Source organism: Pseudomonas sp. SDI, assembly GCF_003105155.1.
Lineage (GTDB): Bacteria > Pseudomonadota > Gammaproteobacteria > Pseudomonadales > Pseudomonadaceae > Aquipseudomonas.
On the sequence record NZ_QETK01000038.1, the window covers coordinates 1 to 42734 of the forward strand.

Below are 42734 nucleotides of genomic sequence, written 5' to 3' on the forward strand. Positions count from 1 at the left end.
GGAGCTGGCGCGGCGGCAGGCGCAGCACCCGCCACTTTCAGTTTGATGATCAGGTCGCCGGTGCCGACTTCATCGTCCAGCTTGGCGATCACGGCTTCGACCACGCCCGCGGCTGGAGACGGGATCTCCATCGAGGCCTTGTCCGACTCCAGGGTGATCAGCGACTGGTCGGCTTCGACCGTGTCGCCAACCTTGACCAGCACTTCGATGATCTTGGCCTTGCCCGACGAGCCGATGTCCGGCACGTGGATGTCCTGCACCGTGGCCGCAGCAGGCGCTGCAGCCGGGGCCGGAGCCGCTGCTGCAGCCGGAGCGGCAGCAGGTTTCTCTTCGGCAGCCGGGGCTGCTGCGGCTGGAGCCGCAGGCGCCGCAGCGGCGCCCTCGACTTCCAGTTCCAGCAGTTCGTCGCCTTCTTTCAGGCGGTCGCCCAGCTTGACCTTCAGCGACTTGATCACACCGGCCTTCGGCGCCGGGATCTCCATGGAGGCCTTGTCGGACTCCAGGGTCAGCAGGCTCTGATCGGCCTCGATGCGGTCGCCAACTTTGACGAACAGCTCAATGATTTCACCTTCACCGCTGCCGATGTCAGGTACGCGAATGAGTTCGCTCACTTAAAAATACTCCTCAGCAGTCCAGTGGGTTGCGTTTGTCCGGGTTGATACCGAACTTGGTGATGGCGTCGGCCACAACCTTAGGTTCGATTTCACCACGGTCAGCCAAGGCTTCCAGGGCAGCCAGCACGACGAAGTGACGGTCGACTTCGAAGAAGTGACGCAGTTTCTTGCGGCTGTCGCTGCGACCGTAGCCATCGGTACCCAGGACTTTGAACTCTTTGCTCGGCACCCACTGACGAATCTGTTCGGCGAACAGCTTCATGTAGTCGGTAGAGGCGATGACCGGACCCTTACGGCCGCTCAGGCACTCTTCGACGTAGGTCAGCTGAGGCTTCTGGCCAGGCTTCAGGCGGTTGCTGCGCTCAACGGCCAGGCCGTCGCGACGCAGTTCGTTGAAGCTGGTAACGCTCCACACGTCGGCGCCGATGTTGAACTCTTCACGCAGGATCTTCGCGGCTTCGCGAACTTCACGCAGGATGGTGCCCGAGCCCATCAGCTGCACGTGGTGTGCGGCGTCGCGGGTGTCTTCTTCGAGCAGGTACATACCCTTGATGATGCCTTCCTCGACGCCGGCCGGCATGGCTGGCTGGGTGTAGGCTTCGTTCATCACGGTGATGTAGTAGAAGACGTCCTGTTGCTCTTCGGTCATCTTCTTCATGCCGTCCTGGATGATCACCGCCAGCTCGTAGCCGTAGGTCGGATCATAGGTGCGGCAGTTCGGGATGGTCCCGGCCAGCATGTGGCTGTGACCGTCTTCGTGCTGCAGGCCTTCACCGTTGAGGGTGGTCCGGCCGGCGGTGCCGCCGATCAGGAAGCCACGGGTGCGGCTGTCGCCAGCGGCCCAGGCCAGGTCACCGATACGCTGGAAGCCGAACATCGAGTAGAAGATGTAGAACGGCAGCATCGGCTGGTTGTGGTTCGAGTACGAGGTACCGGCGGCGATGAACGACGACATGGCGCCGGCTTCGTTGATGCCTTCCTCGAGGATCTGACCTTTCTTGTCTTCGCGGTAGAACATCACCTGGTCTTTATCGACTGGCTCGTAGAGCTGGCCGACGGACGAGTAGATGCCCAGCTGGCGGAACATGCCTTCCATACCGAAGGTACGGGCTTCGTCCGGGATGATCGGAACGATGCGCTGGCCGATTTCCTTGTCCTTGACCAGCTGCGCGAGGATCCGCACGAAGGCCATGGTGGTGGAGATTTCACGGTCGCCCGAGCCGTCCAGGATCGCCTTGAGGGTCTCCAGTGGCGGGGTCGGGATGCTGAAGCTCTTGGCCCGGCGCTGTGGCACGAAACCACCCAGGGCAGTACGGCGCTCGCTCAGGTAACGGGCTTCGGCGCTGCCTTCTTCCGGTTTGAAGAACGGCAGGTTTTCCAGGTCTTCGTCTTTGACCGGGATGTCGAAGCGGTCACGGAAGTGACGCAGGCTGTCGACGTCGACCTTCTTGGTGTTGTGCGCGGTGTTCTTGGCTTCGCCAGCACCGGTGCCGTAACCCTTGATGGTCTTGGCCAGGATGACGGTAGGCTGGTCCTTGTGGTTGACCGCCTGGTGGTACGCCGCATAGACCTTGTACGGGTCGTGGCCGCCACGGTTGAGCTTCCAGATCTCGTCGTCGGACAGGTCGGCGACCATGGCCTTGAGCTCTGGGGTGTTGAAGAAGTGCTCACGGACGAACGCGCCGTCCTTGGCCTTGTAGTTCTGGTACTCGCCGTCGATGACTTCGTCCATGCGACGTTGCAGGATACCGTCGACGTCCTTGGCCAGCAGTGGGTCCCAGAAACGGCCCCAGACCACTTTGTTGACGTTCCAGCCACCGCCACGGAACACGCCTTCGAGTTCCTGGATGATCTTGCCGTTGCCGCGAACCGGGCCGTCGAGGCGCTGCAGGTTGCAGTTGATGACGAAGATCAGGTTGTCCAGCTTCTCGCGGCCAGCCAGCGAAATGGCACCCAGGGATTCCGGCTCGTCGCACTCGCCGTCGCCCATGAAGCACCAGATTTTCTGCTTGCCTGCAGGGATGTAGCCGCGGCTTTCCAGGTACTTCATGAAGCGCGCCTGGTAGATCGCCTGGATCGGGCCCAGACCCATCGAAACGGTCGGGAACTGCCAGAAATCAGGCATCAGCCATGGGTGCGGGTAGGACGACAGACCATTGCCATCGACTTCCTGACGGAAGTTGTTCATCTGGTCTTCGGTGATGCGGCCTTCCATGAACGCACGGGCGTAGACGCCTGGCGATGCGTGACCCTGGAAGTAGATCAGGTCGCCGCCGTGTTCTTCGGTCGGGGCCTGGAAGAAATAGTTGAAGCCGATGTCATACAGGGTGGCGCTGGAGGCGAAGCTGGAGATGTGGCCGCCCAGGTCCGAGTCTTTCAGGTTGGTACGCATGACCATGGCCAACGCGTTCCAGCGAACCAACGAGCGAATACGGCGTTCCATGAACAGGTCGCCAGGCATGCGTGCTTCGTGGGTGACGGGAATCGTGTTGCGGTATGGCGTGGTGATCGCATACGGCAGCTGGGAGCCACTACGGGTGGCCAGCTCGCCCATGCGGGTCATCAGGTAGTGAGCGCGGTCTTCGCCTTCTTTGTCGAGAACCGACTCCAGGGCGTCCAGCCATTCCTGGGTTTCGACGGGATCGAGGTCTTGCATGGCTTGCTCCAGGGCGGAAAGGCTTCCAGAATCGGTTGCCTGAGTTTGCGACTGGCCTTTTGGGCAGACGACATGAAATTCTTGGATTACCGGAGGTTGTCCCGGCGGCGTGTAGTTTTACTACAAATCAATCGGTAATACATGCGTTGACAGTAAAAAAGCAGTAGTAAAACTACACAAAAAAGGCTCGTGGCCTCGATTCGGGTTGTGGGAAAAAACGATACTGGTGGTTAAAAACCAGTTTAGAAAAGGGTTTCCGTAATGGTTTCTACCAGAGATTCCTTGATTTCAGCTATTTCTAACTTTTGTACGACAGTCCAACCGGTGCTCCGGTTCCCGCGCAATGTCGTCGCCTCCCCATTCCCGCCGATCAAGGATAGACCATGAGCCTGCCTCTGCTGGCCGAACTGCCAGATACCCTGCAACCCTTGGTCGGACGCAACGCCCAAGCGCTGCGCAATGCCGTCGCCAGCGCCGAAGGGCTGAGCCTGGACGACTGGAGCGCGGCGCGCTGGGCCGCGTTCGACCGGGTGGCGGCGGCCAGTGAGTTCGTCCTCGAGCAGAGCGTGCGCGACCCGGCCATGCTGCTCGACTTGGCGGCCAGTGGCGAGCTGGACCGGCCGTTCGGCGCTGGCGAGCTGTGCGCGCAGGTGGCCGCTGCCGCGCAGGCGGCCACTACTGAAGACGAACTGGCGCGCAACCTGCGCCGCCAGCGTACCCGGCAACAGGTGCGGATCATCTGGCGCGACCTGACCCGCCAGGCCGACCTGATCCAGACCTGCCGCGATCTCTCCGACCTCGCCGACGCGGCTATCGACCAGGCCTATCAATGGCTGTACCCGCGCTTGTGCGCCCAGTTCGGCACGCCCACCGGGCATCGCAGCGGCGAGCCGCAGCACATGGTGGTGCTGGGCATGGGCAAGCTGGGCGCGGTGGAACTGAACCTGTCGTCGGACATCGACCTGATCTTCGCCTACCCCGAAGGCGGCGAAACCCAGGGCGTGAAGCGTTCGCTGGAAAACCAGGAATTCTTCACCCGGCTCGGCCAGCGGTTGATCAAGGCGCTTGACCCGATCACCGTCGACGGCTTCGTGTTCCGCGTCGACATGCGCCTGCGCCCCTACGGTTCGGCCGGCGCGCTGGTGCTCAGCTTCAATGCACTGGAGCAGTATTACCAGGACCAGGGCCGCGACTGGGAACGCTACGCGATGATCAAGGCGCGGGTGGTGGCCGGCGATCAGGCCAGCGGCGCGCAGTTACAGGACATGCTGCGCCCGTTCGTCTACCGGCGTTACCTGGATTTCTCGGCGATCGAGGCGCTGCGCACCATGAAGCAGCTGATCCAGCAGGAAGTCCGGCGCAAGGGCATGGCCGACAACATCAAGCTCGGTGCCGGCGGTATCCGCGAGGTCGAGTTCATTGCCCAGGCGTTCCAACTGATCCACGGCGGGCGCGACCTGAGCCTGCAGCAGCGGCCGCTGCTCAAGGTGCTGGCAACCCTCGAAGGCCAGGGCTACCTGCCGCCAGCGGTGATCGCCGAGCTGCGCGAGGGCTATGAGTTCCTGCGCTATACCGAGCACGCCATCCAAGCCATCGCCGACCGCCAGACGCAGATGCTCCCGGATGACGAACTGGACCGCGCGCGCATCGCCTTCATGCTTGGTTTTGCCGACTGGAGCAGCTTCCATGCACAACTGATGCACTGGCGCGGGCGCATCGACTGGCATTTCCGCCAGGTGATCGCCGACCCCGACGAAGACGAGGCCGAAGACGGCGAAGTGGTGGTTGGCGGCGAATGGCTGCCTTTATGGGAGGAAGCCCAGCACGAGGAGGCGGCCTGCCGCCAGCTGGCCGCTGCCGGCTTTGCCGATGCAGCCAAGGCCCTCAAGCAACTTGCCGGCCTGCGCGCCAGCCCACAACTGCGGGCCATGCAGCGCCTCGGCCGCGAGCGCCTCGATGCCTTTATTCCACGGTTGCTGGCGCAGGCCGTCGAACATGCCGACCCGGACCTGGTGCTGGAGCGCGTGTTGCCCCTGGTGGAAGCCGTGGCGCGACGTTCGGCGTACCTGGTGCTGCTCACGGAAAACCCCGGAGCGCTGCGCCGGCTGCTGACCCTGTGCGCGGCGAGCCCATGGATCGCCGAACAGATCACCCGCTTCCCGCTGCTGCTCGACGAGCTGCTTAACGAAGGCCGGCTGTTCAGCCCGCCGCTGGCGCCGGAACTGGCCGCCGAGCTGCGCGAGCGGCTGACGCGGATCCCCGAGGACGACCTCGAACAGCAGATGGAAGCCCTGCGTCACTTCAAGCTGGCCCACAGCCTGCGCGTGGCCGCCTCGGAAATCGCCGGCAGCCTGCCGCTGATGAAAGTCAGCGACTACCTGACCTGGCTGGCCGAAGCCATCCTCGACCAGGTGCTGGCCCTGGCCTGGCGGCAAACCGTGGCCCGCCACGGCCAGCCCAAGCGCAGTGACGGCAGCCTGTGCGATCCGGGCTTCGTCATCATCGGTTACGGCAAGGTCGGCGGCATCGAGCTGGGGCATGGCTCGGACCTCGACCTGGTGTTTATCCACGACGGCGACCCGCAGGCCGAAACCGACGGCGCCAAGCCGATCGACAGCGCACAGTTCTTTACCCGCCTGGGTCAGCGGATCATTCACCTGCTGACCACCCAGACCAACTCCGGCCAGCTCTACGACGTCGATATGCGCCTGCGCCCGTCCGGCGCCTCGGGGCTGCTGGTCAGTTCGCTCGGCGCCTTCGAGCGCTACCAGCAGAACGAGGCCTGGACCTGGGAGCATCAAGCCCTGGTGCGCGCCCGTGTGCTGGTCGGCTGCAAGCAGGTGGGCGCTGCCTTCGAAGGCGTGCGCGCGCGGGTGCTTGGCCAGCCGCGCGACCTCGCCAAGCTGCAGCAGGAGGTCAGCGAGATGCGCGCCAAGATGCGCGACAACCTCGGCACCAAGGTCACGGCGGCAGGCACCGCGGCGAACGCCTTCGAGCCCGGCGTCGCCTTCGATATCAAGCAGGATGCCGGTGGTATCGTCGATATTGAATTTATGGTGCAATACGCCGCCCTGGCCTGGTCCCATGCGCACCCGGCGCTGTTGCGCTGGACCGACAACATTCGCATCCTCGAAGAGCTCGAGGGGGCTGGGCTGATGCCGGCCAGCGACGCGGTTTTGTTACGCGAGGTGTACAAGGCGTTCCGTTCGGCGGCGCACCGCCAGGCCTTGCAGAAACAGGCCGGGGTGATCGATGCCGGGCAGTTCGCCAGCGAACGCCGCGATGTCCGGCGGATCTGGACCGAACTGGGGTTGAGCTGAAACTGAGCTGAGCAACGCGCAGGCGATGCAGGCGGCAGGGAGCCGCCACGACTACAGCCATTGACGAAGTGGCGTACACTGGTCGCAATCAAGCCTGACTATAAAGAGGGGAGGCCAGGCTGTTGGTACAACAGGCTGCAGCCTCCCTGATCGTTTCTGGATAAAGCATGAGAATTTTGATCATTGGGCCCAGCTGGGTGGGCGACATGGTAATGGCCCAGACGCTGTTCCAGGTCCTTAAACAGCGTCATCCCGAGTGCGTGATCGATGTGCTGGCCCCCGAGTGGAGCCGGCCGATCCTCGAACGCATGCCCGAAGTGCGCCAGGCCTTGAGCTTTCCGCTCGGCCACGGCGCGCTGGAACTGGCGACGCGCCGACGCATCGGCAAGTCGCTGGCCGGCCAGTACGACCAGGCGATCCTGCTGCCCAACTCGCTGAAATCGGCGTTGGTGCCGTTTTTTGCCGGTATCAGGCAGCGCACCGGCTGGCGTGGCGAACTGCGCTACGGCCTGCTCAACGACGTGCGCACGCTGGACAAGGCGCGTTATCCGCTGATGATCGAGCGCTTCATGGCCCTGGCCTATGAGCCGGGCGCCGACCTGCCGAAACCGTACCCACGGCCGAGCCTGCAGATCGAAGCGGCCAGCCGCGACGCTGCGCTGGCCAAGTTCGGCTTGAGCCTGGACCGCCCGGTGTTGGCCCTGTGCCCCGGCGCCGAGTTCGGCGAAGCCAAGCGCTGGCCGTCGGAGCATTACGCCAAGGTCGCCGAGATCAAGATCCGCGAAGGCTGGCAGGTGTGGCTGTTCGGCTCGAAGAACGACCACGCGGTCGGCGAGGCGATCCGTGCCCGGCTGATCCCCGGCCTGCGCGAAGAGGCGACGAATCTCAGCGGTGAAACCTCGCTGGCCGAGGCCATCGACCTGCTGTCGTGCAGCGACGCGGTGGTGTCCAACGATTCCGGCCTGATGCACGTGGCCGCCGCGTTGAACCGGCCGCTGGTGGCGGTGTACGGCTCCACCTCGCCGGGCTTCACCCCGCCGCTGGCCGATCAGGTCGAAGTGGTGCGCCTGGGCCTGGAATGCAGCCCGTGCTTCGACCGCACCTGCCGGTTCGGCCACTACAACTGCCTGCGCCAGTTGGAACCCGAGGCGGTTGCCGCGGCGTTGCAGCGGCTCGATGGGCCGTCGCTGGTCGATGTCATGGCCGAGGTCGATTAAGTTGCGGGTACTGCTGATCAAGACCACTTCCCTGGGCGATGTGATCCACGCGCTGCCGGCGCTGACCGACGCCGCCCGGATGATCCCCGGCATTCGTTTCGACTGGGTGGTCGAAGAGGGCTTCGCCGAGATCCCCAGCTGGCATCCGGCGGTCGACCGGGTGATCCCGGTGGCCATCCGGCGCTGGCGCAAGAACCTCTGGCAAACCCTCAAGAGCGGCGAATGGCGCCAGTTCAAGCAGCGCGTGCGCGAGCAGCACTACGACCTGGTGATCGACGCCCAGGGCCTGGTGAAAAGCGCCTGGCTGACCCGTTACGTCAAGGCCCCGGTGGCGGGGCTCGACCGCTATTCGGCGCGCGAAGGGCTGGCCAGCCGTTTCTATGACCGGCGCCTGTCGGTAGCCCGTGGCCAGCATGCAGTGGAGCGGGTGCGCCAGCTGTTCGCCCTGGCCCTGGGCTACGACCTGCCGCCGGGCCTGGGCGACTACTGCCTGGACCGCAGCCGCCTGGAAAGCATCGCGGTCGCGCCTTACGTGGTGTTCCTGCATGGCACCACCTGGGACACCAAGCACTGGCCCGAGCTGTACTGGCGTCAGTTGGCCGAGCGCCTGGGGGCGGCCGGGCTGCATATCTGCCTGCCGTGGGGCAACCCGCAGGAGAAGGCCCGCGCCGAACGCATCGCCCAGGGCTTGCCGCACGCCAAGGTGCTGCCCAAGTTGAACCTGGCGGGGGTCGGCCGGGTGCTGGCCTCGGCCAAGGCCTGCGTGGCGGTGGACACCGGCCTCGGCCATCTGGCGGCGGCACTGGACGTGCCGACCCTGTCACTGTTCGGCCCGACCAACCCGGGGCTGACCGGCGCCTACGGCAAATCGCAGGTGCACCTGGCCAGCGATTTCGCCTGCGCGCCGTGCCTGCAGAAGAAATGTACCTATAAACCGAGCGCCGAGGACCAGCGCCGGTTCGATCTCAAACGCGAGTGGCCGCTGTGCTTCACTCGCCTGAATCCCGAGCGTGTAGCGAGCCAGTTGAGCGCGTTGCTGCGGGCTGAGGATGTTCGTTGATGCAACTGGCCTTTGTGCTCTACAAGTATTTCCCCTTCGGCGGCCTGCAGCGCGACTTCATGCGCATCGCGCTGGAGTGCCAGGCCCGTGGGCACCAGATCCGCGTCTATACCCTGATCTGGGAAGGCGAGGTGCCGCCCGGCTTCGAAGTGCTGGTGGCGCCGGTCAAGGCGCTGTTCAACCACCGCCGTAACGAAAAGCTCAGCGCCTGGATGGAAGCGGACCTGGCCAAGCGCCCGGTCGACCGCCTGATCGGCTTCAACAAGATGCCCGGACTGGATGTGTACTATGCCGCCGACGGCTGCTTCGAAGACAAGGCGCAAACCCTGCGCCACTCGCTGTACCGTCGCTGGGGCCGCTACCGGCACTTCGCCGAGTACGAGCGGGCCGTGTTCGCCAAGGAGGCCAAGACCCAGATCCTGATGATCTCGGAAGTCCAGCAGCCGCTGTTCATCAAGCATTACGACACCCCGCTGGAGCGTTTCCACCTGCTGCCGCCGGGGATTTCCCAGGACCGCCGGGCCCCGGCCAACGCCGCCGAGATCCGCGCCGAGTTCCGCCGTGAGTTCAGCCTGGGCGACGACGAACTGCTGCTGGTGCAGATTGGTTCCGGGTTCAAGACCAAAGGCGTCGACCGCAGCCTCAAGGCCCTGGCCGCGCTGCCGTCGGCGTTGCGCAAGCGCACCCGGCTGATGGTCATCGGCCAGGACGACCCGAAGGTCTTCCAGCTGCAAAGCGCAGCACTGGGGCTGGGTGAGCAGGTGCAGTTCCTCAAGGGCCGCAGCGATATTCCGCGCTTCCTGCTCGGTGCCGACCTGCTGATCCACCCGGCCTACAACGAGAACACCGGCACGGTGCTGCTCGAAGCACTGGTCGCCGGCTTGCCGGTGCTGGTCTCGGCGGTCTGCGGTTATGCCCATTACATTGCCGAGGCCGACAGTGGCCTGGTGCTCGACGAGCCGTTCGAGCAGGAGCAGCTCAACCGCTACCTGCAACGGATGCTCGAAGACAACGCCGCGCGGGCCGACTGGGCCCGCAATGGCCTGGCGTTTGCCGACAGCGCCGATCTGTACAGCATGCCGCAGCACGCTGCGGATGTGATCCTGGCGCAGGAGAGTGCATGAAACTGATTCTGGCTGAACCGTTCAAACGACTGTGGGCCGGGCAGGATGCCTTTGCGGCCGTCGAAGCCCTGCAAGGCCAGGTGTACCGCGAGCTGGAAGGTCGCCGTACCCTGCGCACCGAAGTCGAGGGGCGTGGCTATTTCGTCAAGATCCACCGTGGCATCGGCTGGGGCGAGATCATCAAGAACCTCACCACCGCCAAGCTGCCGGTACTCGGTGCCGGCCAGGAGTGGCAGGCGCTGGAGCGCCTGCATGAGGCCGGCGTAGCGACCATGACGGCGGTCGCTTTCGGCGAGCGCGGCAGCAACCCGGCGCAGCAGCATTCGTTCATCGTCACCGAAGAGCTGGCGCCGACCGTCAGCCTCGAAGACTACAGCATCGACTGGCTCAAGCAGCCGCCTGCGCCACGCCTCAAGCGTGCGTTGGTCGCCGAAGTGGCGCGCATGGTCGGCACCATGCACCGTGCCGGGGTCAACCACCGCGACTGCTACATCTGCCACTTCCTGCTGCACACCGACAAGCCGGTGACGGCGGACGACTTCAAGCTTTCGCTGATCGACCTGCACCGCGCGCAGACCCGCCCGACGATTTCCCGGCGCTGGCGTGACAAGGACCTGGCCGCACTGTATTTCTCGGCGCTGGACATCGGCCTGACCCGGCGCGACAAGCTGCGCTTCCTGCGTGGCTACTTCCAGCAGCCGCTGCGCCAGGTGCTGGCCGAGGAGGCCAGCCTGTTGCGCTGGCTGGAGGGCAAGGCACAGAAGCTCTACGCGCGTAAACAACGGTATGGGGATGCGCTCTGATGGCGGGTTGGACACTGGAGCCGAAGTACGCGGCCCTGGCGCATGATTTTGGCAGCCTGGAAGCAGTGTTTGCCCTCAAGGGCGAGCGCCTGACCCACGACCCGCTGAGCGAAGTGATTCGCGTCGAGCGTGACGGGGTCAACTATTACGTCAAACGCTACACCGGCGCCGGCAAGGGCCTGCGTCGCTACATCGGTCGGCCACGAATCAAGGCCGAATGGCAGAACCTCAAGCAGTTCGCCAAGTGGGACATCCCCACCGCCGAAGTGGTGGCCTGTGGCCTGGAGCGCAACGGCGTCGCCTTCGGCCGTGGGGCGATGATCACGCGCGAACTGCCGCGCACCGAGGACCTCTCGGCGCTGGCCGAGCGCAACGATGCGCGGCTGTCCGACCCCCGCTGGGTCGCCCATGTCAGCCAGCAGATCGCCCGTCACACACGGGTGATGCACGATCACCATTTCACCCACAACGACTTGAAATGGCGCAACCTGCTGGTCGATGACCAGGGCACGATCTTCTTCATCGACTGCCCGACCGGGGATTTCTGGGTCAGCTTCATGCTGCGCTACCGCATTACCAAGGACTTGGCCTGCCTGGACAAGGTGGCCAAGTATCACCTGTCGGCCACCCAGCGCCTGCGCTTCTATTTGCAGTATCGTCGGCGCGAGCGGTTGAATGCGTCGGACAAGCGGCGTATCCGGCATGTCGTGACGTTTTTCGAGGGACGTGAATGACTGATTTTCTCGCCAGCGCCGAGCGTGCGCTGCTCGAACGCCATGGTCTGGAGGGGTTCGAGCAGCTCTGGGCGCTGCAGCTGGACGCGGTAGACGAACCCAACACCGGTCGCGGTGGCTGGAGCAGCGTCTATCGCCTGGAGCTGGAGGGCAAGGGGTACTACCTCAAGCGCCAGAGCGATTACCTCACCCGCACCCTGCACCGGCCGTTCGGCGAGCCGACCTTCGCCCGCGAGTTCCGCAATATCAGCCGGTACCAGAAGCTGCAGATTCCGGCCTTGCAGGCGGTGTACTACGGCGAGCGGACGATTGCCGGCGAGCGCCGGGCGATCCTCATCACCCGCGCACTGGACGACTGGAGCGACCTTGAGCACTTGCTTGGACAGTGGCCGACGCTGAGCCTGGAACAGCGCCAGGGCATCCTGCGCGCCTGTGGCCAGTTGGGGCGCACGGTGCATGCGGCCGGCCAGGTGCATGGCTGCTTCTACCCCAAGCATATTTTCCTGCGTGATGGCAGCAAGGGCTGGCAAGCGCAATTGATCGACCTGGAAAAGACCCGTCCGCTGCTGTTCGGCATGCGCGATCGGCTCAAGGACCTTGAGCCGCTGCTGCGCCGTGCGCCGCACTGGAGCGAGTCGGAGGTGCGCCTGTTGTTGTCGGCCTACCTGGAACAACCGGCGGACAGCCCGCTGGTGGACACCTGGTTGCAGCGCCTGCTGCGTCGCCGTCGTGAAAAAGAGGCCCGCTGATGCGTTTGTCTGAACTCAAGAGCGCTGGGCGCAGCCCGCAACTACCGTTGAGCATTACCTTGGCCGATGCGGCTGGCAGTGCCGAACTGCAACTGTTGAGCCTGCTGCGGGTATTGCCGGGGCAGCGTTATGTCGGTGCCGGGGTCTGGCGCGGCAAGCCGGTGCTGGCCAAATTGCTGGTTGGCAGCAGCGCCGCGAAACATTTCCAGCGCGAGCTGGCCGGTGTGCGCCTGCTGGCCGAGCAGGGCCTGACCACGCCGCTGCTGCTGGCCGATGGCTTGCGCGAAGGCGAGGGCGGCTGGTTGCTGTTCGAGTTTCTCGAACACGCCGAAAGCCTGGCGGATGCCTGGGCTGCGGTGGAGCAGCTGCCCGCGCTGGCCGATGCGCAGCAGGCGGTGCTGGGCGAGGCGCTCAACGCGGTGGCGCAGATGCATGCCAAGGGCCTCTGGCAGGAAGACCTGCACCTGGACAACCTGCTGCGCCACAACGGTCAGCTGTATTTGATCGACGGCGCCGGGATCAAGGTCGAGACCCCTGGCCAGCCCTTGTCGCGGCAACAGGTGCTGCACAACCTCGGGGTGTTCTTTGCCCAGTTGCCCAAGCGCCTGGAACCGTTCATCGAAGAGTTGCTGGTGCATTACCTGCTGGCCAACGCCGAGCATGCGTTGCCGCTGGAGGCCTTGCAGAAGCAGGTCGACAAGGTGCGCAGCTGGCGCCTGAAGGATTACCTGGAGAAAGCCGGGCGCGAGTGCACGCTGTTCAGCGTCGAGCGTGGTGCGTCCGGGTTGCGGTCGATTCGGCGTAGCGAAGTGGCGGCGATGCGGCCGGTGCTGGCCCAGGCCGATACGCTGATCGACCAGGGGCACCTGTTCAAGACCGGCGGCGCGGCAAGCGTGGCCAAGGTCGAGGTGCAGGGGCGGCCGTTGGTGCTCAAGCGTTACAACATCAAGAACACCGCGCACTGGCTCAAGCGCTTCTGGCGCCCAAGCCGGGCCTGGCATTCGTGGATCGAGGGGCACCGGCTGGAGTTTCTTGGGATTGCCACGCCGAAGGCGTTGGCGGTGCAGGAACTGCGTTTTCTTGGCTTGCGCAGCCGCGCGTACCTGGTGACCGAGTATGCCGACGGGCCGGACCTGATCGCCTGTTTTGCGCCGTACGTGGACAGTGGCGAGGTGCCGCCGGAGCAGTTGCAGGCGTTGCAGGCGCTGCTGGGGCAACTGATTCATGAACGCATCAGCCATGGCGACATGAAGGGCCACAACCTGTTCTGGCAGGACGGGCAGTGGTCGCTGATTGACCTGGATGCGATGTGTCAGCATGCGACGCAACTGAGCTTTGCCCAGGCGTTCGCCCGCGACCGGGCGCGGTTGCTGCGTAACTGGCCGAGTGGCAGTGCGTTGTACCAGCGGCTGGACGAGTGCCTGCCGAAGCTGGCTGACTGACAGACCGCTGTCGCGGGACGAGTCGGGTCGCCGACTCGTCCCGCGCTGACTATCTGGCGGCCGGTACAAACCCGCGCAGGCTGAACCACACCGGCAAGCCCAGCCCCAGCCAGGCCAGGGCATCCCAGCCGCCATCGCCGAGCAGCGCCGCAAACAACCCCGCCGCCCCCAGCAGGCCGATCACACAGGGTGGCCCAAAGACCTTCCAGAGCTTCATCGCGTCATCTCCACGGCCGGCACCGCCGCCCGCCGCCGGACCCACCACAGATACACGCCGCTAGCCAGCACGATGATCGTCAGCACATCCAGCAGCGCCCAGAGGATCTGCATCGGCCGGCCGCCGTAGTCGCCAAAGTGCAGCGGCTGCGACAGGCCCATCGCATCCATGTACCACGGTCGCTCACCCACGGCGGTCACCGCCAGCGTGCGCGCATCGATCAACACCGGGGTCAGCAGGTGCGCCGTCAAATGCGTACTGCCCTTCATGAACACCGCGTAATGGTGCTCGCTGGAGAAGCGTGTCCCCGGGAAGGCGATGAAGTCCGGCTGCATCCCTGGCGCAGCCTCGGCGGCGATGTCGAGCACCCGGCTCACCGGGGCCAGTTCGCTCAGCGGCGGCGCGTCGCGGTATGGCGCAACCATCGCGGTCAGGCTGTCGTTGCGCCAGGCGGCAATCACCAGGTCGGACAGTGCGCTGATCACCCCGGTCAGCCCCACCACCAGCGCCCAGGTCAGGGTGACGATGCCGATCAGGTTGTGCAGGTCGAGCCAGCGCAGGCGCCGCGACTTGTCGTGGCGCACCGTGGCAAAGTCCAGCCGGCGCATGAACGGCGCATACAGCACCCCCCCGGAAATGATCGCCACGACAAACAGCAGGCCCATGAACGCCAGCAGCAACTTGCCCGGCAAGCCGGCAAACAGGTCGACGTGCAAGCGCAGCATGGTCAGCATGAAGCCGCCATTGGCCGAGGGCATTTCCACGACTTCGCCGGTACGTGCATCGAGCATGAAGGTGTGCGAGGCATTCGGCTCGGTAGCGGCCGTGGCGGCCATGATCGCGATCACGCCGTTGCGGTCGTCCTCGTCCCAGCCAACGTACTGCATCGCTTCGCCCGGACGGTGGGCCTGGGCGTTGAGTACCAGTTGCTGGAGGTCCAGCCGAGGGGTATCGGCCGGCAGCACCTTGAGCTCGGGCGCGTCGCCCAGCAGGTGGTCGATTTCATGGTGGAAGATCAGCGGCAACCCGGTAACCGCCAGCAACAGCAGGAACAGGGTGCAGATCAGGCTGGTCCAGGTGTGGACGAAGGACCAGCGACGAATGGTTTTGGCTTGCATAGGTCAACACACAGGAAAGCGAACAGCCGGACCGTGTCCGGCCTCGCAGATGAACAGGCGGATCAGAATTCCAGCTGAGCCGAGAACGCTACCGTGCGCGGGTCGCCCAGGTAGAAGCTGTTGAGCCAGTATTCCTTGTTGCTCAGGTTGCTGAGGTTGACGCGCAAGGTCAGGTTGTTGTCGGCAACGTGCAGCTTGTAGCGAGCACCGGCATCGAAGGTGGTGAAGGAGGGCAGGCTGTCGTGGTTGGCCTCGTCCGAGTACTGCTTGCCGGTATAGAACGCACCGCCGGTCAGGGCGAAACCGGGCAGGGCGTCCAGGTCATATTCGGCGTAGACCTTGGCCAGTTGCTTGGCGACGTTGGTCGGGGCGTTACCCTCGTTGGCGGCAATCGCCGTTTTCTTGATTTTCGCATCGATCAGGGTAACCCCACCGACTACGGTGAGCGCCGGCACGACCTTGCCGGTCACGCTGAACTCCATGCCGTTGTTTTCCTGGCGGCCGTCCTGGGTGTAGAGGCCCAGGCTGTTTTTGTAGTTATTGGGTTTGTCGATGTTGAAGAAGGCGAGGGTCAGCAATGTCTCGCCCACGGTCGCTTTGGCACCGATTTCATACTGCTCGCTCACCTGTGGCGCCAGTGCCTGTCCGGCGTTCAGCGCATCGTTAGGGGCAACACCGCCGGCTTGCAGGCCTTCGATGTACGTCGCGTAGGTGGTCAGCCACGGCATCGGCTTGTAGATGAGCGAGATGTTCGGCGATGTTTTGTGTTTGTTGTACTTGGTTTCCGTCTCGGGTTTACCAAACGGCGCAGTGTAGACGAACTCGTTAGCGTAGCTCTTGATCTGGGTCTGGGTGACGCCCAGGATTGTCGACCACTGCTCGTTGAAGGTGATGATGTCGCCCAGCAGGAAGTTGTTGCTCTCGGCGCTGTTGGCCAGGCGCTTGTCACCATGGCCGATGGAGTAGCCCGGCTTTTCCACCTGCGGACGTTCGCCGAGGGAAATATCACCCACCGGCGAGGTGTATTGCGGCCCCGGGAACGGGATGTGGTCTTCGTGTTGTTTGGTGCGGACGGTGTTGCCCTGGTAACCCAGGGTCATCTTGTGATCGAGCCAGCCGGTCTGGAAAGCCGCGTCGAGGAACAGATAGCCGGACTTCTCTTCGGTATCGGTTGGCGCGAAGGCATAGATCGGCTGGGTGTAGGTCGTGGCGCTGGTCAGCGTCGGTCCGGTGTAGGTGTATTCGTCAGTGTATTGCTGCGCCGCAAAGGCACCGCGCAGGGTGAATACGTCGTTCAGGCGCCAGTTGGCGCGAACGCCAGCCTTGTCGGTTTGGTTGTCGGAGAACGACCATTTCTGGCTATAGAGCTTGTCGTTCTTCAGCGACGAGGCGCTTGGCCGCTCTACCCCTGGCGGTACATACCAGTAGCTGCTGAGGCCGCGCATTTGGGTTTTTCGGTGCGAGGCATCGAACTGCACCAGCAGGTCGTCGCTGACGTTCCAGTCGAGCGCGAGGCTGATCATCTGGCGGCGACGTTTTTGCAGATCGATGGCAGTTTCGCCATCTTGGCTCAGCAGGTTCAGGCGATAGGCGAACTGGCCTTCTGAGTCGAGCGGGCCGCCGAAGTCGCCATGCAGGTAGTAATTTTCGCCGCCAGCGTTGCCCAGGGTAACGCTGTTGTAGCGTGTGTAGGTGGGTCGCTTCAGCACATAGTTGGCCAAGCCGCCGGGCTGTGCCGGGCCATAGAGAAAGCCGGTGAGGCCCGTGATGATTTCCAACTGCTCGGTGTCTTCGATGAAGTTGCCGGCATCGGCATTGGTGCTGAAACGCAGACCGTCGTTGGCGATGTTCAGGTTGCCGGCGCCGCTGAAGCCACGCACGCTCACCGCACTGGCATAGCCAGCGCTTTTCGGGGCGAACAGCTGGGTCGCCGGGTTACGCTTGAACACCTCGTCAAGGGTGGTGGCCTGGGTGTTTTTCAGAAATTCCTGCGAGGCCACGCTCATCGAGTAAGGCGTGTCCTGAAGCTTCATCGCGCCCAGCGCCCCGACATTTCGTACGTTCTCTAGCCGATAACCTGCCTCGGCAGTGCCTTCGCTGGGGCTGGTGCTGGCGCTAATGCTGGTTTCCGGCAGGGCCAAGCTGCCCTCCGGGGTGGCGACCAGGCTGTAGGTGCCGGCACTGCTTTGCTGCAGTTGCACGCCGGTGCCGCGCAGGGCCGCTTGCAGGGCGCCGACGCCGTCGTATTGGCCTTGCACCGGTGCCGAGGTACGCCCGTTGGCCAGGCGCGGGTCCAGGGCCAGGGCAATGCCGGCCTGGGAGGCGATCTGGTTCAGGGTGGTGGCCAATGGCGCGGCTGGCAGGTTGTAGCTACGCAGGTTGCCGGCGGTTTCGGCGGCGATCAGCGGGGTGCTGGCCAGAGGCGCGGCAATGGCGATGGCCATGGCCAGCAGGCTGGGACGCAGGAAGCTTTCGATTGAGCGGGGCATGCGGGTCCTCGACGGAATATGTGCTTACTAGCCTCCTTGCCGAGCGAGAAATGAAAAGTGTCAGGGCTGATGAGAAATATTTTTATTGGTTGGAAAGAGGGGCCGCGATGGGCCCTCAAGGTGTATCGCTACGCGCCACCACCGTCGTCCACCACGGCGTATGTTGCTGCACCTGCACCGGCAGGGTCGGCAACAGCGACTTCAGTGCGAGGTCGGTATCCTTGAGCGGGAAACTGCCGGTGATGCGCAAACCCGCCACCTCCGGCGCCACGCCCAGGTAACCGCTGCGATAGCGCCCCAGCTCGGCCACCAGCTGATCCAGCCGCACGTTGTCGACCACCAGCATGCCGCGCGTCCAGGCGTCGGCGCCTTGCGTCAGGCTGTTCACCTGGCCCAGCCGGTCATGGCTCATCAGCACCTGCTGGCCTTCGTGAAGGATCTGCTCGTCGCCGCTGGCCTGCGGTTTGGCGGCCACCGCCGACTGCAACACGCTCAAGCGCGTGCCGTCGTCCTCCAGGCGCACCAGGAAGCGTGTGCCCAGCGCACGCAGGCGCCCATCACTGGTGGCGACGACGAACGGTCGGTCGTCCTTGTGCCCGGTCTCGATGGAAATCTCGCCCTCGTGCAGCACGATCAGGCGTTCCTTCTCGCTGAAGCGCACATCTACCGCAGAATGCGTGTTCAGGCTGATCAGGGTGCCGTCGGCCAGGCGCAAGCTACGCTGCTCACCGGTGGCGGTGCGCTGGTCGGCCAGCCAGTAGCCGAGCGACGGCTGCGCGCCCAGCCAGCTCAGCAGCCCGCCCACCAGCACGATACTGGCCAGCCCGCTGCCGAGCTTGCGCACCCGTCGGCGCAAACCGGCGCGCGACTGCAGGAACGCCTGGCGTGCCGGCCCGGCGGCCGCCGCGAAGCGCTGATCGACCATGCCCAGCTGCCTCCAGGCGCGCGCGTGCTCTTCATCGGCGGCGTGCCAGCGGGCGAACTCGTCGCGCTCGGCTTCGCTGCCGCTGCCGGCGTCCAGGCACAACTGCCAGGCAATCGCCGCATCGAGCACCGAGGCCGACACCGGTTTGGCGTTGAAACTGCTCACGTCGGCTCCCCATACAGCGCCACATAACACTGGCGCATGCCCTGGGCGAGGTACTGGCGCACACGTGATACCGACACACCGAGGCGCTCGGCAATCTCGGCATGGCCGAGGCCGTCGAGGCGGTTATAGAGGAATGCGGCGCGGGCCTTGCTCGACAGCCTGGCGAGCAGGCGGTCGATGGCCTTGAGGTCTTCGAGGATCAGGTGCTGCGCTTCCGGCGAGGGCTGCTCGGCTTCCGGCACCCGTTGCAGCTCGGCGAGGTACGCCTGCTCCAGCGCGCTGCGGCGGAAGTGATCGAACAGCAGGCCCTTGGCGATTGCCGCCAGCAACGCCCGCGGTTCGCGCGGCGTCGTCAGTGCGTCGCGGCCGAGCAGGCGCACGAAGGTGTCCTGGCTCAAGTCCTCGGCGCGGTGCGTGCAGGCAATACTGCGCCGCAGCCAGGCGAGCAGCCAGCTGCGATGGTCACGGTACAGCGCACCGACCAGCTCGCTGTGTGGGCTTTGCACAGACGACAAGGCGTTCCCCGAAAAAGATTCGTTAAATAACGAGAATTATTCGCGATTGTCGCAGAGCGTAGGAATCTGTGCAATTAACGCTCATCGGCGCGTGCAGGAGGTGTGCTTAGAAGCTGTGGCTCATCTGCCGTCTTCTGCGCCAGTTGCCTAGGCGCTGCTCCAGTAGCCGTGGGCTGTCGAGCTGCTGCCGGCGAGCCTGGCTGAACAGGATCAGTGCCAGTTCTGCGGTCACTTGTGCGTCGGCGCTGGCGTGATGGCGTTCGGCCGCCTGTAGGCCGAAATACGCGGTCCAGTCGTCCAGCCCGGCATCGCGCAGGACCACCGCCGGGTTGAGCAGCGGCGCCAGTTCGGCGACATCGAGGAACGGATGCTGCAGCTTGTAGCCGAGGCTGTCTTTCAGCGCGCGGGCCAGCATGCGCTGGTCGAAGCCGGCATGAAAGGCCAGCAACGGGCTGTCGCCGACAAAGGTCATGAACGCCAGCAAGGCCTCGGCCGGGTCGCAGCCGGCGGCGATCGCGCTTGGTCCCAGGCCGTGCAATAGCACGCTGGGGCCGGTCTTGTGGTCGTGGCGGTGCAGGGTGCGTTCGAACTGCTGGGCGAAGTCGATGGCGCCGTCTTCGATCACCACCGCGCCAATCGACAGCACCTGGTCGCGGTTGACGTTCAGGCCACTGGTTTCCAGGTCGAGCACCACCCAGCGCTGCGCACGCAGGCTCTGCTCGCTAAATTCGGCCGGTGCCGGCAACTGGGCCAACTGCTGGCGCTGCGCATCATTCAACAGCGGCTGGTTGGGGCGCAACCAGGTAAACAGGCTCATAGCTGGTACCGCAGGGCCAGGCTGCTTTGCAGGCGCTGGGCCTGGCGCAGGGATTCGCGAAGGATGCGCCGGTCCAGATCGTTCAGGCTGTCCGGGTCGACACGGTTGGAGTAGGGCTGGTTCTGCCGCGTCTGCAACTGGTGCTGTTGCATGCGTGTCTGCTGGATGAACTGGTAGGCTTCCTCATAGGCGCCGCCGTCGAGCGGGTCGATCACCTCGCGGTTGACCAGCTCGCGCAGGCGCTCCAGGGTGTTGTTGGCGCTGATGCCGTTGGCCAGCGCGAGCAGCCGCGCACCATCGACGAAGGGGGTCAGGCCCTGCACCTTGAGGTCGAGGGTGGCGGCCTTGTCGTTGCCCTGGCGGGTCAGCACGAACTCGCGGAAGCGCCCCACCGGCGGCCGCTGGCGCAGCGCGTTGTCGGCCATCATGCGCTGGAACAGGCGGTTGTCGGCCACCTGCTGGAGGATGCTGTGGCGCAGTTGCTCACAGGCCTGCTCTTCGCCCCAGACCACCCGCAGGTCGAAATAGATGCTGGAGGCCAGCAGGTTCTCCGGGGTCGCTTCGCGGATGAACGCGGCGAAGCGCCGGGCCCACTCGGCACGCGACAGGCACAGCTCGGGGTTGCCGGCCATGATGTTGCCCTTGCACAGGCTGAAGCCGCACTGTGCCAGGCCCTGGTTGATGTGCTGGGCCAGCGGCAGCAGGCGCCCGCGAATCTCGGCGGCATGCGCGGCGTCGCGGGCTTCGAAGAGGATGCCATTGTCCTGGTCGGTGTGCAGGGTCTGTTCGCGGCGGCCTTCGCTGCCGAAACACAGCCAACTGAACGGCACGCCGGGGTCGCCCTTGTCCTGGATCGCCAGCTCGATCACCCGGCACACGGTGTGGTCGTTGAGCAGGGTGATGATGTGGGTGATCTGCGTCGACGAGGCGCCGTGGGCCAGCATGCGCTCCACCAACTGGCCGATCTCGCCGCGCAGTGCCACCAGTTGTTCCACGCGTGGTGCGTGGCGGATGGTGCGGGCCAGGTGTACCAGGTCGACCCGTTGCAGGGAGAACAGGTCGCGCTCGGAAACCACGCCACACAGGCGTTGATCCTCTACCAGGCAGACGTGGGCGATATGCCGCTCGGTCATCGCGATGGCCGCGTCGAAGGCGCTGTGCTGTGGGCTCAGGTGGAACGGCTTCGCGGTCATGTGCGCGGCAATCGGCGCAGCGAAGTCGGTGCTGCTGTCGGCCACTACCTGGCGCAGGTCGCGCAGGGTAAAGATGCCGAGCGGCGCGCGCTGCGGATCGACGATGACGATGCTGCCGACCTGCTGCTCGTGCATCAGCCCTACGGCTTCGCGCACCGAGGTGTCCGGGCTGCACACCACCGGATGACGCATGGCCAGCTCGCCCAGGCGGGTGTTCAGCGAATACTGGTTGCCGAGGGTTTCCACAGCGCGGCGCTGGACTTGCTGGTTGACCTGGTCGAGCAGGCTGCTGACCCCGCGCAGGGCGAAGTCGCGAAACGCCTCGGAAAGGGCGAACAGGCGGATGAACGCAGCCTTGTTCAGTTGCAGGCAGAACGTATCTTCGGCCGCCAGGTGTTCGGTGCGGGTGGCGCGCTCGCCGAGCAGTGCCGCCAGCGGGAAGCATTCGCCGCAGGTGATTTCGAAGGTGGTTTCGGTGCCGCCCTTGACCACATGGGTGCGCTCGCCGACCACGCGGCCCTGCTTGACGATGTAGAAGTGCTCGACGGGCCCGTCGGCCGGTTTGATGATGCTTTCGTCGGCGGCGTAGAAGCGCAACTGACACTGTTCAACCAGGTACGCCAGGTGGGCGTTTTCCATCTGATTAAAGGGAGGAAAGCGTTGCAGGAACTGCATGGTCCCATGGATGTTCTGCATCACTGCAGTTTTCCCGGCCTGGGTGAAGGCGTCCATCTTGCTCATAGCACTACCGCGTCTTTGTTGTCGGCACAGGGCGACCGACCTTGTTGTTCTCGGCCTTCATGGTCGGCCGCAGGGGGCGCAGTGCCCATTGGACGTAAGTCTAAAGTGGACGCCGTCAATTAGCCGACGAACGGCGGATTGCGTGCAGACGGAATGCGGTCTGAACTTGATTCAAGGACATTTTGCGGGTCAATGACGATGAGACGGCCATGTCCGATCACGAAGACATCCTGAGCGAAGCGGAGCGTGAGGCATTGGCGAACGTCACGGCGCCACCGGCTGCGCCGTTGAAAGTGCTGATTGTGGACGACGACGAGCAGTCCCGCGAAAGCCTGGCAGCGTATCTGGACAGCCGTGGTGTGGCCTGTGTGACCGCCGGCGGGGTGGCGGAGGCGTTGCAGCGGCTGAATCGCGACCGGCGGATTGGCGTGCTGGTGACCGACTTGCGCATGGCGCCGTTGAACGGGCTAGAGCTGATCCGGCAGATTCGTGAATCGGACAAGGCGGCGTTGCCGATCATCATTGTGTCGGGCGATGCCGATGTGAAAGACGCCATCGAGGCGATGCACCTGAGCGTGGTGGATTTTCTGCTCAAGCCGGTGGATGTGGAGAAGTTGGTGGGCTTGGTGCGCAAGGAACTGGGGATCAAATAGGCCGTTATCGCGGGACGAGTCGGGTCGCCGCATCGCCGCTCCCACAGGAGATTCTGTGGGAGCGGACGGGCCCTAAGCCTTACAGCCCGTTACGCGCCTTGAACTCGCGGCGACGACGGTGCAGCACGGGCTCGGTGTAGCCGTTTGGCTGCTGGGTGCCTTCGACTACCAGTTCGACCGCCGCCTGGAAGGCGATGTTGTTGTCGAAGTCGGGGGCCAGCGGGCGGTACAGCGGGTCGTTGGCGTTTTGCTTGTCCACCACCGGTGCCATGCGCTTGAGGCTTTCCAGCACCTGCGCTTCGCTGACGATGCCGTGACGCAGCCAGTTGGCCAGCAACTGGGCGGAAATCCGCAGGGTGGCACGGTCCTCCATCAGGCCGACATCGTTGATGTCCGGCACTTTCGAACAACCCACGCCCTGGTCGATCCAGCGCACAACGTAGCCAAGGATGCCCTGGGCGTTGTTGTCCAGCTCGTTGCGGATCTCTTCCTCGGACCAGTTGGTGTCGGCTGCCAGCGGGATGGTCAGGATGTCGTCGACCGAAGCCGGCGCACGCTTGGCGATCTCGGCCTGACGGGCGAACACGTCAACCTTGTGGTAGTGCAGCGCATGCAGCGCCGCCGCGGTTGGCGATGGGACCCAGGCGGTGTTGGCACCCGCCAGCGGGTGGGCAATCTTCTGCACCAGCATGTCGGCCATCAGGTCGGGCATTGCCCACATGCCTTTACCGATCTGCGCCCGGCCTTGCAGGCCAGCGGCCAGGCCGATGTCGACGTTGGAGTTCTCGTAGGCGCCGATCCATTTCTGGGTCTTCATGGCGCCCTTGCGCACCACGGCGCCAGCTTCCATGGAGGTGTGGATCTCGTCGCCGGTACGGTCGAGGAAGCCGGTGTTGATGAACACCACACGCTCTTTGGCCGCTTCGATACAGGCCTTGAGGTTGACCGTGGTACGGCGCTCCTCGTCCATGATGCCGACCTTGAGGGTGTTGCGCTTCATGCCCAGCACATCCTCGATGCGGCCGAACAGCTCGTTGGTGAACGCCGCTTCTTCCGGGCCGTGCATCTTCGGTTTGACGATGTACACGGAGCCGCTACGGCTGTTCTTGCGGCTGGTGTTGCCGTTGAGGTTGTGGATCGCCGCCAGGTTGGTGACCAGGCCGTCGAGGATGCCTTCCGGCACTTCGTTGCCATCCTTGTCGAGGATCGCGTCGATGGTCATCAGGTGGCCGACGTTACGCACGAACAGCAGCGAACGGCCGTGCAGGGTCACCTTGCCGCCGTTTGGCGCGGTGTACTCGCGGTCCGGGTTCATGGTGCGGGTGAAGGTCTGACCGCCCTTGCTGACGCTTTCCGACAGGTCGCCCTTCATCAGGCCCAGCCAGTTGCGGTAGATCACTACCTTGTCGTCGGCATCGACTGCGGCGACCGAGTCTTCGCAATCCATGATGGTGGTCAGCGCAGCTTCCATCAGCACGTCTTTGACACCGGCGGCATCGGTCTGGCCGACCGGGGTGCTGGCATCGACCTGGATTTCGAAGTGCAGGCCGTTGTGTTTGAGCAGCACGGCGGTCGGTGCGGCGGCGTCGCCGTGGTAACCGATCAGTTGTGCGTCGTCACGCAGGCCGCTGTTGCTGCCGCCCTTGAGGCTGACTACCAGCTTGCCGTCGGCGATGCTGTAGCGGGTGGCGTCGACGTGGGAGCCGGCAGCCAGTGGCGCCGATTCGTCGAGGAAGGCGCGGGCGAAGGCAATGACCTTGTCGCCACGGACCTTGTTGTAGCCTTTGCCTTTCTCGGCGCCGCCTTCTTCGCTGATGGCATCGGTGCCATACAGCGCGTCATACAGCGAACCCCAGCGGGCGTTGGAAGCGTTCAGGGCGAAACGCGCGTTCATCACCGGTACCACCAGCTGCGGGCCGGCCATGCGGGCGATTTCGTCGTCGACGTTTTGCGTGGAGACCTGGAAGTCCGCTACTTCTGGCAGCAGATAACCGATTTCCTGAAGGAAGGCTTTGTAAGCCGAAGCATCGTGGGCCTGACCTTTGCGCGCCTGGTGCCAGGCGTCGATCTGCGCCTGCAGTGCGTCACGTTTGGCCAGCAGGGCTTTGTTCTTTGGAGCGAGGTCGTTGATGATCTTTTCCGCCCCGATCCAGAACTGTTCGGCGTTGACGCCGGTTCCGGGAATGGCTTCGTTATTCACGAAGTCGAACAGGACTTTGGCGACCTGAAGGCCACCGACTTGAACGTGTTCAGTCATTGCTTGCCTCACTCTGCTCAGCTATTCAGCTCTTCAATTTAAAGCCTGTAGCGCTTCTCTAAGCACGGCACCAGGGCATGCCCTTGCGGGCGGCTGGGTGCGGCCTGCCAGACGGGCTGGCGGGCGGTTTCGTGATTTCACAGGCGCCTTGGCAGACATCGATCCGACAGTATGTAGTCCGCGCTGCGGCATACTACATGATGCGCTGCGCTTGTGAAAATCAGACTAAATACGTCGTTCTGCGACCATTCGGTCGCATAGGGTCACGCTGGGAAGGGATATGTTCTCAAAAATCTGGTGAATTGTTCCAGATAAATCTTAAAACAGTACACGATTTGTAATTTTGCACACCTGCGGCAGGTTGCCGCGCCTTGCCTATACTGACTCGGCGCTTCGACGTTTCGGGCGTGCCGACGGCGTTCCAGCAGAGGATTTGGGTGTGGAGCATCTTGTACTGACAGTCATCGCCCCGGACCAGGCCGGCCAGGTCGAGCGTATCGCTGAATGCATTGCCGAGCATAGTGGCAATTGGCTGGAGAGCCGCATGTCGCGCATGGCCGGGCAATTCGCCGGGATCCTGCGGGTGGCGGTGCCGGCAGAACACCATGAGGCGCTGGTGGAGGCGTTGCAGGCGCTGGGCAAGCACGGCATTCGCGTGCTGATCGCCGAGGGCGGGATCGAGCCGTCTTGCACCTGGAAGCCGATCGCCATGCAGCTGGTTGGCAACGACCGGCCGGGGATCGTCCGCGACATCACCCGCCTGCTGGCCGAGCAGGGGGTGAACCTGGAGCGCTTTACCACCGACGTGCGCCCGGCGCCGATGAGCAGCGAGCCGCTGTTTCATGCCGACGCGCTGCTGGCGGTGCCGCTGACGCTAGCGCTCGATAGCCTGCAGAAAAAGCTCGAAGCGCTGGCCGACGACCTGATGGTCGAGCTGGAACTGCGCCCCGAGGAATAGCCACTCAGCTGCGTCGACGCAGGCTCAGCCAGGCGTCGACGCTATACAGCGCCAGGCCGGCCCAGATGAACATGAAGGCGATCAGCGTGCTCTGCGAGAGGTGCTCGTCGAACAGCCAGACCGCTTGCAGCAGCACCAGGGTCGGTGCCAGGTACTGCAGGAAGCCCAGCGTGGTGTATGGCAGGTGACGGGCAGCGGCGTTGAAGCACACCAGCGGCACCAGCGTGACCGGCCCGGCCGCAATCAGCCAGAGCGCTTCGCTGCTGGTATAGAAACTTGGCTGGGCGCTCATTGCCAGAGGGTTGAGCAGTAGCCAGCCGAGCGCCAGCGGCACCAGCATCCAGGTTTCCACCACCAGCCCGGGCAAGGCCGCCACCGGCGCCTGCTTGCGGATCAGGCCATAGAAACCGAAGCTTAGCGCCAGGGCCAGCGACACCCACGGCAGGTGGCCGACTTGCCACACCTGCTGCGCCACACCGACCGCCGCGAGGCCGACCGCCACCCATTGCAGGCGGCGCAGGCGCTCGCCGAGCAGCAGCATGCCCAGCAGCACGTTGATCAGCGGGTTGATGTAGTACCCCAGGCTGGCCTCCAGCATGCGGCCGTTGTTCACCGACCAGACATAGGTCAACCAGTTGAACGCGATCAGCGATCCGCTCAGGGCCAGAATCGCCAGGCGTCGCGGGTTGTCGCGCAGTTCGCGCCACCAACCGGGGTGCTTCCAGACCAGTAGCAGCAGCGAACCGAACAGGGCCGACCAGAGCACCCGGTGGACGATGATCTCCACCGACGGCACGCTCTGCAGCGCTTTGAAGTAAATGGGGAACAGGCCCCAGATGATGTAGGCGGTCAGGCCCAGGATGTACCCGCGGCGCGGGTTGGCGGCTTGCATGCTGATTCCTTGCTTAGGCAACTATCTATAACGCTGGGCTATTGTAGACAGACTCGCCGGCGCATCTAGAACAATTTCAACGGTTCTTCGTCCAGGGCTGCGGTCTGCTCGCGCAGGGCCAGAATCTGGTCGCCCCAGTAGCGCTCCTGGCCGAACCAGGGGAAGCTGCGCGGGAATGCCGGGTCGTCCCAGCGGCGGGCCAGCCAGGCGCTGTAGTGCAGTTGGCGTAGCGCGCGCAGTGGCTCGATCAGGGCCAGTTCACGCGGGTCGAAGTCGTGGAACTCGTTGTAGCCGTCCATCAGTTCGGCGAGCTGGCCGAGGCGTTCGTGGCGCTCGCCGGCGAGCATCATCCACAGGTCCTGGACGGCCGGGCCCATGCGGCAGTCGTCGAGGTCGACGATGTGGAACACGTCGTCGCGGCACATCATGTTGCCGGGGTGGCAGTCGCCGTGCAGGCGGATGACCTTGTGCGGGGTGGCGGCGTAGGCGGCTTCGACGCGCTTGAGCAGGTCGCGGGCCACCGACTCGTAGGCAGGCCGCAGGCTTTTCGGAATGAAGTCGCCTTCGAGCAGGGTGCTCAGCGAGGCGTGGCCGAAGTTGCTCACGGCGAGCGCTTCGCGGTGTGCGAACGGGCGGCTGGCGCCGACGGCGTGCAGGCGGCCGAGCAACTGGCCGAGGCGGTAAAGCTGGTCGAGGTTGCCCGGTTCCGGGGCGCGGCCGCCACGGCGGGGGAACAGGCTGAAGCGGAAACCGGCGTGTTCGAACAGGCTGGCGCCGTTGTGGATCAGCGGGGCGACCACTGGCACCTCGCAGTCGGCGAGTTCGGCGGTGAAGGCATGTTCTTCGAGGATGGCCGCGTCGCTCCAGCGCCCGGGGCGGTAGAACTTGGCGATCAGCGGCTCGCGGTCTTCGATGCCGACCTGATAGACGCGGTTTTCGTAGCTGTTGAGGGCCAGCACGCGGGCATCGCTGAGAAAGCCGAGGCTTTCTACGGCATCCAGGACCAGGTCGGGGGTGAGTTTATCGAAGGGATGAGACATGCTTGCTCCTGCCGTGCGGCAGGTGGGCCGCATCATGGCTGGCATGGTAACGCAGGGCGGTGAATCAGGGGGCCTCATCGCGGGACTAGCCCGCTATACCGGTGTCCCGAGCAACACATTCGCCGGCGAAAAGCTCACCTGCAACGCACTGCCCACGGTAATCCGCTGGTCCTGCAACCACTGCGGCTCGGCAAACGCACACAGCGTCTGGCCATTGCCGAGCATCAGCCGAACCTCGGTCGACCCCGCCGGGTCCGCCAGCAACTCCTGCACCTCGGCGCGCAACAGGTTCTGCCCCGGCGTCGGCTGTTCATCCAGGCCCAACAGTTGCAGCCAGCCGGCCTTGATCAGCGCCACGACCGCGGTGCCCGGCTCCAGCTCCAGGCGCACGGTGCTGTCATGGGTGATCTGCGCATTGACCCGCACTTCGCCAGCGAGCGACAGCTGCACGGTGTCATTGCGCCCCTGCGGGTGGATCGCGCTGATCCGCCCATGCAACTGATTACGCGCACTGGTGCGCAGCATCAGTCGGCTGAGCAGGTCGAGGTCGCTGGCATCTTCCGCCGCTTCGAGGATCTGCGCCTGCAAGGCCTGCAACTTCTGATACAGCCGCAACACCCGCAGGCCTTCCTCGGACAGCTTCGCGCCACCGCCGCCGCGACCGCCGACGCTACGCTCGACCAGCGGCGCGGCGGCGAGGTTGTTCAGTTCGTCGATGGCGTCCCAGGCGGCCTTGTAGCTCATTCCGGCGCTCTTCGCGGCACGGGTGATCGAGCCTTGCTCGGCGATGTGCTGGAGCAGGGCGATGCGCTGCGGGCGACGAACGATGTGTTGGGTCAGCGGTGCGGACAAGGACATGGGCAGGCACGAGTGATGAACGAGAACGTCTTGGAAAGTGCCCGCGCGCCCGACGCAAGTCAAGCGCTGCCGGGCTTGGGCGTGCGCGCCAGGCAGTACACATCGACCCGCGCCGCACCGCCGGCCTTCAACAGCGTGGCCACGGCCTGGGCGGTAGCACCGGTGGTCAGCACGTCGTCGATCAGGGCCAGGTGCAGGCCGTCGATGGTGGCCGGCGCAGGTAGCACGAAGGCGTCCCTGAGGTTGCGTTGGCGCGCCCTGGCGCTCAGGCCTTGCTGCGCCGGGGTATCGCGGATACGCCCGAGCACCTGGTCGGTGCAGGCTATGTTCAGCTGCCGTCCCAGCCAGCTGGCGAGCATCCCGGCCTGATTGAACCCACGCTGGCGCAAGCGCTGCCGGCCCATCGGCACCGGCAGCAGCAACGCCGGGCGCGGCAGGCCCTCGGCGAAGCGATGGGTCAGCCAGTTGCCGAGCAACTGCGCCAGCAAGCGCCCCAATGGCCAGTGCTGACGATGCTTGAAGCGGCTGATCAGCGTATCCAGCGGAAACCCGTAATGCCAGGGTGCTTCCACTTGCTGGAACGCCGGCCGCCGTCGACTGCACTGGCCGCAGGTCAGCCCGCGCATGGGCAGTGGCAGGGCGCAGACCCGACAGCGCTCGTCGAGCCAGGGCAGTTCCGCCTCGCAGGCGGCGCAGATCGGCAGCAATTGCTCGGCCGGTTCATCGCACAATAAACACTTTTGGTTATTATTTAGCCAGTTGTAAACCAGCTGTTTGAGTCGCGGTTGACAGTGCATGGCGCTTCCTTAACTATGCGAACTATCCGTGATGCGCTGGCGGGCACCCCGTGCCCCGGCGCCTGTTCAAGCCTAAACAAGGAAACACCCATGAGCGCGAGCACAACTGCAACGCTTCGTCACGACTGGTCGCTGGCCGAAGTCAAAGCCCTGTTCCAGCAACCCTTCAATGACCTGCTGTTTCAGGCGCAGACCGTGCACCGCGCGCATTTCGACGCCAACCGCGTGCAAGTATCGACGCTGCTCTCGATCAAGACCGGCGCCTGCCCGGAAGATTGCAAATATTGTCCGCAGTCCGGCCACTACAACACCGGGCTGGAAAAACAGAAGCTGATGGAAGTGCAGAAGGTCCTCGAAGAGGCTGCTCGCGCCAAAGCCATCGGCTCTACCCGCTTCTGCATGGGCGCGGCGTGGAAGCACCCGTCGGCCAAGGACATGCCCTACGTGTTGCAGATGGTCAAAGGGGTCAAGGCCATGGGCCTGGAAACCTGCATGACCCTGGGCAAGCTCGACCAGGAGCAGACCACCGCCCTCGCCGAAGCTGGGCTGGACTACTACAACCACAACCTCGACACCTCGCCGGAGTTCTACGGCAGCATCATCACCACCCGCACCTACAGCGAGCGCCTGCAAACCCTGAGCTACGTGCGCGATGCCGGGATGAAGATCTGCTCGGGCGGCATCCTCGGCATGGGTGAGTCGCTGGACGACCGCGCCGGCCTGCTGATCCAGCTGGCCAACCTGCCGGAACACCCCGAATCGGTGCCGATCAACATGCTGGTGAAAGTGGCCGGTACGCCACTGGAAAACGCCGAGGAAGTCGACCCGTTCGACTTCATCCGCATGCTCGCGGTGGCGCGCATCCTCATGCCGCAATCGCACGTGCGGCTGTCGGCCGGGCGTGAGGCGATGAACGAGCAGATGCAGGCGCTGGCGTTCTTCGCCGGGGCCAACTCGATCTTCTATGGCGAAAAGCTGCTGACCACCGCCAACCCGCAAGCCGACAAGGACATGCAGCTGTTTGCCCGCCTGGGGATCCAGCCCGAAGCGCGCGAAGAGCACGCCGACGAAGTGCACCAGGCTGCCATCGAGCAGGCGCTGATCGAGCAGAAGAGCAGCGAGCTGTTCTACAACGCCGCATCCGCCTGAGGTGCGCATGGGCTTCGATCTGAAAGCGCGCCTGGAGCAGCGGCGCGCGGCGGCGCTGTATCGCCAGCGGCCTTTGCTGCAAAGCCCGCAAGGGCCGCAGGTGGTGGTCGATGGCCAGCCGCTGCTGGCGTTTTGCAGCAACGATTACCTGGGCCTGGCCAACCACCCCGAGGTGATTGCGGCCTGGCGCGCCGGCGCCGAGTGCTGGGGTGTCGGTGGCGGCGCCTCGCACCTGGTGATCGGCCACAGCGGCGCGCACCACGAACTGGAACTGGCCCTGGCCGAGTTCACCGGGCGGCCGCGGGCGCTGCTGTTCACTACCGGTTACATGGCCAACCTCGGCACCCTGACGGCGCTGGTCGGGCAGGGCGACAGCGTGTTGCAGGACCGCCTCAACCACGCCTCCCTGCTCGACGCCGGGCTGCTCAGCGGTGCGCGTTTCAATCGCTACCTGCATAACGATGCGGCAAGCCTGGGCAAGCGCCTGGAGAAAACCGTCGGCAACACCCTGGTGGTTACCGATGGCGTGTTCAGCATGGACGGCGATGTCGCCGCCTTGCCGGCGCTGGCTGCCGAAGCGCGCGCCAGGGGCGCCTGGCTGATGGTCGACGATGCCCATGGCTTCGGCACCCTGGGCAAGCACGGCGGCGGTGTCGCCGAGCATTTTGGCCTGGGCCTGGATGAGCTGCCGGTGCTGGTCGGCACCCTGGGCAAGGCATTCGGCACGGCTGGCGCCTTTGTCGCCGGCAGCGAAGAGCTGATCGAAAGCCTGATCCAGTTCGCCCGCCCCTACATCTATACAACCAGCCAGCCACCGGCGTTGGCCTGCGCCACCCTGAAAAGCCTGCAATTGTTGCGCGACGAACACTGGCGCCGTGAGCACCTGGCGGCGCTGATCCGCCAGTTCCGCGAGGGCGCCGAACAGATCGGCCTGCAACTGATGGACAGCTTCACGCCGATCCAGCCGATCCTCATCGGCGATGCGGCGCGCGCGCTGCACCTGTCGCAGTTGCTGCGCGAACGCGGGCTGATGGTCACCGCCATCCGCCCACCGACCGTACCGGCCGGCAGCGCCCGGTTGCGCGTGACCCTGACCGCCGCGCACAGCGCAGCGCAGGTACAGCTATTGTTGAATGCGTTGGCCGAGTGTTATCCACAGTTGGAGCCTGCCGATGCGTAATCGACTGATATTGCTGCCGGGCTGGGGCCTGGGCACTGCTGCACTGGAACCGCTGGCGGCAAGCCTGCGGGCGCTGGACACCAGCCTGCAGGTGGAACTGGCGCCCTTGCCGGCATTGGCCGAAGGCGAACTGCCGCACTGGCTCGACGATCTCGACCGACGCCTGCCCAACGATACCTGGCTGGGCGGCTGGTCGCTTGGTGGCATGCTCGCCGCCGAGCTCGCGGCGCGCCGCGGCGATCATTGCTGCGGCTTGCTGACCCTGGGCAGCAACGTCCGCTTTGTCGCCCGCGCCGACTGGCCGCATGGCATGCCGGCCGATACCTTCGAGACCTTCCTCGACGGCTGCCGCAGCCATACCCAGGTGACCCTCAAGCGCTTCAAGTCGTTGTGCAGTCAGGGCGCCGCCGAGCCGCGCAGCCTGATCCGCCAGCTCGACGTCGGCATCAGCCCGGCCGACCCGGTGCACCTGGCCAAAGGCCTGGAGGTGCTGGCCCAGCTCGACACCCGTGCCGCCCTGCAGGCGTATGCCGGCCCGCAGTTGCACCTGTTCGCCGGTAACGATGCGCTGGTGCCGGCCGAGGCCGCGCGCGCGCTGAGTGATTTGTTGCCCGATGTTGAAGTAGGCCTGGTCGAGGATGCCGCGCACGCCTTCCTCCTCGAATACCCCCAGGAACTGGCCCACACCATCAAGAACTTCCTGCACGAGAGCGGCGATGACTGATCTTTCCCTGCCGAAACTGCCTGGCAGTTTGCCCGACAAGCGCCAGGTGGCAGCGTCGTTTTCCCGCGCGGCGGCCAGCTACGACAGTGTTGCCGAGCTGCAACGGGCGGTTGGTGCGCAGTTGCTGGCGCAGTTGCCGGCGGCACTGCCACCACGCCGCTGGGTCGACCTGGGCAGCGGCACCGGGCATTTCAGCCGTGCCCTGCAGGCCCGTTATCCACAGGCTGACGGCGTGGCCGTGGACATCGCCGAAGGCATGTTGCGTCACGCCCGCGAACTGGGCGGTGCGGCCTATCACGTAGTCGGCGATGCCGAGCGTCTGCCGCTGCGCGAGGCCAGCGCCGAGCTGGTGTTCTCCAGCCTGGCGGTGCAATGGTGCGCGGACTTTGCGGCGGTGCTCGGTGAGGTGCGGCGGGTGTTGCAGCCGGGCGGGGTGTTCGCGTTCGCCAGCCTGTGCGTCGGCACCCTGCACGAGTTGCGCGAAAGCTGGCAGGCGGTGGACGGCATGGTTCACGTCAACCGCTTTCGTCGTCTCGACGACTATCAGCGCCTGTGCGCCGCCAGCGGCCTGTGCGTGTTGGGGCTCGATGCCCGGCCGCATGTGCTGCACTATCCCGACCTGCGCAGCCTGACCCACGAACTCAAGGCCCTCGGTGCGCACAACCTCAATCCGGGGCGTCCGGCCGGGCTCACCGGGCGCGCGCGCATGCAGGGCCTGTTGCAGGCCTACGAGCGCTTCCGCCAACCGGCTGGGCTGCCGGCGACCTATCAGGTGGTCTATGGTGTTCTGCAACTGCCGTTGACCCAGGGGAAATGACATGAGCGCGGCCTATTTCATCGCCGGCACCGATACCGATGTCGGCAAGACCACGGTTGCCGCCGGCTTGCTGCATGCGGCGCAGCTCGCCGGGTTGTCCACCCTCGGCGCCAAGCCGGTCGCGTCCGGTTGTGAGGCCACCGCCAAGGGCCTGCGCAATGCCGACGCGCTGGCGCTGATGGCGCAGAGCACACTCAAACTGCCCTACGAGCAGGTCAACCCGTTCGCCTTCGAACCGGCCATCGCCCCGCACCTGGCAGCGCGCGAGGCTGGCGTGGCGCTGAGTGTCGCCGCCCTGCTGGCGCCGCTGCACGAGGTGCTGGCCCAGGGGGCGGATTTCACCCTGATCGAGGGCGCGGGCGGCTGGCGCGTGCCACTGTCGGACGTGGCCAACCTGTCCGACCTGGCGATTGCCCTGAAGCTGCCGGTGATTCTGGTGGTGGGGGTGCGCCTGGGTTGTATCAATCACGCCCTGCTCAGCGCCGAAGCCATCGCCCGCGACGGCCTGCAACTGGCCGGCTGGGTGGCGAATATCGTCGATGCGCGCACCTCGCGCCTGGAGGAAAACCTCGCCACCCTGGCCGAGCGCCTGCCTGCGCCATGCCTCGGCCGGGTGCCGCGGCTCAAGGGCATTTCGGCCGAACGGGTCGCCGAATACCTGCAACTGGATCTGCTGGACTAGGCAGCGTCTATTACCCGGCACGCTGCCATTAGTGTTTTTCACGGGCCTTTTGGCGCGTGCTCTGGTTCAATAGGCCACTCAATTGCCACCTTCGCCTTCAGCGTTTTGGAGTATTGAAATGGAAATCTCGGGCAGTTCCGCATTCTATGCCGGCCTGGGCGCCATTCAGGCTGGGCAGAACCGCGTCGACAACGCAGCCAGCCAGATCGCCAACACCACCGTCGAACGTGCCGCCACCAGCCAGTCCAGCGACTACCAGGCCGAGCGCCTGCGCTCGGTCGACCGCAGCCAGCAAATGGACCTGGCCACCGCCAGCGTCGAGATGGCCCTGGGCAAGCATCAGGTCGAACTCGGTGTCAAAGTGGCCAAAGCATCGGACGAAATGCTCGGTACCCTGATCGATACCTACGCCTGAGCCGTCCCGGCCAGCGCCCTTCGTTCCTTCAACTAGTCTTTATTCATCAGCGCCTTGGCTTCATTGCCAGGCGCTTGGTTGCGCTTGCGCGCCGGTCTGGCCGGCGGCCTGTGCGCAGCCGTCAGTGGCAGAAGTGCCGTCGGAGGGGTGCTTGACAAGTTTTCGGCGTAAACGTATGTTTCAAACAACTGTTTGACCGAAAGCCACCAAGAGCTGGTCGGTGTTACGCGGTCTCCCTATCTCCAGGATTCATCAGCAGAGGTTCATCGCAATGCCTGAATATAAAGCCCCCTTGCGTGATATTCGCTTCGTTCGTGACGAGCTGCTCGGCTATGAAGCGCACTATCAGAGCCTGCCGGCTTGCCAGGACGCCACTCCAGACATGGTCGATGCCATCCTTGAGGAAGGCGCCAAGTTTTGTGAACAGGTACTGGCCCCGCTGAACCGTGTCGGTGACCTGGAAGGCTGTACCTGGAGCGAAGCGGGCGTGAAAACCCCGACCGGCTTCAAGGAAGCCTACAAACAATTCGTTGAAGGCGGCTGGCCGAGCCTGGCGCACGACCTTGAGCACGGCGGCCAGGGCCTGCCGGAATCGCTGGGTCTGGCGATCAGCGAAATGGTCGGTGAGTCGAACTGGTCGTGGGGCATGTACCCAGGCCTGTCGCACGGTGCGATGAACACCATCTCCGAGCACGGCACCCCAGAGCAGCAGCACACCTACCTGACCAAGCTGGTATCCGGCGAGTGGACCGGCACCATGTGCCTGACCGAGCCGCACTGCGGTACCGACCTGGGCATGCTGCGCACCAAGGCCGAACCTCAGGCCGACGGGTCCTACAAAGTCAGCGGCACCAAGATCTTCATCTCGGCCGGTGAACACGACATGGCCGACAACATCGTCCACATCGTGCTGGCCCGCCTGCCGGATGCACCGGCCGGCACCAAAGGCATCTCGCTGTTCATCGTGCCGAAGTTCCTGCCGACCGCCGAAGGCACCGTGGGCGAGCGCAACGCCGTTTCCTGCGGTTCGTTGGAGCACAAGATGGGCATCCACGGCAACGCCACCTGCGTGATGAACTTCGACGCTGCCACCGGCTACCTGATCGGCCCGGCCAACAAAGGCCTGAACTGCATGTTCACCTTCATGAACACCGCTCGCCTGGGGACCGCGCTGCAAGGCCTGGCCCACGCCGAAGTGGCGTTCCAGGGTGGCCTGAAATACGCTCGCGACCGTCTGCAAATGCGCTCGCTGACCGGCCCGAAAGCGCCGGAAAAAGCCGCTGACCCGATCATCGTCCACCCGGACGTGCGTCGCATGCTGCTGACCATGAAAGCCTTCGCCGAAGGTAACCGCGCGATGGTCTACTTCACGGCCAAGCAGGTCGACATCGTCAAGTACAGCCAGGACGAAGAAGAGAAGAAGAAAGCCGACGCACTGCTGGCCTTCATGACGCCGATCGCCAAGGCGTTCATGACCGAAGTCGGTTTCGAGGCGGCCAACCACGGCGTGCAGATCTACGGCGGCCACGGCTTCATCGCCGAGTGGGGCATGGAGCAGAACGTTCGCGACAGCCGCATCTCGATGCTGTACGAAGGCACCACCGGTATCCAGGCACTCGACCTGCTCGGCCGTAAAGTGCTGATGACCCAGGGCGAGGCGCTGAAGGGCTTCACCAAGATCGTGCACAAGTTCTGCCAGAACCAGGAAGGCAACGAAGCCATCAAGGAATTCGTTGCGCCACTGGCCCAGCTGAACAAGGAGTGGGGCGAGCTGACCATGAAAGTGGGCATGGCCGCGATGAAGGACCGCGAAGAAGTCGGTGCCGCTTCGGTGGACTACCTGATGTACTCCGGTTACGCCTGCTTGGCCTACTTCTGGGCCGACATGGCGCGCCTGGCGGCCGAAAAACTGGCTGCCGGTACCAGCGACGAAGCCTTCTACACCGCCAAACTGCAAACCGCGCGCTTCTACTTCCAGCGCATCCTGCCGCGTACCCGTACGCACGTGGCGACCATGCTGTCGGGTGCCAACAACCTGATGGACATGAACGAAGAGCACTTCGGTCTGTCGTACTGATCGAATAAGCGCTTCGAAGAACGCCTGCCCTTACCGGCAGGCGTTTTTTTTTGTCCGAGTAACAGGGTAGGGCTAATAACTGCGACCAGGCTGCCGTTACAGGGGTGCCGCGTATTCATCTATTCATGTGCGTTGCCGATACATTAGAGGCACAATGCCATTATTGATCTGCCGGGTCGGAGATTACCCTTGTTTCGTTTATCCGCTGTACGCCTGAGCCACTTTCTGCCATCGGCATTCCTGCTGTTGTCGGGGCTCGCGGCCACTTATGTAAGAGACCTCAGCGTCTTCTTCACCTCACTGTTCAACGTTCTACCGACTTTGGTGCTCCTGCTTGGCGGTGCCTACTGCGCGGTGTATCGCCGCCAGCGTGAACTGTTCCTGATGGTCACCGTGTACATCGCCTACTACCTGCTCGATACCCAGACCGACTATTACCGCGACAACGGCCGCGTGCGCGATGACGCGGCGGTGGTGTTCCATCTGGTCTGCCTGCTGTTGCCGATGCTGTTCGGTCTGTTCGGTGCGTGGCAGGAGCGCACTCACCTGTTCCAGGACATGGTTGCCCGCTTCGCTGTGCTGCTGGCGGTGGGCAGCGTGGCGCTGGGCCTGGAGCAGAGCTTTCCCCAGGCACTGCTGCGCTGGCTGGCGGAGATCCGCTGGCCAGCGCTGCACGGCCAGTGGATGAGCCTGATCCAGCTGGCCTACCCGATGTTCATCGCCGCCTTCATCCTGCTGGTGGTGCAGTACCTGCGCCAGCCGCGGCCGCTGCACGCGGCGCAGATCATCGGTTTGATCGGGGTGTTCTGGATGCTGCCCAAGACCTTCATCCTGCCGTTCACCCTGAACATCATGTGCAGCCAGGTGATGCTGATGATTGCCGCGGCGGTGTCGCACGAGGCCTACCAGATGGCTTTCCGCGACGAGCTCACCGGCCTGCCGGGGCGCCGCGCGCTGAACGAGCGCATGCAGCGCCTGGGGCGCAACTATGTGCTGGCGATGACCGACGTCGACCATTTCAAGAAATTCAACGACACCCACGGCCACGACGTCGGCGACCAGGTGCTGCGCCTGGTGGCCAGCAAGCTGTCGAAGGTCACTGGCGGCGGTCGCGCCTATCGCTATGGTGGCGAGGAGTTCGCCCTGGTATTCGCCGGCAAGACCCTCGAAGAGTGCATGCCGCACCTGGAGGCGGTGCGCGAAGTGATCGCCAACTACAACATCCAGTTGCGCAATCAGGAGAACCGCCCGCACGACGACAGCCAGGGGCGCCAGCGCCGCGGGGCGGCGGCGGCGGGCAGTGTGTCGGTGACCATCAGTATCGGTGTGGCCGAGCGCCAGCCGGAGCACCGCTCACCGGAAGAGGTGCTCAAGTCGGCCGACGAAGCGCTCTACAGTGCCAAGGCCGCCGGGCGTAACTGCACGATGGCGTATGGTCACCAGGCGAAGCGAGGTGCCGTTCGTACTGCGTGACCGAAATGCGCTATATAGTCGCCAGATGACCCTATGTGTCGCAAAAGTTGTTCGGTTACACTGTTTTCCTACAGTGTATCGGTCCTGCGGGACTGCCCCCCGACTCAAGGTGTGAGAGGTTGCCATGGCTGACTATAAAGCGCCCCTGCGCGATATGCGCTTCGTCCTCAACGAAGTCTTCGAAGTCAACAAGCTCTGGGCGCAACTGCCCGGGCTGGCCGAGGTCGTCGATGAAGAGACGGCCCTGGCAGTGCTGGAGGAGGCCGGCAAGGTCACCAGCAAGACCATCGCACCGTTGAGCCGCGCCGCCGACGAAGAAGGCTGCCATTTCGACAACGGTAGCGTACGCACCCCGGCCGGTTTCATCGACGCTTACCGCACCTACGCCGAGGGCGGCTGGGTGGGCGTGGGCGGTGACCCGGCCTACGGTGGCATGGGCATGCCCAAGGTGATCTCGGCGCAGGTCGAGGAAATGGTCAACTCGTCGAGCCTGGCCTTTGGCCTGTATCCGATGCTGACCGCCGGCGCCTGCCTGTCGATCAACGCCCACGCCAGCGACGCGCTCAAGGAAAAGTACCTGCCGAACATGTATGCCGGCGTCTGGGCCGGTTCCATGTGCCTGACCGAACCGCATGCCGGCACCGACCTGGGGATCATTCGCACCAAGGCCGAGCCGCAGGCTGACGGCAGCTACAAGGTCAGCGGCACGAAGATCTTCATCACCGGCGGCGAACACGACCTCACCGAGAACATCATTCACCTGGTGCTGGCCAAGCTGCCGGACGCGCCGGCGGGGCCGAAGGGAATTTCACTGTTCCTGGTGCCCAAGTTCATGGTCAACGACGATGGCAGCCTGGGTGCACGCAACCCGGCCAATTGCGGGTCGATCGAACACAAGATGGGCATCCAGGCCTCGGCCACCTGCGTGATGAACTTCGACGAAGCGGTGGGCTACCTGGTCGGCGAGCCGAACAAGGGCTTGGCGGCGATGTTCACCATGATGAACTACGAGCGTCTGGGCGTCGGTATCCAGGGCCTGGCCTCGGCCGAGCGCTCCTACCAGAACGCCGTCGAGTACGCCCGCGACCGCCTGCAAAGCCGCTCGCCGGCTGGCCCGCAAGCCAAGGACAAGGTCGCCGACCCGATCATCGTGCACCCGGACGTCCGTCGGATGCTGCTGACCATGAAGGCGCTGAACGAAGGCGGCCGGGCGTTCTCCACCTACGTCGCCATGCAGCTCGACACCGCCAAGTTCAGCGAGGACGCTACCACCCGCAAGCGCGGTGAAGACCTGGTTGCCCTGCTGACCCCGGTGGCCAAGGCGTTCCTTACCGACGTCGGCCTGGAGTCGGCCGTGCATGGCCAGCAGATCTTCGGCGGCCACGGCTATATTCGCGAGTGGGGCCAGGAGCAGTTGGTGCGCGATGTGCGTATCACCCAGATCTACGAAGGCACCAATGGCATCCAGGCGCTGGATCTGATGGGGCGCAAGGTGGTCGCGAGCGGCGGCGCGCTGTACCAGCTGTTCGCCGACGAGATCCGCCACTTCACCGGCACCGCCGACGAAGCGCTGGGCGAGTTCGTCAGACCGTTGAATGCCGCTCTGGACAGCCTCGACGAGCTGACCGCGTGGGTGCTCGATCGGGCCAAGTCCAACCCGAACGAAATCGGCGCCGCTTCGGTCGAATACCTGCATGCCTTTGGCTATGTCGCCTATGCCTACATGTGGGCATTGATGGCCCGTAGCGCCCTGGCCAAGCAAGGCGAAGATGACTTCTACGCCAGCAAGCTGGGCACTGCACGTTTCTACTTCGCCCGCCTGCTGCCGCGCATTCACTCGCTCAGCGCCTCGGTCCGGGCCGGCAGCGAATCGCTGTACCTGCTGAACGCCGAGCAGTTTTAAGGTTTACCGCGTCTTGTAAGCTTTTTCCTACACGACGCGGTGACTTTTCGCCTCTATCGCGAGATTGGATCCACGGTTAATCTTTCTCTCATGGACGTCGCGCAGGAAGCGCAAAGGACATAACAGGGACACGAAGGATTTCTGCCAGGATGGCGGATCGAAAAGGATGTCAGGGAAACAGTCTGCAAAGCCCCGCTTCGGCGGGGTTTTCTTTTGTCCGCGTTTTTTCCCTAGCCGAGTACATCGAGTGGCGACACGCCGATGTGCCGCGGGTCGATCTCTTCTTCCAACAAGTTACGAAGTAATTCCACCGACGCCTGCTGGCGTTGCGCATCGCGGAACACCAACCCCACTTTCAAGGGCACCCTCGGTTCGCTCAGCGGCTTCCACAGCAGCTCCGGGTCTGGCGCCGCTTCCTGCGCGCGCCCCGGCAATACGGTGGCCAGCGAGGTGTGTGCGAGGCTGTCGAGAATCCCCACCATGTTGTTCATCTCGGCTTGTACCTGCGGCCGGCGGCCGAGGTTGGCCAGTTGGGTCTGCCAGATCTGCCGCACCTGGAACTCTTCGCCCAGCAGCAGCATCGGCAGTTCGGCGGCCTGTTGCAGCGAGACCTTCTTGAATTCGCGCAGCGGGTGGGTGTCGGGGATCACCACTTGCAGTTCGTCTTCGTACAGCAGCAGGCCATGCAGGCCGGGCTGGCGTGGCGGCAGGTAGCTGATGCCGATGTCCAGGGTGCCGTTGAGCAGGCGTCGTTCGATCTCCATGCCCGACAGTTCATAGATCTGCACCACCAGATGCGGCTGCGCCTTGCGCACCCGGTCGAGCAGTTGCGGCACCAGGCTTGGCCGCACCGTTTGCAGCACGCCGATGGCCAGGGTGCGCAGCGCCTGGCCCTTGAAGTTGCGCAGGGCCTCGCGGGCCCGCTGCAGGCCGTCGAGCAGTGGCAGGGCGTGGTTATACAGGGTGTGCGCGGCGAGGGTCGGCAACAGGCGCTTGTTGCCGCGTTCGAACAGGCTCACGTCGAGGCTGTGCTCAAGCTGGCGGATCTGTTGCGACAGCGCCGGCTGGGACAGCGACAGGCGCTCGGCGGCGCGGCCGACATGGCCTTCTTCATAGACCGCGACGAAATAACGCAGTTGGCGAAAATCCATAAGTAATACTTATCAAAAAAGCTCGAAAAACGAAATGGCCGGTGGCCGCGCAGACGCCTAGTCTATCGCGCATTCATAAGGTTTACAGGGCCAAATGGCGCGATGAACACCGTGGGTTTGGATAAGGCTTGCATAGGCAAGGCAACACTACCGCAGCTGCATGTCGGGCTGCGGGTCAAGAGGCATCGCGGATGAACCTGTTCAACCTGCGCCGGCAGGCGGCGCGAGCGGCCGAACAGGCTCCGGCCCCGGTGGCCACGGCCCAGGCCGAACAGCTCTCGCGCGACTACCTGATGCCGGCCACCGAGCGTGCGCCGCAAGTGTTTGTTCGCGGCCAGGGGTCGTGGCTGTGGGACAGTGAAGGCCGCGCCTATCTGGACTTCACCCAAGGCTGCGCAGTGAACAGCCTTGGCCACAGCCCCAAGGCGCTGGTGCAGGCGCTGACCGCGCAAACCCAGGCGCTGATCAACCCGGGGGCGGGCTTTCACAATCGCGGCCTGCTCAAGCTGGTCAACCAGCTGTGCCGCAGCACGGCCAGCGATCAGGCCTACTTGCTCAACAGCGGCGCCGAAGCCTGCGAAGGGGCGATCAAGCTGGCGCGCAAGTGGGGCCAGCTGCATCGCAACGGTGCCTTCCACATCATCACCGCCAGCCAGAGCTGCCATGGGCGCAGCCTCGGCGCGCTGTCGGCGTCCGACCCGTCGCCGTGCAACCGCTGTGAACCGGGGCTACCGGGCTTCAGCAAGGTACCGTTCAACGACCTTGCGGCGCTGCATGCGGCGGTCGACTCGCGCACCGTGGCAATCATGCTGGAGCCGATCCAGGGCGAAGCTGGGGTGATTCCGGCGACCCAGGACTACCTCAAGGGCGTCGAGCAGCTGTGCCGCGAGCTGGGCATCCTGCTGATCCTCGATGAAGTACAGACCGGCATCGGCCGCTGCGGCGCGTTGCTGGCGGAACAAACCTATGGCGTGCGTGCCGACATCATCACCCTGGGCAAGGGCCTGGGCAGCGGTGTGCCGCTGGCGGCGCTGCTGGCCCGCGGCACTGCCTGCTGCGCCGAAGCCGGCGAGCTGGAAGGCAGCCATCATGGCAACGCGCTGATGAGCGCGGCCGGCCTGGCAGTGCTGGAAACGGTGCTGGAGCCGGGTTTCTTCGAGCAGGTGCAGGCTTCCGGGCGTCACCTGCGCGATGGCCTCAGCCGGCTGGCGGCCCGTTATGGCCAAGGCGAAGTACGCGGCCAGGGCTTGCTTTGGGGCCTGGAGTTGAGCGAGGCGTTGGCGCCTGCGGTGGTCAAGGCGGCGTTGCAGGAAGGCCTGCTACTCAATGCCGCGCAGCCGCATGTGCTGCGTTTCTCGCCGGCGCTCACCGTGAGCCACGGCAATATCGACGAGATGCTGTTGCGCCTGGCGCGGGCCTTCGCCCGGGTGCACACGGCGCAGTTGAGCCTGCGTTAAAGCGAATTTCACGAACCGTCTCGCGTTCCTGCGCATCGCCCTGGGCCTGATCTTTTCGGCTCGGGGCGTTTTTTTGTGCGCGAGGTGTCGGTGGAACGATTGTGGTGGGCGGCTAGTCTGTTCTTAGGACATTACCAAGGAGCTGCACATGGACTTCATCCGCATCATCATCGCGATTCTGCTGCCACCACTGGGGGTGTTCCTGCAAGTGGGTTTTGGCGGCGCGTTCTGGCTGAACATTCTGTTGACGCTGCTGGGCTACATTCCGGGGATCGTGCATGCGGTGTACATCATCGCCAAGCGCTAATCCAATCGCGGGACTAGCCCGCGCCCACAGTGGTCCGCAGTGCTT

At 64.5% G+C, this 42734-nt stretch carries 36 protein-coding genes; 21 read left to right on the forward strand and 15 right to left on the reverse strand.

Annotated features, from left to right (window positions below; genetic code table 11):
• On the reverse strand, positions 1 to 611 hold a 611-nt coding region (locus DCO48_RS20180), incomplete at its 3' end, for a biotin/lipoyl-containing protein (RefSeq protein WP_305887847.1).
• Positions 612 to 624: 13 nt separating this feature from the next.
• The gene (gene aceE / locus DCO48_RS20185; protein ID WP_116552372.1) at positions 625 to 3270 is read right to left on the reverse strand and encodes a pyruvate dehydrogenase (acetyl-transferring), homodimeric type; all 2646 of its coding nucleotides are present in this window, start codon (positions 3268 to 3270) and stop codon (positions 625 to 627) included.
• A 383-nt stretch (positions 3271 to 3653) separates the two neighbouring features.
• On the opposite strand from aceE, the gene glnE reads away from it, so the two are divergent.
• From glnE to DCO48_RS20225, 8 genes are all read left to right on the forward strand, one after another.
• Positions 3654 to 6590 carry a bifunctional [glutamate--ammonia ligase]-adenylyl-L-tyrosine phosphorylase/[glutamate--ammonia-ligase] adenylyltransferase gene (glnE, locus tag DCO48_RS20190; RefSeq protein WP_116552373.1) on the forward strand — a complete coding sequence of 979 codons (2937 nt, stop codon included), beginning with the start codon at positions 3654 to 3656 and terminating at the stop codon, positions 6588 to 6590.
• A gap of 167 nt (positions 6591 to 6757) precedes the next feature.
• Positions 6758 to 7807, forward strand: a complete 1050-nt coding sequence (gene waaF / locus DCO48_RS20195) for a lipopolysaccharide heptosyltransferase II (RefSeq protein ID WP_116552374.1) — start codon at positions 6758 to 6760, stop codon at positions 7805 to 7807.
• Position 7808: 1 nt separating this feature from the next.
• Entirely contained in the window at positions 7809 to 8867 is a 1059-nt protein-coding gene (waaC, locus tag DCO48_RS20200; protein WP_116552375.1) for a lipopolysaccharide heptosyltransferase I, read from the forward strand.
• Entirely contained in the window at positions 8867 to 9991 is a 1125-nt protein-coding gene (locus DCO48_RS20205; protein WP_116552376.1) for a glycosyltransferase family 4 protein, read from the forward strand. Before waaC ends, DCO48_RS20205 begins: the two co-directional genes overlap by 1 nt.
• A complete protein-coding gene (gene rfaP, locus DCO48_RS20210; RefSeq protein ID WP_116552377.1) occupies positions 9988 to 10794 on the forward strand; it encodes a lipopolysaccharide core heptose(I) kinase RfaP in 807 nt (268 codons plus the stop codon). The genes DCO48_RS20205 and rfaP overlap by 4 nt, the downstream gene beginning before the upstream one ends.
• Positions 10794 to 11528 carry a lipopolysaccharide kinase InaA family protein gene (locus tag DCO48_RS20215; protein WP_116552378.1) on the forward strand — a complete coding sequence of 245 codons (735 nt, stop codon included), beginning with the start codon at positions 10794 to 10796 and terminating at the stop codon, positions 11526 to 11528. The genes rfaP and DCO48_RS20215 overlap by 1 nt, the downstream gene beginning before the upstream one ends.
• The gene (locus DCO48_RS20220) at positions 11525 to 12277 is read left to right on the forward strand and encodes a lipopolysaccharide kinase InaA family protein (protein WP_116552379.1); all 753 of its coding nucleotides are present in this window, start codon (positions 11525 to 11527) and stop codon (positions 12275 to 12277) included. The genes DCO48_RS20215 and DCO48_RS20220 overlap by 4 nt, the downstream gene beginning before the upstream one ends.
• Positions 12277 to 13719: a lipopolysaccharide kinase InaA family protein gene (locus tag DCO48_RS20225; protein WP_116552380.1), complete on the forward strand. Its 1443-nt coding sequence runs from the start codon at positions 12277 to 12279 to the stop codon at positions 13717 to 13719. The genes DCO48_RS20220 and DCO48_RS20225 overlap by 1 nt, the downstream gene beginning before the upstream one ends.
• 49 nt (positions 13720 to 13768) lie before the next feature.
• On the opposite strand, the gene DCO48_RS22780 is transcribed toward DCO48_RS20225, so the two are convergent.
• From DCO48_RS22780 to DCO48_RS20255, 7 genes are all read right to left on the reverse strand, one after another.
• Positions 13769 to 13936 (reverse strand): hypothetical protein, encoded by a 168-nt coding sequence (locus DCO48_RS22780; RefSeq protein ID WP_165840809.1) that lies wholly within the window; start codon positions 13934 to 13936, stop codon positions 13769 to 13771.
• On the reverse strand, positions 13933 to 15054 hold the full coding sequence (locus tag DCO48_RS20230; protein WP_116552381.1) for a PepSY domain-containing protein: 1122 nt from the start codon (positions 15052 to 15054) through the stop codon (positions 13933 to 13935). Before DCO48_RS20230 ends, DCO48_RS22780 begins: the two co-directional genes overlap by 4 nt.
• 62 nt (positions 15055 to 15116) lie before the next feature.
• Positions 15117 to 17543, reverse strand: a complete 2427-nt coding sequence (locus DCO48_RS20235) for a TonB-dependent receptor (protein WP_116552382.1) — start codon at positions 17541 to 17543, stop codon at positions 15117 to 15119.
• 115 nt (positions 17544 to 17658) lie between these two features.
• Entirely contained in the window at positions 17659 to 18633 is a 975-nt protein-coding gene (locus DCO48_RS20240; protein WP_116552383.1) for a FecR domain-containing protein, read from the reverse strand.
• Positions 18630 to 19148, reverse strand: a complete 519-nt coding sequence (locus DCO48_RS20245; RefSeq protein ID WP_116552384.1) for an RNA polymerase sigma factor — start codon at positions 19146 to 19148, stop codon at positions 18630 to 18632. Before DCO48_RS20245 ends, DCO48_RS20240 begins: the two co-directional genes overlap by 4 nt.
• Before the next feature lie 106 nt (positions 19149 to 19254).
• Positions 19255 to 19965 (reverse strand): PolC-type DNA polymerase III, encoded by a 711-nt coding sequence (locus tag DCO48_RS20250; protein ID WP_116552385.1) that lies wholly within the window; start codon positions 19963 to 19965, stop codon positions 19255 to 19257.
• Positions 19962 to 21899 carry a DUF294 nucleotidyltransferase-like domain-containing protein gene (locus DCO48_RS20255; RefSeq protein WP_116552386.1) on the reverse strand — a complete coding sequence of 646 codons (1938 nt, stop codon included), beginning with the start codon at positions 21897 to 21899 and terminating at the stop codon, positions 19962 to 19964. The genes DCO48_RS20250 and DCO48_RS20255 overlap by 4 nt, the downstream gene beginning before the upstream one ends.
• A gap of 209 nt (positions 21900 to 22108) precedes the next feature.
• Between DCO48_RS20255 and DCO48_RS20260 the strand changes: the two genes are divergently transcribed.
• Positions 22109 to 22552 carry a response regulator gene (locus DCO48_RS20260; protein WP_116552387.1) on the forward strand — a complete coding sequence of 148 codons (444 nt, stop codon included), beginning with the start codon at positions 22109 to 22111 and terminating at the stop codon, positions 22550 to 22552.
• 79 nt (positions 22553 to 22631) lie between these two features.
• On the opposite strand, the gene DCO48_RS20265 is transcribed toward DCO48_RS20260, so the two are convergent.
• Positions 22632 to 24809 (reverse strand): malate synthase G, encoded by a 2178-nt coding sequence (locus tag DCO48_RS20265; protein WP_116552388.1) that lies wholly within the window; start codon positions 24807 to 24809, stop codon positions 22632 to 22634.
• A gap of 439 nt (positions 24810 to 25248) precedes the next feature.
• Here DCO48_RS20265 and DCO48_RS20270 point away from each other — a divergent pair, with 439 nt between their 5' ends.
• A complete protein-coding gene (locus DCO48_RS20270; protein WP_116552389.1) occupies positions 25249 to 25767 on the forward strand; it encodes a glycine cleavage system protein R in 519 nt (172 codons plus the stop codon).
• Between the two features lie 4 nt (positions 25768 to 25771).
• Here the strand turns inward: DCO48_RS20270 and rarD are convergent, their stop codons facing one another.
• The 4 genes from rarD to DCO48_RS20290 all read right to left on the reverse strand — a co-directional run bounded on the left by rarD (position 25772) and on the right by DCO48_RS20290 (position 29354).
• Positions 25772 to 26659, reverse strand: coding sequence for an EamA family transporter RarD (rarD, locus tag DCO48_RS20275; RefSeq protein ID WP_116552390.1), 888 nt, complete (start codon positions 26657 to 26659; stop codon positions 25772 to 25774).
• A gap of 65 nt (positions 26660 to 26724) precedes the next feature.
• Positions 26725 to 27699, reverse strand: a complete 975-nt coding sequence (locus DCO48_RS20280; RefSeq protein ID WP_116552391.1) for a serine/threonine protein kinase — start codon at positions 27697 to 27699, stop codon at positions 26725 to 26727.
• Positions 27700 to 27792: 93 nt separating this feature from the next.
• Positions 27793 to 28557 (reverse strand): TOBE domain-containing protein, encoded by a 765-nt coding sequence (locus tag DCO48_RS20285; protein WP_116552392.1) that lies wholly within the window; start codon positions 28555 to 28557, stop codon positions 27793 to 27795.
• A 59-nt stretch (positions 28558 to 28616) separates the two neighbouring features.
• Complete coding sequence (locus DCO48_RS20290; RefSeq protein WP_116552393.1) at positions 28617 to 29354, reverse strand: ComF family protein; 738 nt, start codon at positions 29352 to 29354, stop codon at positions 28617 to 28619.
• A gap of 90 nt (positions 29355 to 29444) precedes the next feature.
• Between DCO48_RS20290 and bioB the strand changes: the two genes are divergently transcribed.
• The 9 genes from bioB to DCO48_RS20335 all read left to right on the forward strand — a co-directional run bounded on the left by bioB (position 29445) and on the right by DCO48_RS20335 (position 39774).
• On the forward strand, positions 29445 to 30503 hold the full coding sequence (gene bioB / locus DCO48_RS20295) for a biotin synthase BioB (protein WP_116552394.1): 1059 nt from the start codon (positions 29445 to 29447) through the stop codon (positions 30501 to 30503).
• Between the two features lie 7 nt (positions 30504 to 30510).
• Positions 30511 to 31683, forward strand: a complete 1173-nt coding sequence (gene bioF / locus DCO48_RS20300) for an 8-amino-7-oxononanoate synthase (protein WP_116552395.1) — start codon at positions 30511 to 30513, stop codon at positions 31681 to 31683.
• Positions 31676 to 32407 (forward strand): alpha/beta fold hydrolase, encoded by a 732-nt coding sequence (locus DCO48_RS20305; protein WP_116552396.1) that lies wholly within the window; start codon positions 31676 to 31678, stop codon positions 32405 to 32407. The genes bioF and DCO48_RS20305 overlap by 8 nt, the downstream gene beginning before the upstream one ends.
• Positions 32400 to 33224, forward strand: a complete 825-nt coding sequence (gene bioC / locus DCO48_RS20310; protein ID WP_116552397.1) for a malonyl-ACP O-methyltransferase BioC — start codon at positions 32400 to 32402, stop codon at positions 33222 to 33224. The genes DCO48_RS20305 and bioC overlap by 8 nt, the downstream gene beginning before the upstream one ends.
• Position 33225: 1 nt before the next feature.
• Positions 33226 to 33906: a dethiobiotin synthase gene (gene bioD / locus DCO48_RS20315; RefSeq protein ID WP_116552398.1), complete on the forward strand. Its 681-nt coding sequence runs from the start codon at positions 33226 to 33228 to the stop codon at positions 33904 to 33906.
• Positions 33907 to 34024: 118 nt separating this feature from the next.
• The gene (locus tag DCO48_RS20320; RefSeq protein ID WP_116552399.1) at positions 34025 to 34321 is read left to right on the forward strand and encodes a pyrroloquinoline quinone biosynthesis protein PqqE; all 297 of its coding nucleotides are present in this window, start codon (positions 34025 to 34027) and stop codon (positions 34319 to 34321) included.
• 271 nt (positions 34322 to 34592) lie between these two features.
• Entirely contained in the window at positions 34593 to 36398 is a 1806-nt protein-coding gene (locus tag DCO48_RS20325; protein ID WP_116552400.1) for a phenylacyl-CoA dehydrogenase, read from the forward strand.
• 189 nt (positions 36399 to 36587) lie between these two features.
• A complete protein-coding gene (locus DCO48_RS20330; protein ID WP_116552401.1) occupies positions 36588 to 37871 on the forward strand; it encodes a diguanylate cyclase in 1284 nt (427 codons plus the stop codon).
• Positions 37872 to 37995: 124 nt separating this feature from the next.
• Positions 37996 to 39774, forward strand: a complete 1779-nt coding sequence (locus DCO48_RS20335) for an acyl-CoA dehydrogenase C-terminal domain-containing protein (RefSeq protein WP_116552402.1) — start codon at positions 37996 to 37998, stop codon at positions 39772 to 39774.
• 230 nt (positions 39775 to 40004) lie between these two features.
• Here DCO48_RS20335 and DCO48_RS20340 read toward each other — a convergent pair whose 3' ends face one another.
• Positions 40005 to 40925: a LysR family transcriptional regulator gene (locus DCO48_RS20340; protein ID WP_116552403.1), complete on the reverse strand. Its 921-nt coding sequence runs from the start codon at positions 40923 to 40925 to the stop codon at positions 40005 to 40007.
• Between the two features lie 191 nt (positions 40926 to 41116).
• On the opposite strand from DCO48_RS20340, the gene DCO48_RS20345 reads away from it, so the two are divergent.
• Together DCO48_RS20345 and DCO48_RS20350 are read left to right on the forward strand one after the other, a co-directional pair.
• Positions 41117 to 42382 (forward strand): aspartate aminotransferase family protein, encoded by a 1266-nt coding sequence (locus DCO48_RS20345; RefSeq protein ID WP_116552404.1) that lies wholly within the window; start codon positions 41117 to 41119, stop codon positions 42380 to 42382.
• A 148-nt stretch (positions 42383 to 42530) separates the two neighbouring features.
• Positions 42531 to 42689 (forward strand): YqaE/Pmp3 family membrane protein, encoded by a 159-nt coding sequence (locus DCO48_RS20350; RefSeq protein ID WP_003177654.1) that lies wholly within the window; start codon positions 42531 to 42533, stop codon positions 42687 to 42689.
• Positions 42690 to 42734: the final 45 nt, after the last annotated feature.

What these genes read in the sequence shown, in the direction of transcription:
- aceE (WP_116552372.1), bottom strand. Translation starts at nt 3,270, where the DNA reads ATGCAAGACCTCGATCCCGTCGAAACCCAGGAATGGCTGGACGCCCTG.
- glnE (WP_116552373.1), top strand. Translation starts at nt 3,654, where the DNA reads ATGAGCCTGCCTCTGCTGGCCGAACTGCCAGATACCCTGCAACCCTTG.
- waaF (WP_116552374.1), top strand. Translation starts at nt 6,758, where the DNA reads ATGAGAATTTTGATCATTGGGCCCAGCTGGGTGGGCGACATGGTAATG.
- DCO48_RS20205 (WP_116552376.1), top strand. Translation starts at nt 8,867, where the DNA reads ATGCAACTGGCCTTTGTGCTCTACAAGTATTTCCCCTTCGGCGGCCTG.
- rfaP (WP_116552377.1), top strand. Translation starts at nt 9,988, where the DNA reads ATGAAACTGATTCTGGCTGAACCGTTCAAACGACTGTGGGCCGGGCAG.
- DCO48_RS20215 (WP_116552378.1), top strand. Translation starts at nt 10,794, where the DNA reads ATGGCGGGTTGGACACTGGAGCCGAAGTACGCGGCCCTGGCGCATGAT.
- DCO48_RS20220 (WP_116552379.1), top strand. Translation starts at nt 11,525, where the DNA reads ATGACTGATTTTCTCGCCAGCGCCGAGCGTGCGCTGCTCGAACGCCAT.
- DCO48_RS20225 (WP_116552380.1), top strand. Translation starts at nt 12,277, where the DNA reads ATGCGTTTGTCTGAACTCAAGAGCGCTGGGCGCAGCCCGCAACTACCG.
- DCO48_RS22780 (WP_165840809.1), bottom strand. Translation starts at nt 13,936, where the DNA reads ATGAAGCTCTGGAAGGTCTTTGGGCCACCCTGTGTGATCGGCCTGCTG.
- DCO48_RS20230 (WP_116552381.1), bottom strand. Translation starts at nt 15,054, where the DNA reads ATGCAAGCCAAAACCATTCGTCGCTGGTCCTTCGTCCACACCTGGACC.
- DCO48_RS20235 (WP_116552382.1), bottom strand. Translation starts at nt 17,543, where the DNA reads ATGCCCCGCTCAATCGAAAGCTTCCTGCGTCCCAGCCTGCTGGCCATG.
- DCO48_RS20250 (WP_116552385.1), bottom strand. Translation starts at nt 19,965, where the DNA reads ATGAGCCTGTTTACCTGGTTGCGCCCCAACCAGCCGCTGTTGAATGAT.
- DCO48_RS20255 (WP_116552386.1), bottom strand. Translation starts at nt 21,899, where the DNA reads ATGAGCAAGATGGACGCCTTCACCCAGGCCGGGAAAACTGCAGTGATG.
- DCO48_RS20260 (WP_116552387.1), top strand. Translation starts at nt 22,109, where the DNA reads ATGTCCGATCACGAAGACATCCTGAGCGAAGCGGAGCGTGAGGCATTG.
- DCO48_RS20265 (WP_116552388.1), bottom strand. Translation starts at nt 24,809, where the DNA reads ATGACTGAACACGTTCAAGTCGGTGGCCTTCAGGTCGCCAAAGTCCTG.
- rarD (WP_116552390.1), bottom strand. Translation starts at nt 26,659, where the DNA reads ATGCAAGCCGCCAACCCGCGCCGCGGGTACATCCTGGGCCTGACCGCC.
- DCO48_RS20280 (WP_116552391.1), bottom strand. Translation starts at nt 27,699, where the DNA reads ATGTCTCATCCCTTCGATAAACTCACCCCCGACCTGGTCCTGGATGCC.
- DCO48_RS20285 (WP_116552392.1), bottom strand. Translation starts at nt 28,557, where the DNA reads ATGTCCTTGTCCGCACCGCTGACCCAACACATCGTTCGTCGCCCGCAG.
- DCO48_RS20290 (WP_116552393.1), bottom strand. Translation starts at nt 29,354, where the DNA reads ATGCACTGTCAACCGCGACTCAAACAGCTGGTTTACAACTGGCTAAAT.
- bioB (WP_116552394.1), top strand. Translation starts at nt 29,445, where the DNA reads ATGAGCGCGAGCACAACTGCAACGCTTCGTCACGACTGGTCGCTGGCC.
- bioF (WP_116552395.1), top strand. Translation starts at nt 30,511, where the DNA reads ATGGGCTTCGATCTGAAAGCGCGCCTGGAGCAGCGGCGCGCGGCGGCG.
- DCO48_RS20305 (WP_116552396.1), top strand. Translation starts at nt 31,676, where the DNA reads ATGCGTAATCGACTGATATTGCTGCCGGGCTGGGGCCTGGGCACTGCT.
- bioC (WP_116552397.1), top strand. Translation starts at nt 32,400, where the DNA reads ATGACTGATCTTTCCCTGCCGAAACTGCCTGGCAGTTTGCCCGACAAG.
- bioD (WP_116552398.1), top strand. Translation starts at nt 33,226, where the DNA reads ATGAGCGCGGCCTATTTCATCGCCGGCACCGATACCGATGTCGGCAAG.
- DCO48_RS20320 (WP_116552399.1), top strand. Translation starts at nt 34,025, where the DNA reads ATGGAAATCTCGGGCAGTTCCGCATTCTATGCCGGCCTGGGCGCCATT.
- DCO48_RS20325 (WP_116552400.1), top strand. Translation starts at nt 34,593, where the DNA reads ATGCCTGAATATAAAGCCCCCTTGCGTGATATTCGCTTCGTTCGTGAC.
- DCO48_RS20335 (WP_116552402.1), top strand. Translation starts at nt 37,996, where the DNA reads ATGGCTGACTATAAAGCGCCCCTGCGCGATATGCGCTTCGTCCTCAAC.
- DCO48_RS20340 (WP_116552403.1), bottom strand. Translation starts at nt 40,925, where the DNA reads ATGGATTTTCGCCAACTGCGTTATTTCGTCGCGGTCTATGAAGAAGGC.
- DCO48_RS20345 (WP_116552404.1), top strand. Translation starts at nt 41,117, where the DNA reads ATGAACCTGTTCAACCTGCGCCGGCAGGCGGCGCGAGCGGCCGAACAG.
- DCO48_RS20350 (WP_003177654.1), top strand. Translation starts at nt 42,531, where the DNA reads ATGGACTTCATCCGCATCATCATCGCGATTCTGCTGCCACCACTGGGG.